Here is a 55,997-nt window from a genome sequence, read left to right on the forward strand (position 1 = left end):
CATGCGCAAGAACGAGTACGGCCAGTACCTGCTGGACCTCATCTCGAACAAGGGGGCCATCTCGTGAAGGTCACCCCCACCGAGATCCCCGGCGTGCTCATCATCGAGCCGAAGGTCTTCGGCGACGATCGCGGCTTCTTCCTGGAGACGTTCAACGCCAAGCGCTACGCGGAGGCCGGCATCCCCGGGCCCTTCGTGCAGGACAACTACTCGCGCTCGGTGAAGGGCACGCTCCGGGGGCTCCACTTCCAGGAGCCCCAGCCGCAGGGCAAGCTGGTGCAGGTGGTGGCGGGTGCCGTGTGGGATGTGGCGGTGGACATCCGCAAGGGCTCGCCCACCTTCGGCAAGTGGGTAGGGGTGGAGCTGTCCGCCGAGAACCGGCGCCAGTTCTGGGTGCCGCCCGGCTTCGCGCACGGCTTCTACGTGCTCTCCGAGTCCGCCGACTTCCAGTACAAGTGCACCGCGCTCTACGCCCCGGAGAATGACCGCGGCATCCGCTGGGATGACCCGGCTCTGGCCATCGCCTGGCCGCTGTCCGAGGGAGCGCCGAAGCTGTCCGCCAAGGACGCCGCCGCGCCGCACCTGAAGGACGCGCCCGTACTGCCCGTGTACCCAGGCTGAGCACCCGGGCCCCCTGAGTGGTGGGGGGCCTTCCAATCCCGCTATGCTGGGCTCCATCTCAAGGAGAACGCATGGCGGCTGCCTGGCTCACCCGGCTTCCTTCCTTTCGAGGCGAGCTCTCCCAGGACGCGAAGGTGCTCGACATCGCGGAGCTGGACTTCGGGAAGATCCGACAGCGCCGGCCCGCGGTCGTCCTCAAGCCCGCGACCGTGGAGGACGTCGTCAGCGCCGTCCAGTTCTGCAGGCGGGAGGGCATCGCCCTGGCCGCGCGGGGCAGCGCCCACTCGGCCGGCGCGCAGATGATGGCCCCCGAGGGCCTGGTCATCGACATGAAGTCCATGGGCCGCGTGCTGTCCATGGGGGACGACTTCGTCGAGGTCGAGGGCGGCATCATGTGGCGCCAGCTCCTCGAGGCCACTCTGGAGCGCGGGCTCACACCCCCCGTGGTTACCGACTGGCTGGGCGTCACCGTGGGCGGCACGTTGTCCATGGGCGGCTTCGGCTTCATGTCCTTCCACCGGGGCACCCAGATGGATCACATCCTCGAGCTGGAGGTGGTCACCGGTGAAGGCGAGCGGGTGACGTGCTCGCCCACGCGCAACGTGGAGCTGTTCGATGCCGTGCGCGGCACGCATGGCCAGTTCGGCATCATCGTCCGGGCGAAGCTCGCCGTGGAGCGCGCGCCCCAGGCCATCCAGGTGACGCAGTGTACCTATGGCGATGTGCGGGTGATGCTCGCGGACTTCATGCGGCTGTCCCGCGAGGTCGGCACGGATCTGATCCACGCGTTCGCCGCGCAGAAGACCGAGGCGTCCATCCGCACCAAGATGAACTCCACGGAGCGGCTCAACTTCCGCCCCGAGGACGTCGCCGCGGCCATCCAGAGCGTGCGTGGCCCCTGGGTCTACAACCTCGAGGTGTGCGATCTCATCCCCGCCGAGGGCAAGCCCCGGCGCGCGCCGCTCGATCCGTCCACCCTCCAGTGTCTGCCCGGCCTTCGCGATACGTGGTCGATGTCCTGGAAGGAGTTCTGCCTGCGGCTGCCGCCCCTCATCCTCGAGGAGCAGTACCGGGGCGCGGCGCCGCACCCGGAGATCTGCATCTTCGTGCCCTTCGCCCACGCGCCCGACTTCCTGGCCTCCGAGCTGGAGCGGCTGCACCCCGAGCGCGACATCGGCAACGGCCCGGTGCTCATCTTCCCCATCGATCGGCGCAAGGTGAGCCCCAGCCTGTTCATGCTCCCGCAGAACGATACGCACTGCCTCTTCTTCGGGCTGCTGCGCCGCGCGGATCCGCCCACCCCCGAGCGCATCGCCCAGCAGCTCGCCGACAACGAGCGCATCTACGGCGCCGCCCAGCAGGTGGGCACGGTGCGCTACTGCTGTGACGTGGTGCCCGAGAGCGCCGCCTTCTGGAAGCAGCACTTCGGGCCGCACTGGCCCCGGATGGTGGAACTCAAGCGCAAGTACGACCCGGACAGCGTGCTCTGCTCCTCCTGGGGCAGGGCCACTCTGGAAGAGCGAGGAGGCAAGTCATGAGCCGCAACATCAGCACGGCCCTGCCCATCTGGACGGCGCCCAGGGGGCTCCCGGTGCGGGCCCGCAGGCTGGACCACTACACCCTCATCGTCCCGGATGCCGTCGCCTCCGCCCGCTACCACGTCGAGGTGCTCGGCTTCCGGATGCAGCGCATCCAGCCGCTCAATGTCGGCTCGGCCCCACAGGGCGAGTACGACATGCTCAACTACGTGCTGGAGCTGCCCGACAACCCCGGCTGCGTCATGGTGGTGACCGAGGGACTGACGAAGGAGTCCATCTTCCACCGGTACATGGAGCGCTACGGCGCCGGGGTCCACCACATCGCCTATGAGGTGGACGACATCCAGGCGTCCTTCGACTCGCTGCGCGAGTCGAACATCCCGCTGACCTCGGACCACGTGCTGAACGATCCGCTGTCGGGCCTGCGCCAGGTGTTCCTGGACCGGAAGGGGCCCGGCTACTTCATCGAGCTCATCGAGCGCACCGAGGTGGCCACGAGCGGGAAGTTCGTCGACGACAACATGATGGCGCTGGCGCGGACGATGAACGGCTATCTCACGCCGGCCGCGGCTCCCGCGCAGGCTCCGGCCCCCTCGCGGCTGCTCAAGCGCGCCATCCGCCAGGACGCGGCACGGGTGGTCGAGTTCCTCGTCGACCCGGCCAACCTGCCGAAGTGGACCGGGCACCAGACCGTGCGCTGCGTGAGTGGCCGCTGGATCGAGATCCGCCGGATCGGCGACGTCGATCTGGACATCGAGTTCCACTCGGACTCGCGCACCGTGCTCTTCCGCTGGAGCTTCCAGGGGCAGAGCCGGCAGGTGGGCTTCAAGGTGCTGCCCGAGGGCGAGGGCCACTGCCGGGTGGAGGTGGAGCTGCCGCCGCTACCGCCCGAGCGCCTGGCGCCGATGGCGGCCATCATCGAGGCCGAGCTGGTGATCCTCGCGGCCCTGATGGAGGGCGAGCCGGACCGCCCGGAGCTGGCGCCGCTGCGCGAGAAGGTGGACCAGTACCACCTCGACGTCTACCAGCGCCGCCAGCTGTAGCTCACTTCCCCATGCTCACGAGCAGCGCCTGTTCGGGCTCCTGCTCGTGGGCGTCCTCCTCGTGCGGCTCCTCGGTGGGCCCCTGCTCCTGCTCCTGGTCCTGCGCGGTGATGAGCGAGGCCAGCTCCTCCAGGAAGCGGTGGGTCTGCTCGAGGGTGCCCGTGGAGACGCGGATCCACCCCGGCATGCCGTACTCCGAGCCGTGGCGCACCCGGACGCCTTGATCCTTGAGGTGCTCGGTGATGGCGATGTCGTCCCCGCCGCACTGGATCATCACGAAGTTGGTGACCGAGGGGATGTAGGCCAGGCCGAGCCGCTCGAGCTGGGCGCACATCTCGTCTCGCACGTACTCGTTGAGCCCGCGCACCGCCTCCAGGTGCGCCCGATCCTCGAGCGCCGCGCTGGCGGCGAGCTGGGCCAGGCAGTTCACGGTGAAGGGATCTCTCACCTGCCGCAGCGCCGAGGTGATCCACTCCGGCCCCACGCCATACCCCACGCGCAGCCCCGCCAGCCCGTACGCCTTGGAGAAGCTGCGCAGCACCAGCACGTTGCGCTCGGCCCGCACCCAGTCGACGCCGTCGGGCATGTCGGGGCCACACGCGTATTCGAAGTAGGCCTCATCGAGCACCACCAGCACGTGCTCCGGGACCGTGTCCATGAACTCGATCAGCTCCTCGTGCGACACCGGTCGCCCCGTGGGGTTGTTCGGGTTGCAGACGAAGACGACCGAGGTCTGCTGCCCCACGGCGTCGGCCATGGCCAGCAGGTCGTGGCGGTAGTCCGGCGTCAGCGGGACGATGACCGGCGTACACCCCTTGCGGTGGGTGAAGTACCGGTACATGGGATAGCTGGGGTCGGCGAAGACCACCTCGCTGCCCGGCTTCATGAAGGAGTCGGCGATCAGCCGCAGCACCCCGAAGGCCCCCGCGCCCAGCACGATGTTGCCGGGGTCTACGTCGAGGTATTGGGAGATGCGCTCCTCGGTGAAGGAGCAGTCCCGATCCGGGTAGCGGCTGGCGCGCCCCATGCTTTCCAGGATGGCCCGCCACGCCTTGGGGGCAGGCCCGAGCGGGTTTTCGTTCGAAGACAGCTCCGCGGGCTCGATGACTTCCAGCGAGGGTGCTGGCTCCACCAACAGGCCACTTCGGGCAAGCATCATGGGATGCTCCTAAGCTGTAATTCTGGATGTCTCTTGGAATCTAAGGATGTGCCAATATTCACCTTATACCGTAAAGCAGGGCTACTTGGGTAGATGCCCCCTGTCCGTCTGATCAGTCCACCCAGGGTCCTACCCCCGCAAGCGCGGCGGGTTTGGGCAGGGAGCGCCGGTACTCCTCGCGCATGTGGCGGGGTTCCCAGTCGATCTCCGGGTCGAAGCTCACATCCACCGACAAAATGCCCTCCAGCGCTTGGAGCCGCTTCTCGGCCTCCATGGCGAAGCGCGGCCCCATCATGCAGCACGGGGAGGTCAGCCTCATGCGCAGCTCCACGTGGTGGCCCCCCGCCTCGGCCTCGCGCAGCCGCAGCTCCTTCACCAGCCCCATCGTCACCAGCCCCGCGGGCTTGCCGATGCCCACGCTGCACGGGTCCTTCACCTCGTCCAGGGCCTGCTCGATGGCCTCTCTCAGGGTGCTCATGACTGGCTCCCTCCGCGCGACCAGGGCGCCGCCAACGTGGTGCGCCGGGAGAACTCATCGCCCTGGGCCTGCTGGCGCAGCTTCGCCGTGTCCAGCCCGAGGATGCGCGCCTGGGTGCCGCCCAGCATCGCCCGTTTGATCGCCGGAGTGAGCGCCGGGAAGCCGTAGCCCTCCTGCATGTCCTCGGGGATCTGGAAGTTCCAGAAGGCCTCCAGGAAGGGCTGCGGGTGGATGACGGGCACGCCCGTGCCCCAGACGATGCGCTCGGCGGCCCCCACCATCATCAGCGCGCCGAGGATCTCCGCCAGCTTGCGCGGCGCGTAGAAGATCAGGGCGCTGGTGCCCTCGAGGTTGATGGTGACGTTCGCGTTGTAGGTGGCCTGCAGCGCCGTGTCCTCGAGGAAGGCGAAGCCGCCATGGAAGATCTCGAAGTTGAGGCCAGGGAAGGAGGTGGCCGCCGGGCCGATGTCGCGCATCTCGAAGAACTCGTGACCCAGCGGGCCGAAGGCGATGGCCTTGTGCATGGCCACCGTCTTGATGCCCTTCTTCAACATGCGCTCGTAGAGCGGGAACATGAACTTCTCGTCGTCCAGCCGGATGCCGCGCACCTGCCCGCCCACCAGATCCAGCGGGTAGAACTTGATGGCGGAGGCCTTCTCCTCCTCGATGAGGCGATCGAGTTCCTCCAGGGCATCCGGGCGGTAGGGGCTCATGCCGGCGTAGAGGATGACGCGGCCCGGCCAGCGCTCCCGCATCTGCTGGCCGATGTGCATCGGGCCGCCGCCGTCCTTGAAGAGCGAGTAGATGGGCAGGCTGTGGTAGACGCACGCGTCGATCGTGCTCTCGCTGAAGAGCGAGTGGGCGATGAGCTCCACGTCCTGCATGCCGCGCAGCTTCGGGTCCAGCAGCCACTTCTTGTCGGCGCGCGGGCTGTAGAACTCGTGGATGCCCCACAGCGCGTTGACGAAGATCTTCGCGTAGGAGCCGGGTACGTGGTTGCTCTCGGCGAAGTGGTAGGTGTGGGCCACGCCGTCGATGACGAAGAGATCGTCCGGCAGGCTCTCCCACGCCTTGCCGCCGGAGATGGCGGCGGCGGCTTTGGGCTCCAGCAGGTGTACGTTGCTGCGCAGGGTGCTGCGCGAGGCGGTCGTCATGTTGTCCCCTCCGTTTCCTGGGCGCTGGCCCAGGGCAGGGGAGAGGTTAGCGGACCCTTCCGTTAGGGCATACTGAGCGGGCCCGGAGGCTGGCCCGATGCCCTACGCGCCGATCGAAGAAGGGACGCTCTATTACGAGGAGTACGGCTCGGGGCCGCCGTTGCTGCTCGTCTCCGGCCTGGGCGGGACCAGCGCCTACTGGCGACCGCAGCTCGAGGCGTACTCGAAGCGCTACCGCGTCATCCTCCATGACCACCGAGGGTGCGGCAGGAGCACGCGCTCGGAGATCTCCTACTCCGTCGATCAGATGAGCCGCGATGTGCTGGCGCTCATGGACCACCTGCGCCTGGAGCGCGTACACCTGCTGGGCCACTCGACGGGCGGGGCCATCGGCCAGACGATCGCCGTGACGGCCCCCGAGCGGCTGCGCAGCCTGGTGCTGTACGCGAGCTGGGGACGGACGGACGAGTTCTTCCGCCGCGCCATGGAGAGCCGCAAGGCGCTGCTGGAGCGCTCCGGCCCCGAGGCCTTCATCCGGGCCACGCCGCTCTTCCTCTTCCCGCCGTGGTGGATCCATCGCTTCCCCGAGCGGGTGGCGGCGCTGGATCAGGTGTCGCGCGAGGGCTTCTCCGGCGTCGCCATCACGGCGAGCCGCTGCCAGGCCATCATCGACTTCGATCGGCTGGCCGAGCTCGGGCGCATCCAGGCGCCGACGCTGGTGCTCTGCGCCCAGGACGACTTCCTGACACCCTTGTACCTCTCGGAGGAGCTGGCGCGGCACATCCCCGGCGCGAGGCTCGTGGCGCTCGCGCGGGGCGCACACGCAGCCTCACAGGTGGAACCCGAGCCCTTCGATCAGGCGGTGCTCGGGTTCCTGGAGGAGGCCGAGGCGCGTTACCAGGAGACTTCGTAGGTGCAGGTGGTGTTGCCCTGCTTGCGGCAGCTTCCAGGCTTGTGGACCACGCGCACCCAGAGCGCTCCGGGCGGCTTGAAGCGCTCGCTCAGCGCCTCCAGCAGCCCCTCGTCCAGCTCGCACATGTACTCGTTGTCCGTGGTCACCTGGGCGCTGCGGGCCCCCGTGGACTCGAAGACGTACTTGCCGATGTAGCCGGGCCCGCGGTGGCAGATCCGGTAGACGGAGTCGAGCGAAGCGAGCGCCTCCTCCAGCGACAGGTTGGCGGAGCTGAAGCGCACGTGCTCCAGGAGCTTGCGGCCGATGGACTTCATCGTGCTGGGGCCGATGCGCTCCGTGATGACCTTGAAGGCATCTAGCGCGTTGCGGAACGGGTACCACTGAGCGCCATCAATGGGGTCCAGCCCATGGCTGGCGAGGATCTTCCGGGCGTGTGATTCGATCAGCGACATCGCCTCGAGCACCGACAGGAGTCCCTGCCCGCTCACCATCACCTGGGTCGCGGGGGTTCGCTGCGGTGGAGAGGAGACCTTTTCTCCGAGCATCATCCTTCCAATATAGCGAAGGTCTCACCCGCTTGTGCAACGCGACCTGACCCCGAGTGCGCGTGGTGGCTCGCGATGATCACCCGAGGTGGAGTGTCGGATAGCCAACACGCCCCTTTTGTCGGGAAAGTCGGTCATTTTCGTTAAGTCCGCCGCCTGCTCACCAGGCGCTCGAGCGAGCGCTCGTGGGCGGGGGAGCACCCGCTCTGTAGGGAATGCGCATCCTCTTCAACGGGACACCGTGGAGGAGGCGAAATGGTTCTGCCGGGCAAGGGGATGAGCTGGAAGGAGTTCTTCAAGGCCCTGAAGAACGAGTACACGCGGGACAAGGTGAGTGACACCGCCGGAGCGCTCACGTTCTTTGGCGTGCTGGCGCTCTTTCCGTTCCTGCTCTTCCTGGTGTCCCTGGCCAGCGTGATCATCGATCCCGCGCAGGCGGAGGTGTTGATCCGACAGCTCGCCAGGGTGGCGCCGCAGGAGGTGGTCTCCATCCTGGGCGATCGCCTCCACGCGCTGGCGGAGAACAACAGCGTGGGGCTGCTGACGGTGGGTGGTGTGGGAGCCGTCTGGGCCGCGTCGGGCGGCGTGGTGGCGCTGATGACGGCGCTCAACACCACGTATGGCGTGGAGGAGTCGCGGCCCTTCTGGAAGGTGCGAGGAATCGCCATCCTGACGACGGTGGGCGGGGCGCTGCTCGCCATCGTCGCGGCGGCGATCGCGGTGGCGGCGCCCGCGCTGGCCGACAAGCTGGGAGCGCCGTTCTCCACGCTCGTCGTCTGGCTGCGCCTGCCGGTGGCCGGCGTGCTGATGATGTTCCTGTGGGCGGTGCTCTACTACGCGCTGCCGGACGTGAAGCAGAAGTTCAAGTTCATCACCCCGGGCTCGGTGGTGGGCGTCGTCATCTGGGTGATCGCCTCGTGGGGCTTCTCGAAGTACGTGGCGAACTTCGGCTCGTATGACGTGAACTACGGCGCCATCGGCGGCGTCATCGTCATGCTGCTGTGGATGTGGATCACCTCGCAGGTCATCCTGCTGGGAGCGGAGATCAACGCCATCCTCGAGCACCGCTCTCCGGAGGGGAAGTCGCCCGGCCAGAAGGTGCCCGGCAAGGGTGGGGCGATGGCCACCAAGACCGAGATGGAGCAGGACGGGGCCAACCTGCCGGGGGCCACGGACTTCCGCCCGGCCCCGCCGGCTCCTCCCGCGCCTCAGCCTTCGCTGCGCAACAGCCCGCTGGCCGCCGCGGCCAAGTGGGCGGCGGGCCTTGGGCTGGGCATCTTCCTGCTACGCCGGGGCACGCGGCCGAACTGAGCCCGGCCCGCGTGTGCTTCCGCTCGGAGGGGACTACCGACGACGCAGGGTCGTCTCCTCCGAGTGCTTCTCGAGGAACTCGGAGAAGGGCCCGTTGTAGTCGACCACTTCCTTGCCCTCCTTGAGTGACCAGATGCGCGTGGCCACCTCGGAGATGAGCTCCTGGTCGTGCGTCACGACGATGACGGTGCCCTCGAACTTCTTGAGGCCCTCGGCCAGCGCGCTGATCGACTCCAGGTCCAGGTGGTTGGTGGGCTCGTCGAACACCAGCACGTTGTCCTGCGTCAGCATCAGCTTGCAGAGCAGCAGCCGCACCGTCTCACCACCCGACAGGGTGTTGGTGGGCTTCATCCGCTCCTCGCCCGAGAAGAGCATCCGGCCCAGCACGCCGGAGATCTCCTCGTTGGTGAGCTTGACGTTGATGTCGCGCAGCCACTCGAACGCCGTGCTGTCCTTGCGGATAGTGCCGTGGTGGTCCTGCGGCAGGTAGCCCATGGAGGCCTGGTGGCCCCACTTGATGGTGCCCGCGTCCGGCTCGAGCTGCCCGGCGATCATCTTCACCAGCGTGGACTTACCCACGCCGTTCTTGCCGATGACGCAGATCTTCTCGCCCTTGCACACCAGCGAGTTGAACGGCTTGATGATCGGCACCCCGTCGAAGGACTTCTGGATGCCTTCGATCATCAGCGTCTGCTTGCCGCTGACCTGCTTCTGATCGAAGCGGATGAAGGGGCGGGCGATGTTCGAGCGCTTCAGGTCATCGGTCCGCAGCTTCTCGATCTGCTTGATGCGGCTCTGCACCTGTGAGGCGCGGGTACCGGCGTGGAAGCGCGCCACGAAGTCCTGCAGCTGGGCGATCTTCTTCTTCTTCTCGGAGACCTCGGACTCGACACGGCTGCGCAACTGGGCCTTCTGGTGCACCATGTCGTCGTAGCCGCCCGTGTACTGGATGATCGTCTCGTAATCGATGTCCGCGATGTGGGTGCAGATCTCGTTCAGGAAGTGCCGGTCGTGGCTGATGGTGATCAGCACGCCCTGGTACTCCTTGAGGAAGTTCTCCAGCCAGCGGATCGAGTCGATATCCAGGTTGTTCGTGGGCTCGTCCAGCAGCAGCCCGTCGGGCTTGCCGAAGAGCGCCTGCGCCAGCAGCACGCGCAGCTTCAGGCCGCCGGTCAGCTGCCGCATGGGGCCCTCGTGGGCCTGCTCCTCGATGCCCAGACCCACCAGCAGGGTGGCCGCGTCACTCTCGGCGACGTAGCCGTCCTCCTCGGCGATGACGCCCTCGAGCTCACCCAGCCGGTTGCCGTCCTCCTCGGTGATGTCCGACTTGGCCAGCAGCTGGTTCTTCTCGTGCATCGCCTCCCACAGGGGCTTGTTGCCCATGAGGACCACGTCCAGCACGCGGGTCTCCTCGTAGCGGAAGTGATCCTGGCGCAGGATGCCCAGGCGCTTGGGCCGCGACAGCGTGCCCATGTCCGCCTCCTCGTCCCCCGCGAGGATCTTCATGAACGTGGACTTGCCCGCCCCGTTGGGGCCGGTCAGGCCGTAGCGGCGGCCGGGCGAGAACGCGACGTTCACTTCCTCGAACAGCTTCTTGGGCCCGTAGGCCTTGGAGACATTGATGACGTTGAACATGGGCGGCGCTCTTCTAGCGGAAATGGGGCAGCGGCCAAAGGCGCGCGGCATTACCACCGCTCACGGGCGGTGTGGAGTCTTTGTAACGTGGGGTGGCGGCGATTCATGCCATTCCCGCGGCATTCCCGGGTGTGCGCCCTGCGGGCGAGGAAGCAGGCCCCCCCTTACATCCTCTGGGTAAAGCGGGCGTGCGGCAGGTATAAGCCCCCGCAATGGCTGTCCGCTTCGAGCTGCTCACCACTGATTCCACTGGCGCCCGCGCCGGGGTGATTCACACCCGCCGGGGTTCGTTCCCCACCCCCATGTTCATGCCGGTGGCCACCCACGCCGCCTTCCGGCACCTGGGCATGGAGGAGGTCAAGGAGACCGGGGCGAAGATCCTCCTGGCCAACACGTACCACCTGATGCTGCGCCCCGGGGCCGAGGTGTTCCGCAAGTTCGGCGGCATCCACCCCTTCATGCAGTGGGATGGGGCGGTGCTCACCGATTCGGGCGGGTTCCAGATCTTCTCGCTGCCGGAGGACCGGCTGATTGAAGAGAAGGGCGCGCACTTCCGCAGCTTCTACGACAACAGTCGCCAGCTGCTCAGCCCCGAGTCCAGCATCGCCATGCAGCAGGCGATCAACTCGGACATCATGATGGTGCTGGATGTGTGCATCGACTCGCGCACGGACGAGCCGGGCACGCGCGAGGCCATGGAGCGCACCCACCGCTGGGCGCTGCGCAGCCTCGAGGCCAAGGAGAAGAAGGCCACCGGGCAGGCGCTGTTCGCCATCGTCCAGGGCGGGGTCCACCCGCGCCTGCGCGACGAGAGCGCGGCCTTCCTCACCCCGCACCCCTTTGACGGCTTCGCCATCGGCGGGCTGGCGGTGGGCGAGACGAAGGAGGAGCGCGAGACGATGACGGCCCGGGTGACGGCCTCGCTGCCCACCGACAAGCCGCGCTACCTCATGGGGGTGGGCACGCCCATGGACCTGGTGGAGGCGGTGATGCGGGGCGTCGACATGTTCGACTGCATCATCCCCACGAAGATGGCGCAGCAGGGCTACGCCTACACGTTCCAGGGGCTGGTGCGCATTACCCGCATGGTCTACCGGCTGGACGACGCGCCGCTGGACGCGGCCTGCGACTGCTACGTGTGCAAGCGCTACACGCGCGGCTACCTGCACCACCTGATGCGGGGCAAGCACCACCTGGGCTCGCGGATGCTGTCCATCCACAACGTGCGGCACTACCAGGTGCTCATGGGCCGGCTGCGCGCGGCGATCCTCCAGGGCTCCTATGCCCAGGTGTACCAGGAGCTGAAGGCGACCATCTCCCCGCCGAAGGATCTGCGGGGCGAGGTGGCTCCGAATGTCGTCACGCTGAAGGAAGTGGGCTGAGCCCTTGGCCCCCGAGACCCCCGACAACCCGAGGGACGGTGACTTCGAGCTGGTGACGCTGCGCAACGGCGCGCGGGCGGTGCGCCACCTCGGGCATGGCGAGGTGATGCACCCCAGCATCGGCCCGTGGCAGGAGGCCCTGCGCCTCTATGTGGATCAGCCGCGCCTGGCCGAGCGCCTGCGCCAGCCGGGACCGCCTCTGGTCATCCTCGATGTGGGATTGGGGGCCGCCACCAACGCGGCGGCTGCGCTCACCTGCGCGCGCGCGCTGGGGGCCGAGCGCCGGCGCTCCCTGGAGGTGGTGAGCCTGGAGGTGGACCTCGCCCCGCTGCGGCTGGCGCTGGCGGACCCCCAGGGCTTTGCCTTCCTCCAGCCCTGGCGGGAGGCCGCTGAGGCGCTGATGCGCGAGGGCTCCTGGGAGGAGCCGGGCCTGCGCTGGCGGCTCCACCTGGGCAACGCCTTGTCCTTCCTGGATCGCCCGCTGCCTCCCGCGGACCTCGTCTACTTCGATCCCTTCTCACCCGCCTCCAACCCGGAGATGTGGACCGAGGGCGTGCTGACCCGGGTGCGCGAGCGCTGCCGCGAGGACGGGGAGGGTGCCCTGCTGATGACCTACAGCGCGGCCACGCCCACCCGGGTGACGCTGCTGCTCGCGGGCTTCTATGTGGGCGCGGGTGTGTCCACCGGAACGAAGGGCGAGACGACGGTGGCTGCTACCCGCAAGGAGGCCCTGGAGGCTCCACTGGGGGCCCGGTGGCTGGAGCGGTGGCACCGCTCGTCCTCCCGAGCCCCGCATGGGGCGCCGCTTACGCCCGAGGCCGAGGCGCGGCTGCTGGCGCATCCTCAGTGGCGTCCGGGCTGAGCCCCTCCACGGCGGGCGCCTCGGACCAACGGATGTGGAAGGTGCAGGAGGTGCCGTCGAAGCCCTCGGGGATAGCCACCACGCGCCAGCCCCCGGCCTTCTCCACCGCCCGGGCCAGCAGCCCGGCGGCGAACGTGGGCTGATCCGCCATCACGTCGTTCATCCACAGCTCGAGCGAGGTCGGCCCCCGCTCCACGATGCGTACCTCGCTGAAGGTGTTGCCCGCGCGAAAGCCATGTCCGGCGCGCAGCAGCATCCGCCGAGGGCCCGCCAGCCGGGCCACGCCCAGCAGCGCCCGGCCGAAGAAGGTGCCGAACCACGCATCCATGAAGCGCTCACCCAGCGAGTAGTACGCCGCCTCCGCGGGCACCCCTCCGTAGATGTGGGCCGCGGCCGTCCGCAGGAAGTCCTTCCACTGCTCCAGCGAGTAGGTCCGCTCCAACTTCCGGTCGAGATCCAACCCGACCCGCTTGAGGGCCTCCCGACCCGCCGGCGTCATCCGGTTCTCGAAGGCCCGGACGAACAGGGCCTCGACGGTCTGGGCATGAACGAGCTTCTCTGAAGTCATGGCGGCGCACCCTACACGACCGGTTGGACAGCAGCGCGGTCGATGATGAAAAATTGTTCAGTATGCTGTGGCTCTCAGTGACAGGCAGCGACCAGGGCACTTGCTCAGAGTGAAACAGGCCCTTTCTTTAACGCGGAAACCCGTGAAAACGAGCGAGGACTTGAGTCTAACCAATGGGGAAAATTCCGCTACAGATACTCAGGCCTACTTGTCCGTGCGGATCCGACCTGACCCGCCATGACGTGTCATCCGTCGACGGTGTGGGCAACCTATTGCGTTGACTCCGGCCTCCGGGTGGTGCTGGCCGCGCTTCCCTTGTCCTGGCCTGGCCCGTGAGCCGCTATAAGGCCGCGCCATGCCTACTCTCCTTCTTAGCGCGAACGATCTGCGGTCCCTCTACTCCGTCGAGCTGGGCCTGGCGGCCGTGGAGCGCGCCTTCCGGGCCCATGGCCTGGGCGAGGCGCTCATGCCTCCCAAGGTGTACCTCTCGCTGCCGAAGTACGACGGGGACTTCCGGGCCATGCCCGCCTTCCTGGACGGGGCGGCGGGGGTGAAGTGGGTGAACGCGCACCCGCGCAACCCGGAGAAGCACAAGCTGCCCACGGTGCGCGCCGTGTATGTCCTGAGTGATCCGGACACGGCCTCGCCCCTGGCGATCATGGATGGGACGCTGCTGACGGCGTGGCGCACGGGCGCGGCGGGCGGTGTGGCCTCGAAGTACCTGGCGCGCTCGAATCCGCGCACCCTGGGGCTGGTGGGCTGTGGGGTGCAGGCGCGGGTGCTCATCGACGCGCACCGGGCGATCTTCGAGGGGCTGGAGCTGCTGCTGGCGGACTCCTCGGAGGCGGCGGCGAAGGCGCTTCAGGCGGAGAAGGGGGGGCGGGTGGTGAGCATGCAGGAGGCCTCGGGCGCCGACATCGTGTGTACCTCGACGCCGGTGCGCTCGCCGGTGGTGAAGCGCGAGTGGGTGAAGGCCGGGGCGCACATCAATGCGATGGGGGCGGATGCGCCGGGCAAGCAGGAGCTGGATCCGCGCATCCTGCAGGAGGCGCGGATCCTCATCGACGACGAGGAGCAGGCGCTGCACTCGGGTGAGGTGAACGTGCCGCTGCACGACGGGCTGCTGCGCAAGGAGCAGATCGCCGGCATGCTGGGCGAGGTGGTGGCGGGCAAGAAGCCGGGTCGTCAGGGGAATGAGATCACGATCTTCGACTCGACGGGGCTGGCGCTGCAGGACGTGGCGCTGGCGCGGGCGCTCTACGACGCGGCGCGAGCCAAGGGCGTGGGCCAGATGTTCGATCTCGTCGGGAGCTGAGCGCGGCGTTGGGCTTCAGCCCTGCTCCAACTGGGCGTACCAGTCGGCGTAGGGCGTGTTCCGCACCATGCGCCGGTTGAAGTCCGGCGCGCCGTCCGTCCACCACACGGGCCCGCGCTCGCCCAGGCCAATCTTGGCGCGATGCACGCGGGCCCGGGCGGCGCGCTCGGCCTTGGCGTCCTCTGCCTGGAGCGCGCGCTTCACGTCGGCTCGGGCGCGCATGAGCAGGTGCGTCAGCGTGGCGCGCTGCAGAGGCCCCAGCGCCGGGTTGCTGCAGCGCCACAGCCGGCCGCGCACCACGAAGTAGCGCCCGTCCGGCGTCACCGGGTAGCGCATGGCGCCCGCGCCTCAGTCCTTCGCGGAGACGTTCAGCTCGGCGAAGAAGTCGTTGCCCTTGTCATCCACGACGATGAAGGCCGGGAAGTCCACCACCTCGATCTTCCACACCGCCTCCATGCCGAGCTCGGGGTACTCGAGCACCTCGACCTTCTTGATGCAGTCCTGCGCCAGGCGCGCGGCTGGACCACCGATGCTGCCGAGGTAGAAGCCCCCGTGCTTCTTGCACGCGTCCGTGACGGCCTTGGAGCGGTTGCCCTTGGCCAGCATGACCAGGCTGCCGCCTTGGGCCTGGAACAGGTCCACGTAGCTATCCATGCGGCCCGCGGTCGTCGGGCCGAAGCTGCCCGAGGCGTAGCCCTGCGGCGTCTTCGCCGGGCCCGCGTAGTACACCGCATAGTCCTTCATGTACTGCGGCAGGCCCTCGCCCCGATCCAGGCGCTCCTTGATCTTCGCGTGGGCGATGTCTCTCGCCACGATTACCGGCCCCGTGAGCGACAGGCGCGTCTTGGTGGGGTAGCGGCCCAGCTCGGCTCGAATGTCGGACATGGGCCGGTTGAGGTCGATCTTCACCACCTCGCCGCCCAGCTGCGCATCCGTCGTCTCCGGCAGGTACTTCGCCGGGTCCGTCTCGAGCTGCTCCAGGTAGATGCCGCTCTTGGTGATCTTGCCCGTCGCCTGCCGGTCCGCCGAGCACGACACGGCGATGGCCACCGGGCAGCTCGCGCCATGGCGGGGCAGGCGGATGACGCGCACGTCATGGCAGAAATACTTGCCGCCGAACTGCGCGCCGATGCCCATGCGCCGGGTGAGCTGATGGACCTTCTCCTCCAGCTCCACGTCCCGGAAGCCCCGGCCCTGGGCGTTGCCCGTGGTGGGCAGGGTGTCCAGGTAGCGCGCCGAGGCGTACTTGGCCGTCTTGAGCGCGAACTCCGCCGAGGTGCCGCCCACGACGATGGCCAGGTGGTAGGGCGGGCAGGCCGCGGTGCCCAGCGAGCGGATCTTCTGATCGAGGAACTTCATCAGGCTGTCCGGGTTCAGGAGCGCCTTGGTCTCCTGGAACAGGTAGCTCTTGTTGGCCGAGCCGCCTCCCTTGGCCATGAACAGGAACTTGTAGGCCTCGCCCTCGGTCGCATACAGCTCGATCTGCGCCGGCAGGTTGGTGCCCGTGTTGGCCTCCTTGTACATGTCCAGCGGCGCCAGCTGCGAGTAGCGCAGGTTGCTGGTCGTGTACGTGTCGAAGATGCCTCGGGAGATGGCCTCCTCGTCGTTGAAGCCCGTGAGGACGTACTGACCCTTCTTGCCCATCACGATGGCCGTGCCGGTGTCCTGGCAGGAAGGCAGCACGCGGCCCGCGGCGATGTTGGCGTTCTTCAGCAGCTCCAGCGCCACGAAGCGATCGTTGGAGGTGGCCTCGGGATCCTTGAGGATGTTCGAGAGCTGCTGCAGGTGGCCAGGGCGCAGCAGGTGGGCGATGTCGCGCATCGCCTCGCGGGTGAGCAGGGTGAGCGCCTCGGGCTCGACCTTGAGGAAGGTCTTCCCTCCGGCCTCGAAGGTGGAGACGTGGTCCTTGCTCAGCAGCCGGTAGGGGGTGGTGTCCTCGCCCAGCGGCAACATGTCCTGGTAGGTGAAAGCGCTCACGGTGCGGTCCTCAGCGGGAGGGGGCTCTTGAGTTAGCACAGGTGGCGTCCGCGCGCGCCGGAGCCGGAGGGTGCCATGGCAGCAGGGGAGAAGGGGGCCAGAAGGCCCGCTTGGGGCTCGGGCACCCGGCGGGAGTTCTCCGCTATCATCGCGCTTTGGCCCCGCTCCTCGTGGCCGGGAGGGACAGATGCGTCACCTGCTCATGCTGGTTGTGCTGTTGCCTTGGTTCTCGGCCGAGGCGGAGGAGTGGGAGGCCCGGCGGCGCCGCTCGGGGCGGTATGAGAGCCAGAGCAACTGGCGCCACGTGGCGCCGACGCTGGGCCTGCACCTGGGTTCGGTCGTTCTCTCGGACTACCACCTGGTGCCCTCCGAGGAGCAAGTGGGCATCGGGGGCGTGTGGCTCGGACTGGCGTTCCATCCCTCGCCGCGGCGGGCCTCTCCATTCGTGGCGTTTGGGACGGAGCTCAACGTGGTGGGAAATTCATTCGAGGGCACCTTCTTCGAGGGGGTGCCTCAGCTTCGGGCGGGCATCGCGCTGATGAACGAGGACGGCGTGTTCCCCATCGACCTGGAACTCTATGGGCTGGGGGGGTATCGGTTCGGCAATGGGCTGCGCCCTGGAACGGTCCGAGTGGGGGCGGGGCTCTCCATTCCCGCTTTCGCGGTGGCGCAATACCAAGCCTACAAGATCCCGTTCATTCCCTGGATGGTCGAGGTCTTCTACGACATGTCCCGCCAGCAGGAGGTGGGCTTCCGAGTGGGCTATCACTTCTGAGGCTTCGGAGGACTCCGCATGCCACCCTGGGTGAGGCTGCTGCTGTTACTGTGCGTCGTAGGGTGCAGTGGCACGACGAAAGTCGTACGTCTCGACACGGGACAGGGAACCCCTATTGTCCATACACCGAGCCGAGCCGAGCCGATCGATTGGGATGAAGACGAACTCAAGGCGGCTGTAACGGAACATGTCCGCAAGGTACGACCGGTTGCGCATCCGTTGGAGCACGCCCGCCAGTTGTTGGGAGTCCCCGAGCGCAGTGGCTGGTTTCGATATGAGGGGCGGAGTCGCCGCCTGATTTCTTCAGAGGCAGGGAGTCTCCAGAACCTTCGTTTGTTGCCAGCAGATGAGGAACTGAACCGCCACTACTTGCTGTGGTGCGAGAGAACCTGGGGACCTGGGGATTGCCTGCGCCTGTTGGTCGACACTCCCGTACTGGACGGCGACGGCAAGTATGCCCTGGCCATGGCAATTGCTCATGGCGCAGTGCTGGGAGGCATGAAGGAAGAGTTCGGGAGGGTGGTGAGTCCTACTGCGGTGGTGGCGACGTTGGTCGGCACACTGACGATGTATGCTGTTTTGTTGGCGCTACCTGAGCCTGTCAGCAAGGGTGTCGCGGCGCTGATGACACTGGGCGCGGTGGCATATTTGGGCTGGGACACGGTGTGGCGACTCGTTGATGGGTGGTTGGTAATGATGGAGGAGGTGGATCGGGCCACTACCTTTCGGGAGATACAGGCGTCTGGAGAGAGGCTCGGGGAGGTGATGGGGACGAGGGCCGCGCGAGCATTCGTGATGCTGGCGACCGTGGCGTTGGGGAGCACGACGGCAGGGATGGCGTCGAAGTTGCCCACGCTGCCAGGTGCTGGGCAGGCGGCGCTGGTGGCCGAAGCGCAACTGGGCATTCGCTATACGACTCCAGCGCTAGCGCAGGTGGAGTCGGTGGCTTTGAATACCAGCGGAGTCTCCATTTCGTTAGCGCCCAACGCGATGGCTATGGCACTGCGTCCCCCGGACGCTGCGGGGCCAATTGCCCACGCGAAGTCTCCAGGCTTCAAGGCCTTCAAGTCCATGAGGGACTTCAAGAAAGAAATGGGCTCGGCGGGTGCGGGTAAGAACTGGCACCACGTCGTTGAGCAGACGCAGGGCAATCTCAATCGGTTTGGACCTGAGGCGCTACACAACACGGAAAACGTGATCGCGATTGAGGGTGAGATTCATGTGAAGATTAGCGCTTTCTACTCATCGAAGCAAAAGATCACGGGTGGTATGGTCGTGCGTGAGTGGCTGCGCACGAAGTCATATGAAGAGCAGAGAGAGTTCGGGTTGACGACTCTGCGGCGGTTCGGAGTCATTCCATGAGGGTGGCTCAGTTGAAGGGGTTTACGACTGAGCATCTCGTGGAGAAATATCGGGAGATCTCCGCAAGACACGGGCGCGCAATCGAGGCCGGCAATCACAAATCAGCCAATCGCGACTTCAGCCTCATCGTGGCAATCAACAAAGAGCTACGCTCCCGCGGGAGCGAGGCGCACCAGCAGTTACTCAGCCTTCTTGATGACTCGGAGCCAGGCACGCGATGCTGGGCGGCCATCGACGTGCTTGCATTTGCACCACAAGAGGGTGAACGGGTACTCGCAGAACTGGCCAAGGTGCCAAAGAGCCTTGTGGGGCTCACTGCGGAGTTGACGCTGCAGCAGTGGAAGAGGGGCGAGTACAAGCCTTGGTGATGTGTCTAGGTGCTCTTCTCGCGGACCGCCCGTTGCGCGATGCGGTCCACCAGGCCCGGGGCCACGAGCTTGAGGAACATGCCCACCTTGGCCTTCGCCGTCATCACCACCTCGCGCTCGCGGCGTTCGATTGCACGGACGATCTGCGACACGCACTCCTCCAAGGGCATGGTGTCCTTGCCCTCGTCGCGCTTGCTCTCCTGGTGCGGCTTGCCATCCGGCCCCAACGCCCGCGCACGGATGTCCGTGGCCACGAACCCCGGTGACACCACCAGCACGTCCACCCCCGTGCCCAGCAGCTCGATGCGCAGCGAGTCGAAGAACCCCTGCATGGCGTGCTTGCTCGCGGCGTAGGCGCTCCGCGTCGGCACCCCCGTCTTTCCCGTCAGCGAGGAGATCGCCACCAGCAGCCCCTTACGCTCCTTCAGGTGGGGCAGGGCGGCGTGCGTGCAGTACACCGACCCCAGGTAGTTCACCCGCATGATCCGCTCGAAGAGCGTCAGGTCCTCGATCTCCTCGAAGCGCGCCCACATCGAGATGCCCGCGTTGTTCACCAGCACGTCGACGCCGCCAAAGGCCTCCACCGCGCGCTCGATCATGCGCCGGCAGGCCTCCGGCTCCGCCACGTCCGTCCCTACCGTGACTGCGCGGCCGCCTGCCTGCTCGCAGCGCTTGCGCACCTGAGCGAGTGCCTCTTCTCCACGCGCCGCGAGCACCAGGTTCGCGCCCCGTGAAGCCAGCGCCACGGCGAGCTCCTCGCCGATCCCCGCCGACGCTCCCGTGATGATGACCGTCTTCCCTTGCATGGTGGACATGCGGCCATTCTCGCAAAGATTCTCCGGAATTCCCCCCTTCCAGCGCCTAGATTCCACCCCCTGATGATGGCGACCCCCGAGAAACGCGCTCCCCTGGCCGCTCTGCTCCCCAAGCCCGGCGAGCCGCCCCTGGACTCCGACGAGATCCTCAACCGCTTCGTCGGCTACGTGTCCGACACGGGGCTGTCGCTCTACCCGGCGCAGGAGGAGGCCATCCTCGAGCTGCTCGCGGGCAAGCACCTGTTCCTCAAGACGCCCACCGGCTCCGGCAAGTCCCTGGTCGCCGTGGCGCTCCACTTCAAGGCCATGGCCGAGGGCAAGGTCTCCTATTACACCTGCCCCATCAAGGCGCTGGTGAACGAGAAGTTCTTCGCCCTCTGTGACGCGTTCGGCCCCGAGAACGTGGGCATGCTCACCGGCGACGCCAGCATCAACCGCGAGGCGAAGATCATCTGCTGCACCGCGGAGATCCTCTCCAACATGGCCCTGCGCGACTCGCAGGCCCCGGTGGACTACGTGGTGATGGACGAGTTCCACTATTACTCGGACCGCGAGCGCGGCACCGCCTGGCAGATTCCGCTGCTGGGCCTGCCCAAGGCCACGTTCTTGATGATGTCGGCCACGCTCGGCGACACGCACATCATCGAGGAGGGGCTGCAGAAGCTCACCGGCAAGGAAGTCGTCTCCGTGCTCAGCGCGCAGCGCCCGGTGCCGCTGGACTTCGAGTACCGGGAGACTCCGCTCCACGAGACGATCCAGGAGCTGGTGGAGAAGGGGAAGTACCCCATCTACCTGGTGAACTTCACGCAGCGGGCGGCGGCCGAGCAGGCGCAGAACCTCATGAGCGTGGACTTCTGCTCCAAGGAGGAGAAGGAGGCCATCCGGCAGGTGCTGATGGATGCGCCTTTCGACACGCCCTACGGCAAGGAGTTCCAGCGCTTCCTGCGCCACGGCGTGGGCATGCACCACGCGGGCCTGCTGCCCAAGTACCGGCTGCTGGTGGAGAAGCTGGCGCAGAGCGGGCACCTCAAGGTCATCTCTGGCACGGACACCCTCGGCGTGGGCGTGAACATCCCCATTCGCACGGTGCTCTTCACCCAGCTCTTCAAGTTCAACGGCGAGAAGCTGGCCACCTTGAGCGTGCGAGACTTCAAGCAGATCGCCGGGCGCGCGGGCCGCAAGGGCTTCGATGACGAGGGCAGCGTGGTGGCCCAGGCCCCCGACCACGTCATCGAGAACATCAAGCAGGCCCAGAAGGAGGCGGCCGGGAAGAAGAAGGCGCCCAAGGCCAAGCCTCCGCAGAAGGGCTACGTCAACTACGACAAGAGCACCTTCGAGCGGCTGCAGAACGGCATGCCCGAGCCGCTGGAGTCGCGCTTCGAGGTGTCCCATGGCCTGTTGCTCAACCTGCTCCAGAGCGACCTGACCGAGGGCAGCGGCGGCTACCGGCGGCTGGTGCAGATCATCCAGCGCACGCACGACTCGGACTACAAGAAGCGCAGGCACCTGAAGACGGCGGCCGACTGCTTCCGCACCCTGCGCGGCGCCGGCATCGTCGACGTGGAGAAGCACCCGGGCCACGCAGTGGTGAAGGTGGCCGGGGACCTGCAGCGCGACTTCTCGCTCAACCACACGCTGTCCCTGTACCTGCTGGACACGCTGGAGAAGCTCGACCCCACCACGGAGACGTACGCGCTGGACGTGGTGACGCTCGTGGAGTCCATCCTCGAGAACCCTGATGTGGTGCTCTATGCCCAGCTCCACCAGCTCAAGGGCGAGAAGATCGCCGAGATGAAGGCGCAGGGCATGGAGTACGACGACCGGATGGAGGAGCTGGAGAAGCTCGAGTGGCCCAAGCCCAACCGCGACTTCATCTACGGCACCTTCAACCTGTTCGCCCAGAAGCACCCGTGGGTGGGTCAGGAGAACATCCGCCCCAAGGCGATCGTTCGCGACATGTTCGAGCGCTTCATGTCGTTCCACGACTACGTGCGCGAGTACGGCCTGCAGCGCAGCGAGGGCGTGCTGCTGCGCTACGTGGGTGATGTCTACAAGGCGCTGGTGCAGACCGTGCCGGAGAAGTTCCGAAACGAGGAGGTGGAGGACATCATCGACCACCTGCGCGCCACGCTGCGGCAGGTGGACTCCAGCCTGCTCGATGAGTGGGAGCGGATGAAGAACCCGGAGGCCGCGCTCGCGCCCAAGCCCGTGGTGGAGCTCAAGCCCAAGGAGCTGACCGAGGACCCGAAGGCCTTCGCGGCCCGGGTGCGCGAGGAGCTGCACCGGCTGCTCCGGGCGCTGGGCCAGAAGCGCTACATGGACGCGCTGGGCATGCTGGATGGCGCCGTGGGCGAGTGGACCGCGCCCAAGCTGGAGCAGGCCATGGCCCCGTACTTCGAGGAGCACAAGGTGGTGGTGCTCACCCCGGCGGCGCGCCGGCCCGGCCTGACCTTCCTCAAGGAGGCCGGCACCCGGCTGTGGGAGGTCCAGCAGCGCATCATGGACCCCGAAGGGCACGGGGACTGGATGCTGGACTGCGAGATCGACCTACGCGGGCGAAAGATGGATGACGGCCCGATTCTCATCCTTCGACGCATCGGGCCATAGCTCCGCTGGCGTTTTTTTGCCTACAGCACGCAACCTTTTCTCACCTCGGACGACAACTAGGGAAAGTTCTCAAACTTCAAGGGTTCTGGAGGCTTTCCCATGCAGACCAACAACTCCGTTCGCCGTCCGACCGACCACTCCGTGCAGCGTGGCGACACCCTGACCAAGCTGGCCAAGAAGTACGGCACGACGGTGGACGCGCTGGTCCAGAAGAACAACATCTCCAACCCGAACCTGATCCGCGTCGGCCAGAAGCTCATCATCCCCGACGGCTTCGACCGCCCGACGAACCGCCCCGCCACCAGCCCCCCGGGCATGCCCGGCTCTTCGACCGGTTCTCCCTCGTCCGCCGCTCCCACGGGCGGCACGGCCCCGGTGGCCGGCGCGACCGGCGGCAATGGCCAGGGCGTGACGGCGGCGCAGCTGCGGCAGATCATGCCGAACCTCTCGCAGGCCAAGGCGGACGAGTATCTGCCGCACATCAACCGCGCCATGCAGGAGGCCGGTATCAACACCAAGCAGCGTCAGGCGATGTTCCTGGCGCAGCTGGCGCACGAGAGCGGCGGGCTGCGTTACATGGAGGAGATCGCCTCCGGCGCCGCGTACGAGGGCCGCCGCGACCTGGGCAACACCCAGCCGGGCGACGGCACGCGCTTCAAGGGCCGCGGCCCCATCCAGCTCACCGGCCGCTCCAACTACGCGGCGGCGGGGCGGGACCTGGGCATCGACCTGGTGAACAACCCCCAGCGCGCCGCTCAGCCGGACGTGGGCTTCCGTGTGGCGGCCTGGTACTGGAACACCCGCGGCCTGAACACCCACGCGGACCAGGGCAACTTCCGCGAAGTCACCCGCCGCATCAACGGCGGCTACAACGGCCTGGCCGACCGCGAGGCGTACTACCGCCGCGCCCTCGCCGCCCTGTAGTCCAGGGCGGTACCCCCACCGGCTACGACGCGTCGTCCTGCTGGTGGGTGATGAACTCGACGCGCCGGTTGGCGACGCGCCCCGCCTCGGTGGCGTTCGACTGAACCGGCCGGTCCTCGCCGAAGCCCTTGGGCTCCATGCGCTCGAGGGCCACGCCCTGGCCGAGCAGGTATTCGCGCACCGCCTCCGAGCGGCGCTGTGAAAGCTTGCGGTTGTAGTCGGCGGGGCCCTCTCCCGAGGTGTGGCCCTCGATGGTCACCCGGAGGATCTCCGGGTGCGTCACGAGGATGCGCGCCACCTTGTCGAGCAGCGGGTAGCTGCGGGGCTGGATGGTGGCCTTGTTGTAGTCGAAGTGGATCGTGTCGGTGAGCTTGATGCGGTCCTTCTGCAGCGACACCACCGGCTCGGTGAACACCGGGCAGCCCAGGTTGTCCACGGGGCCGGCCTCGTCCGGGCAAGAGTCCTGCGAGTCCACCAGGCTGTCCCCATCCATGTCCACGGCGGGCTCCTCGCTCACCATGGCCACGGCCACTTCCTGCCCATCCAGCGAGTCCGTCGTGTCCTCGGCGACCGGGCCCTCCCAGTCCTTGGGCACGCAGCCGCCCGCGTCCACCAGGCCCTTCTCCGTCGGGCAGGTGTCCTCGGCGTTGGCCACGCCATCCCCGTCGCCGTCCATGTCCGGGCACACGCGGGAATCATTCCGGCCCCCGGCGCCACAGGCCGGCGCGCTCTTGCCGTAGGAGACGCCCAGCAGCACGCGGTAGTCCGGCGTGCCCGGCGCGTTGCCGAAGCCCAGGCCCGCCATCGCATACCCCTCGACCGACGGGTTGAGCGGCATCCGCGCGCCGCCCAGCGTCTCCACGGAGTAGCCCGTGCGCCGGAAGGGAACGGAGCCGTTGATCGCGAACTCGCCGCGCAGGCCTCGGCCCATGCTGGCGATGACGCCGCCCAGGCGCAGCTCGTGGCCCAGCTCGTCCTGGATGTTCTCGTCCGGCGTGAGAATGACGCGCGGTCGCCACATGAGGCCCGCGCTGAAGGCCCCGCGCAGGGAGTTGGAGAGGCGGCGGCCCACCATCAGCGTGGGCGCCAGCCGCAGCTCCTGGGCCAGAGCCTGGCTGTTGCCCAGCCGAGGGCTGCCCTGCACCCCGAAGGCGAGGTCCACCGTGTCGTTGTCCGCCTCCGACAGCAGCTTCACGCGCGCCGCCAGCGTGGGCGTGCCGAGCGCCAGCCCCTGCCGGGGAATGCCGGCCCCGTACTGCGTCAGGTCATCGCCGCGCTGCGCGAGCACCACGGGCAACTGCGCCGACAGCTCGAACCGGCCCCAGAGGCCATAGGCCATGCCCAGGTGCGCCGTGGCCCGGTAGCCCACCATGGCTCCCAGTCGGGAGTCGTTGCGGAAGAGCACCAGCGGGTTGTTCTCGTAGTGGCTGGTGACGGAGAGCCGGTAGTCGCCGTCCTGCAGCAGCTCGCCCGTGCCCATCAGCATCGAGCCCACGCCGCTGGCGTTCAGCTCCAGGCGCTCCAGCTCGAAGGAGGGCAGCGCGCCGCCCTGCGACTGGGCCGAGGCGGTGGTGCCCCACAGCAGCGCCGCGAGGGCCCACAGCGGAGCGCGGCGTCGTGAGGGCGAGGAGGAAATCATCGGGGAGACGAGGGGCGTGGCTCCAGACATGAGCTCTCTCAAAGGGGAAAGACGAAGGGAGGAGGGGAGCGGCCCCGGTTTCTGGCTCCGGGGCCACTCTCGAGGGTGTCGACGGAGGCGCTAGCCGTGGCGCTTCCGGAGGGCCTTCAGGAGCGAGAGGGCCACCAGCCCCAGCACCGCCAGGGACGAGGCGCCGTTGCCGCTCGCCGAGCAGCCCGCGTGACCGCCGCCCAGCAGCGCGCCATCCCACAGCTCGGGCTTCGGGGCCTCGGGCAGCGCCCGCGACATCACGGTGACGGTCGAGGTGCAGCTGGCCCGGTTGCCCGAGGCGTCCGTCGCCGTGTACGTGAGCGTCGTCTCACCCAGCGGGAAGACGCTGTCCTGGGGCGCGGCCACGCGCACCCCCCGGTCACACGTGTCCATGGCCGTCGCCTCGCCCGGCGTGACGGAGGTCAGGCCGCCCTCGAGGATCTCCGTGACGATGGGCGCGGGGCACACGATGGCGGGAGGCGTGGTGTCACGCACCCGCACCTTGCGGGTGACCGTGGTGCTGTGGTTGTCGGGATCCGTCACGCGGAAGGTCACCTCGTAGTCGCCCGGGACGCTCGCGTCGACGGAACCGCTGGTCACGATGGCGTTCGTCAGCGGACCGGCGCACTGGTCATGCGCCGTGGCGCCCAGCTCGGTGTACGTCACGCCACACTCCGCGTTCAGGGTCGCCGCGCCCTTGAGCGTCAGGTTCGGCGCCAGTGTGTCGGCCACCTGGACCTGCCGCGTCTTCGGCGTCGCGCTGTTGCCGGCCGAGTCCGTCACCTCGTAGCGGACCGTGTAGGTCCCCTTGCGGCTTGCGTCCACCGTGCCGGTCTTGACGATCGCACCCGTCATGTCCCCGGCGCACAAGTCATTCGCGTTGGCGCCCGCATCGTTGTACTGGCCGCCGCACTCCGCCTGCGCCGAGCTCGGGCCCGCCAGCGTCAGGGTCGGCACCACGCGGTCCTGAATGCTCACCGTGGCGGTACACGAGGCGCTGTGGCCCGCCGCGTCCGTGCAGGTCAGCGTCACCGACGTCGAGCCGATGCCGTAGGGGCCCGCCACGCTCGGCGTGCAGCCCACCAGGTCGTTGTCCTGATCCGACGAGCCGTCATTCACGTCGGCTGCGAAGCCGCAGGCATCCCGCGCGACGATCGCCACGTCCTTGCACCGGGCCACGGGCGGGTGGCTGGAGGGCGGAGGAACGATCTTGCAGGAGGCGGAGCACTCGCCGATGTCGCCCGAGGAGTCGCGCGTGCGGCCGTTGCCGTGGCCGGCATCGCACTCCTCGCCGTGGAGCGTGTCCACCACGCCATCGCCGCACCAGTTGTTGCGGCAGGACCAGGAGCACGTCTCGTTCGCGCCCTGTCCCGGCAGCGCGCGCTGGCCGTTGAGGTTGTCGCCCAGGTCGCACTCCTCGCCGGCGGGCGTCTCGGAGAGGCCGCAGCCGGCGCCCGCCGCCATCGCGCCCTGCACCAGCACGTAGGGCGTGCCCGTGTGGAGCGTGGGCTCCGGGGTGCTGTAGTCCGTATAGGTCTGCTGGCCCGGCACGGGCGTCCCGTTGGAGTTCTTGCCCAGCGCCGCGTAGGCAAAGTTGCGATCCGGGTACTGGGTGAACACCGAGCGCGCCGTGCAGCCGTTGCCCGCGAGCGCATCATCCGCGAGCTGCTGCGAGAGGGTGCCCGGGGCCATGGAGAAGAGGTGCCCGCTGTTGGCGCAGCCCACGCCCGCCACCTGGAAGGTGCCGAACTTCTCCAGCAGTGGCACCGGCGTGCCCGCGGGCGCGTCCTTATATGCGCAGCCCAGGGCCACATACAGGCCCGTGAGCCGGGGGCGCTCGACCGCCACCGCGATGGCGTTCTCCACGAGGTTCGGGGTGTTGTTGGTGCTCGGGTCGGCGCCGATGATGACGACGTTGCCGTCGACGATGTGGCCCCAGGCCGAGCGGCTGTCGACCGCCGCCTGGAACGCGTCCGTGCCGCCCTGGCAGGCCGCGTCGCCGATGATGAGCGCGCGGTACCTCATGAACTGCTGGGCCTTCATCGCGCGCCACTGCTCCGGGGAGACCACCTCGACCGAGTGCCCCAGGCTGGCGGCGGCCTGCGCCTCGCGGCTCTGGTCGCCTCCGCTCACGCTGCTGCCGAGGATGAGGACCTTCTGGGTGCTGTAGGCCTCTTGCTGGAGGGTGCGCAGGGTGTCCGGCGCATTCACCTCCGCGAGCGGCTCTCCACTGCAGGCGCTGGCCACCCACGCGATCAGCACCCCCGACACTCCCCACATGCCTCTGTGCTGGCTCTTCTGATTCGAACGCATGGCCCACCTCGGTGCCGTGTTGGCTGACACCACCCCTGGTATTCCCTAGCCCGACTGCAACCCCCGGCCTCCTGTGCGGAGGCCCGCCCGGCGGCTTGCTGCATGCCGAAGCGATCGCGAACATGAACATCCCCGGTAGATGCGCAAGCCTGTGCGTCGAGGGCGAAGTTCTGGTTTGTCCTGAATCGTGTCGCGCGGTGGATGGAGCGGGGGCCATGTGCCACGCTCGCGCGCATGCGAGGTCTTCCAGTTGCCACTCTGGCGTTAGGCGCGGCCGCGATGGTGGCTGGCTGCAGGTCCTCTTGCTCGCCTGCTCCTCAGGCGGTCATTCGCTCGGAAGTCGACTCCGGAGCGGGGCTGAAGCCCGTGGCGGAGTTCTCCCGCATCGCCGATCCGGCTGCTCGCTCGGTTGCTCTCTTCGTCGAGGCGGGGAAGGTCATCAGCCATCCGCGGTGCAGCAATTGTCATCCCGCGGACGGAGTCCCTCGGCAGGGGATGGATCAGCACCCGCATGTCCCGACGGTGTCCGGGGGCGCAGAGGGCCACGGGACTCCGGGCCTGCCCTGTACCTCCTGTCATCGGGCGGCCAACACGCCCACGGTGGGCGCGACGGTGCGGAGCATCCCGGGCAACCCGAAGTGGGCCCTGGCGCCGGCGGAGATGGCGTGGGTGGGCAAGTCGCTGGGCTCCATCTGCGAGCAGCTCAAGGATCGCCAGCGCAACGGGGGCAAGAGCCTGGCCGAGCTTCAGCACCACATGGCCGAGGACGCCCTGGTCGGCTGGGGCTGGAACCCCGGGCCGGGCTTGGAGCCCGTGCCCGGCACGCAGAAGGCGTTCGGTGAGCTGATCCAGGCCTGGATCGACACCGGCGCCCACTGTCCGGCGCCCTATTAGGGCCAGGACTCACTGGCCGCGCTATGCGGGGTGGATGCCGTGTCGGGCGGCCACTTGCCGCGCGTATTCGATGCCGTCGAGCATCTGCTGGCGGGAATGCCGATGCTTGGGCAGCCTGCGCACCCGGCGCTCGGTGTCTGCCAACATGGCGAAGGCGTCTTCCGCTTGCTCGGGGAAGCGGGGCAAGGACTGCACGTAGATCGTCGAGATGTGAAAGCGGTTCCAGAGAGCCGGGAAGCCCAGCCGCTTCACCCGGCGCAGCCACGGCCCAAAGTCTTTCCAAGGTCGGCTCTGACCGAATGCCTCGTCTACGACGTCCAGCGCCGTCAGACGCTTGAGGTGCAGACGTTCGGCGGGGCTTCGTGCCTCTCGTGCGAACTGCCGCTCCAGGTCTGTGAGTGCGGCCACGAACACTTCAAAGGGCTGTTCAGCGTAAGTCAGCCCAAACGTCAGCCACTCGCGCTGCTCGGCAACTGTGCTCCACCACTCCTCACGAGAGCGCGCCACGGTTAGAACCCTCCAAGACATTCGATGTCGTTGACCTTCTCAGGCCAGTGACCGGTTGCGCGGCATTGCTGGTAGCAGGCACGGCAGATCGTCTGTCCGTGCTGGCCTCGCTTCTCGTATTCGCCCCCCTGCGCGATGCACTGATTCCAATAGTCGAGGCACTTCTTGGTCCTCTCCCGGAGTTCTTCCGGCGACAGGTCCGTGAGAGGCGGCAACGCATCGGGCCCGTTCTTGGGTTCCTGCTTTGGCGCCCGCTTCGGCGCCTGCCTGGGAGCTACTGCCCCGCAGCGCTCGTACTGGCCCGGATTCTTCTTGAGGCAGCAAGTGATCGTTGAATCGGTCTGATTGCACTCGACGGGTTGCGCGATGGCCTCGCCCCGCTTCGCGGGGGCGTCCCCAATTTCGGACACGGCGCCTGCCATGCCTGATCCGCCTGTGCCTCGGTGCGCTGCCTGGGTGGAGCTACAGCCCGCCGCGCCATAGAGCGCGACACCCAGCAAGAGCGCGCGAGCAACCGAGCCCCGCCCGTGTCCGTTTTGGTTCACTAGGCTCTTGCGGCAAGGCCTTAAAGGTTGCGTGGTGTAGCTCACCATAAGGAGTTTAGTCCTGTCGCATCGCCGCGAGGCGCCGCGGCGTCAGCGGCAGCTCGCGCACCCGCAGGCCCGTGGCGTCGAAGACGGCGTTGGCGAGTGCCGCGACAGTGGGCCCTTGCGAGGCCTCGCCCGCTCCGAGGAACGGCTCTCCGGGGCGATCGATGAGCTCCACCTCGACGGGAGGGACCTCCGAGAAGGTGAGGATCGGATAGGTGCTCCAGTCGCGCGAGAGGATGCGGCGCTCGTCGTACTGGACCGCCTCCTTCAGGCTCCAGCTCAGGGACTGGACCAGCCCGCCCTCGAGCTGGTTGATGAGCCCGTCCGGGTTGACCACCTCGCCCGCATCGGCCGCCAGGACGGCCCGGACCACCCGGATGGCGTGGCTCTTCGGATCGACGAGGACCTCCAGGCAGATGGCGCAGTAGCTGGCGAGGTTCTTGTAGCGGGCGAAGCCGATGCCCCGTCCGCGGTGGGGCTCGCGGCGGTAGGTGGACCAGCCGAAGCGCTCCGCCGCCTTGACGATGACAGCCTGGGCCCGCGCGTCCCGGAGCTGGCGGAGGCGGAACTCGACGGGATCGACGCGCGCCGCGTGTGCCAGCTCGTCCATGAAGGACTCGATGGCGAAGACATTGGTGTAGGCGCCCAGGGCGCGATGGGAGGAGACCCGCAGGGGCATCTCCGTCACCAGGTGGGTGGTCACCCGCTGGCTGGGAAACGCATAGAGCGGGATGGCGTTGCGGTCGGCCGAGTAGTTCGGAGGACCGCCGCCCCAGGGGACCGGCATGGGGAAGGGCTTGGCCAGGGAGCGTCCGGCCAGCAGGTTTCCAGGATTGCCGCCTGGCCGTGTGCCGTGCGGGGTGGACCAGAGTTCGTAGGTCCAATCGAGCACGTCCCCGTTCTCGTCGATGCCCGCGCGAACCCGCGTCACCATCGCAGGGCCATACGGCTCCCAGGTGTGCTCGTCCTCACGAGACCACTGCACACGCACGGGCCGGTGGGGCAGGGCACGCGCCAGGAGCGCGGCGTCGGCGGCGGCGTCATCCGCGCCGTTGTGGCCGTAGCAGCCCGAGCCGTGCATGTGCTGGCCGTGTACCTTGTCCTTCGACAGGCCGAGCATCTTCGCGATGGCCTCGGCGGTGTCGAAGACGCTCTGGCTGTGGGTCTGGACGGTCAAGCTCTCGCCGTTCCAGGTGGCCACGGCGCACGAGGGGCCAATCGCGCCATGCATCTGGTAGGGGCGCCGGTAGCTGGCCTCCAGGGTGCGCACCGGGGCAGGGCCGGCCGGGCGCTGCGTGTCCTGGATGGTGGTGTCCTGGGACGGCTGGCCCATCAGCCAGGCGTAGGGATCGAGGGGCAGGGACGCGCGCTCCTGCCAGCGGGCGGCGCGGGCCAGGCTCGCGGCGGCGCGGATCGCCAGCCACTCCTTGGTGGCGATCACCCCCAGGAAGTCTCCGTCGCGCACGACCTTCAAGACGCCTGGCATGCGCTCCACGGCGGAGACCTCTACATCGAGGAGCTTCGCGCCATAGGAAGGAGGGCGGACCACCCGGCCATGCACCAGGGCGTCGGGCCGGAAGTCCTGCACGAAGATGCTCTCACCCACGACCTTGGGAGGCAGATCGCGGCGCGGGACTGATTGGCCCACATAGCGCCGCTCGGAGGCGGGCTTGGGCGCGACGGAGCCGGTCGCCTCCCGGTTCAGCGCGCGATCGCCGACGAGGCTCCAGTAGGTGGTGGTGCCACCCTTGCCCGGGGCCGTGATCGTTCCATCGGTGACGCGCAGCCGCGCCGCAGGCACGCCCAGGCGCTCGCTGGCCATGGCCACCAGGATGGCGCGCACCTCGGCGGCGGCGTGGCGCACCGCTGTGCCGCCCTCGGGCATGGACATGCTGCCGGCAGTCGTCCCTTGGTTGGGGCACAGGGTGGTGTCGCCGGAGATAATCTCCAGCCGGGCGAGTTCGATATCCAGCTCGTCCGCGCAGATCTGCCCGAGCGCCGTCAGGACACCCTGGCCCAGCTCCACCTTGCCGGTTTTCAGCGTGACGATGCCGTTCGCGCCGACGCGCAGCCAGGCGTCGAGCTGGCGCGTCCTCTCCAGGTCTCGGGGGAGCCTCTTCGGGCCCTGCTTCTGGCCGAAGGCGCGCGGGCCGGTCAGGGCGAAGGCCAGCACCAACGCGCCTTGCAGGAACGTGCGGCGGTCGAGGTGCGCGCTCATTCCGGCTTCTCCGCCGCAGCGCGCATCACGGCGCGCACGATGCGGTTGTGCGAGCCACACCGGCACAGGTTGGCGTCCAGCGCGGTGCGGACCTCCGCCTCCGAGGGAGTGGCCTTCTCTCGCAGCAGCGCCTCCGCCGTCATGATCATGCCCGGGATGCAGTAGGCGCACTGGCCCGCCTGCTCGGTCAGGAAGGCGCGCTGGAGCCGGGACAGCGTGCCCTCCGGTCTCCGCACCAGCCCCTCCAAGGTGGTGAGCTGCTGCCCGACCAGTGAGGCGGCCGGGACGATGCAGGAGCGCAGCGGGGCGCCGTTGCTCAGCACCGTGCAGGTACCGCACTGTCCGACGCCGCAGCCGTACTTCGCTCCGTTCAGGCCGAGCTCATCGCGCAGCACATAGAGGAGCGGCGTGTCCTCCTCCGCATCGATGAGGTGGTTGTCGCCATTGACGCTCAGGGTGAATGCCATCCGGTGCTCTCCCGGCCGGGGAGACTAACAAGCCGCTGGGTTTACCCAGGCCTGACTCTCGCGCCCATCCTCTGGTGTTCGACACTCGGGGGTGGCAAGAGCGACTCCATGATCTTGCGCGTTGTCCAACGGCTCTCCCGGGACTGGTTCCTGGTGGGGATGATCCTTGCGGTGGTGCTCGCCGCGCTCTTCCCGGACTTCGGCCGTTCCGGCGGGCCCATGCACGCGGATGTGGTCGCCAACGTGGGCATCTTCGCGGTCTTCTTCCTCCATGGCTTCGGGCTGTCCGCGGAGCGCATGAAGGCTGGCGTGACGAGGTGGCGGCTGCACCTGCTCGTGCAGTCGTTCACCTTCGGCGTGTTCCCGCTGCTGTGGCTGCTGCTCGACACGCTCGGAGGCCGGTGGATCCCGAGCGATCTGTCCTTGGGGTTCCTCTATCTGTGTGCCGTCCCATCGACCATCTCCTCCTCGGTGGCGATGACGGGCATCGCCCGGGGCAACGTCGCGGGCGCCATCTTCAACGCGAGCCTGTCGAGCCTGCTGGGAATCGTCCTCACGCCGCTGATCGTCAGCGTGCTGTCCACGACCACCGGACAGTCGCTCTCGCTGGTCGATGCCGTCCTCAAGCTGGCGGTGCTGCTCCTGCTGCCCCTGGTCCTGGGGCAGGTGATGCGGCCCCTCGTCGGCCGGTGGTTCGCCCGCTACCAGCGCTACACCCACGCCTTCGATCGGCTCGTCATCCTGCTGCTGGTGTACGCCTCGTTCTGCGACTCGGTCGCCGCCGGCTCCTTCACCCGGTATGGCGGCGGAGTCCTGGCCATCTCGCTGGTGGGCGCGGCGCTCATCCTCGCGGTGGTGCTGGTGCTGACCACGACCGCGTCACGCTGGGCGAGGTTCGAGAAGGAGGACGAGATCGCCGCGGTCTTCTGTGGCTCGAAGAAGACGCTGGCCTCGGGAGTCCCCATGGCCCGGCTGCTGTTCGGCGCGCACCCTGGTCTGGGGCTCATCGTCCTGCCGCTGATGTTCTACCACCAGCTTCAGTTGATCGTCTGCTCGGTGCTGGCCGAGCGCTATGCCTCCCGCCCGCAGTGAAGGCAAGGGGGGCGTGACCTCGTAATATTTCGTCATCTTCCTGAAGTTCCGCGGTCATCCACGTGCGTCAGGGTCGCTCTGCATGGATCAGATGACACGCACCCTGGTCGAGGAGGGGACCGTCCAGATCCTGCTGGTGGAGGACGACGAGCGGCTGGCCCGGCTCACCGCCCGCTACCTGCAGGAGCACGGCCTCGTCGTCACCGTCGCCCGCACCGGTTCGGAGGGCCTCGCGGAGGCCAGCCGCCACGCCTTTGACGTCATCCTGTTGGACTTGATGCTCCCGGGCCGCGATGGCCTGGAGGTGTGCCGGGAGCTGCGCACCCGGAGCGATGTCCCCATCATCATGGTCACCGCCCGAGGAGAGGAGGCGGACCGGGTGCTGGGGCTGGAGACGGGGGCGGATGACTACCTGCCCAAGCCGTACTCCTCGCGCGAGCTGCTGGCGCGCATCCGCGCCCAGGTGCGCAGGGCGCGGGGCCAGGCGGGCCCTGCCACCCAACCGATTCAGGTGGGCCGGCTGCTGCTCGACCCCCGCAGCCTCACCGCCACCCTGGACGGCCGGGTGCTGTCGCTGACGAGCTATGAGTTCGGACTGCTGCGGGTGTTGGCCGAGCGCTCCGGCAGGGTGCTCAGCCGCGAGCAGCTCCTGGATCTCGTCAAGGGCAGCGCGGATGAGGTATTCGATCGCTCCATCGACGTGCATATCTTCCGAATCCGGCAGAAGATCGAAGAGGATCCGCGTAGCCCTCGGCTGCTCAAGACGGTGCGCGGCGCGGGCTACCTGTTGGCTCGCGGGGAAGAGTCTTGAGCCGGAAGCGCTTTCGGCTCCCGGGCGGGCTGCTGCTCCGCATCTACCTGGTGGGTATCGCCCAGTTCGTTCTCATCGTCATGGTGGTGATCAGCACCCGAGACCTCATCGCGGAGCCTCCTCCGACGCGGCGGGATCCCGAGCAGCAGATGGCCTTCCTGGTTTCGGAGTGGTCGTTGTTCCTGCGGCAGCCCGAGGCGTTGCAGGCGGCGATGGAGCGGTCGGCGCACCACCTCGGGACTCAAGCGACGATTCGCACCCTGGAGGGCCAGGTGCTGGCCTCCAGCGCCTCGCCTCCGCTGGATGCGCTCTCCACCGAGGCGCTCGAGCAGCTCTCGCGGGAGCACGCCTTGGTTGAAGGGGAGCCTCCCCGGATGGCTGCGGCGATCCTCCCGAGGGAGGGGCCAGCGGAGGCGTACGTCGTGTTCGGGCAGCGGCTTCATCGAGGGCCGCCCCGGGGGCCTCCTCGCGGCCCGCCGCCCATCAACTTCGCGGTGCTCATCACACTGGTGCTGGGCTGCACGGCCATCACCTCCATTGCGTTCGCCCGGACGCTGGCGGTGCCCTTGCAACGGCTGGCGGAGGTAGCTCGCGCCTTCGGTACGGGGAAGTTGGATGCCCGCGTGCGCCTGCGTCGCCGTGACGAGCTGGGGCAGGTGGCCGACGCCTTCAATGAGATGGCAGAGCACATCACCCGCTTGCTCCGCTCTCAGAAGGAGCTGCTCGCCAACGTGTCGCATGAGCTACGCACGCCGCTGGCGCGCATCCGCGTGGCGCTGGACCTGGCGGCCGAGGGGGACGCGGAGCTGGCCCGGGAGTCCCTGGCGGACATCACCACGGACCTGACGGAGCTGGAGCGGCTGATCTCGGACGTGCTCACGGCGGCCCGGTTGGATCTCGCCACGGACCAGACGCCCGGCGCCGTGCCGCCGCTGCGCCGGGAGCGGGTAGAGGTGCAGCCCCTCATCGACAAGGCTACGGCACGCTTCCGGGCGGACCGTCCAGGGCATCAGTTGGAAGTGAGCGTGGAAGGGCCGCTGCCCGCGTTGGATGCGGACCCGGTGCTGCTGCGCCGCGCGCTGGACAACCTGCTGGACAACGCGGGCAAGTACTCGGAGCCCGGCACCACGGTGCGGCTGACGGCCCGGCGCACGGAGACGGGCCTCACGTTCGAGGTGGCCGATCAGGGGATCGGCATCGACGCGAGCGACATGCCCCACCTCTTCACGCCGTTCTTCCGCAGCGACCGGAGCCGGGCTCGGACCACGGGTGGAGTGGGGTTGGGGCTCGCGCTCGCCCGCCGCATCGTCGTGGCGCACGGGGGCACGCTGGTGCTGGAGAGCCAGTCGGGCGCGGGCACCAAGGCTCGCATCGACCTGCCCGAGTACAAGAGCACGACAGAATCGCAGTGAGAGACTGCATCCTTCGGCGTCAGGAGTGCTCCAGGACCACACCTTCAATGACGTCGGCGACGTCGAGGCAGCGGTCCGTGGCGGTTTCGAGGAGATCGTAAATCTCCTTCCATTTGATGACGGTGAGGTGGTCGGCGCCGCTCTTGAAGAGCCGCCCCATCCCCGCGCGCAGGGCCTCGTCCGCCTGCGTCTCCAAACGCTTGATGTCCTTGCACCCGGTCAGGATCTGCTCTGGCTGCTTGATGAGCCGCAGCTTCGAGACCACCTCCTGGACCTTCTCCGTCGACAGCACCAGCAGGCGCGCCAGCTCCGTGGCCTCCGGCAGGCTGGAGGGGATCTCGTAGAAGTGGAGCCGAGACGCCGCGGCGTTGGTGAAGTCCAGCACGTCGTCGATGCGTGACAGCAGCGAGTGGATCTGCGTCCGATCGAATGGGGTGATGAACTCCTTGTGCAGCCGGGTGAAGGCGACGTGCGTCACGGAGTCGCCCTTGTGCTCCAGCTCCTTGAGCGCCTGCACCCGGGACGCCACGTCCCGGTAGTCGCTCAGCAGGGAGTGCAGCAGCCGCGCGCCCTCGACGGTCACCGCGCACTGGGCGTCGAAGTCATCGAAGAAGTGATCGGATCGGGGCATCAACTTTTGGAGCATGGAACCTCCCGCACACGTTGTGACCGCACTGCCTGGAGCCGCATCAGAAGTTCACCTGCAGCTGGACCAGCAGGGCTCGCCGCGAGGCGAGGTCCTCGTCCAGGGCGAGGAGTGAGGCGGGGACCTCCGCGCCCGCCTTGCGGACCTCGAACTGCGCCTGCACCCGCCACAGGTCCCACTGCCCGGCGTTGAGGCCCAGAGCGCCCTCCCAGAGCAGGTCCGAGGAGCGGTCGAGGTCCGGATCGAGCGCCGAGAGCATCGCAAAGGGCTCGACATATGCCCCGCCCGCGCTGGTTCCGCCCCAGCGCCACGCCGTCACCGCGCGCCCGGTGAGCAGGGGCCCCTCCGTTCCCGTGAGGAAGGTGGCGCGCCCGGCGTGTACCTCCGCCCAGGTGCGCAGGCCGCCTTGGCTGAGCGGGAGCGTGTGCTGGACATCCAGCCCGCTCATCCAGCTGTGGTGGTCACTGTTGGAGTTGGCGCCCGCGGGCTGCAGCAGCGCAGAGGCCCCCACCTCCCAGTTGCCCGAGGCCCACGTGCCCCGGAGCGCGGGGACGAGGCCGAGCCCCTTGTCGAGCGCGATCTTCTTGTCCGTGTCACGCGTCTGCCACACCCCCGCGCGCAGCTTCAGGTCCTGCGTGCAGCCTGCACACTTCCACTCGAGCTGGGCGCCCGTGCTCCGGCCGGTGAAGCCCAGGGCGCTGTTCAGCACATCGCGCAGCAGGCCGCGCCGGACGAGCGGAAGGCTCCGGGTCGATTCGAGCTCCACCAGAGAGAGGGGTACTTTGAAGCGGCCGGCCCGGACGGAGAGTCCCTTGGTGACCTTCAGCCAGGCGAAGGCATCCTTCAGCTCACCCTGCGCCGCATCGAACTCCACCACGGCGCGCAGGCGCTTCTTCCACTTGTAGGTGAACTCGAGGCGCGCGGCGGGGACGGTGAGCTCTCCGGCCCACGCGCCGCCCTGCGGAACCTCCAGCGTCTCGCGCACGGACATGCGTCCTCCCACTTCCACCGAGCCGAGCGCGGTGGAGAGGGTGAGCGGCGCATCGTCCGTGGCGGGTGTCGCGGGTTCCGAAGCCGGGGGTTCCGTGTCTGGAGGGGCGGGGGCATCCGAGGGCGTCAGCGCCGGCTCTTGTGCGCGGGCGGGACGGCCTGTGAGCAGGAGCGTGGCGAGGAGCACGCCCCAGAGGGACGGGCAGCGGAGCAGGGAAGTCATCACGAGGTGAAAGTCCTTGAGAGGGGCGGCGCGGCCAGCTACCGGGAGCCAGGCAGGAGCCGCGTGCCGCCGAAGAGGGCGCGCATTCCCTGCTCGAACTTCGAGCCCTGGGTCTCGGAGTGCTCCAGGGGCTGGAGGGCCTTCTCCAGCCACGAGGGCCCGCGACCCAGCCACTTCACTTCGAGCAAGGGGACCGACGCGCGCTGGAGCACTTGCGTGGGCGCGGCGGCCCCTCCAGGAGTGGGCGGAAGCGCGAAGGTGAGCTCCTCGTCCAGGGTGATGCGGACCAGGCCCAGGGGGGCCATGTGGGTGGTGCGCCGGTACCAGGCCATCACCCACGGCTTCACCGGGCCGAGGGTGGACTGCCGCAGCAGCGCGCTCGCCGGGCTCGACTCGGGCAGCGGGTCGCCCGACAGCAGCGCGTTCGCCTCTTCCGCCGAGAGCAGGCAGCGCGCCTTCATGCGGCGCTCGCCGGTGCTGATCTTCAGCTCGAGGTAGCGCACGCCGGTCAGGATGGGAGCATCGGTGAGTTGCGCTGCTCCCGCGTACTCCCGCAGCCGCAGGCGCTGGGCCAGGCCGCTTCCACGGGAGCCCAGCAGGTCCAGCTCCTCCGTGTCGAAGTACGTCGTGCGCGTGAAGGCGTACGGGTGGTCCAGCGCGTACACGAGGGGCTCGGTGAAGGGCCCCACGGCGCAGAGGAAGTCCTCGACCGCCTCACGAGGGGGCTGAAACCGACGCTCGTGATCCAATTCAGGTGAGGAGTGCTCCATCGAAGAAGAACCCGTGTAGGCGAGGGCGCTCATGGGGGTGGTCTCGTTCCGGTTGCATGCCGGCGCTGGGGCTGCGAGGAGACACCCTGCCTGGGGGCTGTGACTTGTTCGTTGCGTGTCTGTGACGAAGTATTTCCTTGGCGGAAGCTCGTTCCGTGAGCCTGAGCGGTCGCCATTATCAAGCAAGGCTTAACAGCCCATTAGCTCCCTGGTGCCTAGTCCGCTGAGGGACCAGGGCTTATTTCTCTGGTGTCGCTTCAACATCAGGGGATGGAAATGAAACTGCTCGCCGCGACGGTCATGTCGCTTGCGCTGTTCGCTTCGGCGTTCGCCCAGACAAACCCCACGAGAGCCGCCACGGGGCCGGGCGCCCCCCCGGTCGCCTCAAGCGGGAATTCACAGACGCTGCAGACACCGCGATGACGCATATCGCCATTCAGGAACAGCTCGACGGCAAGGTCGTCGAGTGGATGGAGAAGGTCAGCGACGCGCAGTACGGCGAGCTGCCGTAAGCGTGCTCGAGCCCACGCAAAGGAGAAGAGACAATGCAGAAGCGCAAACTCGGAAACAGCAATCTGGAGGTCTCGGCGCTCGGGCTCGGCTGCATGGGACTGAGCTTTGGCTACGGCCCGGCCGTGGACACGCAGCAGGGGATCTCGTTGATCCGGTCGGCCGTCGAACGCGGCGTCACGTTCTTCGACACCGCCGAGGTCTACGGCCCGTTCACGAACGAAGCGCTTGTCGGTGAAGCCCTCGCGCCCTTTCGCGGGCAAGTGGTGATCGCCACCAAGTTCGGGTTCAAACTCGATTCCAACGGGAAGCAGGCGGGCCTGGACAGTCGGCCCGAGCACATCAAGGAGGTCGCCGAGGCCTCCCTCAAGCGACTCAAGGTCGAGGCCATCGATCTGCTCTACCAGCACCGTGTGGATCCGAATGTGCCGATCGAAGACGTGGCGGGAGCGGTGAAGGAGCTGATCCATGCAGGCAAGGTCAAGCACTTCGGCCTTTCCGAGGCTGGAGCCAAGACGATTCGCCGCGCACACGCGGTCCAGCCGGTCACCGCGGTCCAGAGCGAATACTCGCTGTGGACGAGAGGCCCCGAAGCCGAAGTGCTGCCGACCCTCGAGGAGCTCGGCATCGGGTTCGTTCCCTTCAGCCCATTGGGCAAGGGCTTCCTGACGGGCAAGATGAACGAACACACCCAGTTCGACAAGAGCGACTTCCGCAGCATTCTTCCGCGCTTCACGCCGGAGGCACTCCTGGCGAATCAGGCCCTCGTCGATCTGCTCGGCAAGGTCGCGGAACGGAAGAAAGCAACCCCGGCCCAGATAGCGCTTGCGTGGCTCCTGGCGCAGAAGCCGTGGATCGTACCCATCCCGGGCACCACGAAGCTGAACCGTCTGGAGGAGAACATCGGGGCCGCCAAGGTCGAGCTGACGCCTGGCGATCTGAATGAGATCGATAGCGCTGCCTCGAGGATCACGGTGCAAGGGGCTCGCTATCCCGAGAACCTGGAGCGAATGACCGGTCGCTGAGCACGGTGAAATGCGAGTCGCAGAGACTCAGGGCCGGAGTGGGTGTACCGGTTCGAGCGGTTGAGGCAATCAGGAGTTCGCGACCCGCATGCACGTCTTTGAGATCATCATCGCGTTGTTGCTCGTCGGCGCGGGCCTCACCGCGCTGTCCCGACGCCTCGGGACTCCTTATCCAGCGTTGGTGGCGCTCGCCGGCGCCGGCCTGGCGCTCGTTCCTGGCACGCCAACGCTTGTCCTGGATCCCGAGCTCGCGCTCACGCTGTTCGTCGCGCCGGTGCTGCTGGACGCCGCGTTCGATAGCTCTCCGCGTGACCTCCGGGCGAACTGGCGGACCGTCACGGGCCTCGCCATCGGCGCCGTGGTGCTCACCATCGTCGTCGTCGCGGTGGTGGCCCGCCTGCTCGTACCCGACATGCCCTGGGCCGTCGCGGTCGCGCTCGGCGCGATCGTCGCGCCCCCGGACGCGGCGGCCGCGACCGCTGTACTCAAGCAGCTCCGTCCGCCGCATCGCCTCCTCGTCATCCTCGAGGGCGAGAGTCTCTTCAATGATGCGAGCGCGCTGCTGATCTACCGTCTCGCCGTCGGGGCCGCGCTCGCGGGGACGCTGTCGCTGGCGGGTGTGATCCCGATGCTCTTCGTCGTCACCGTGGGCAGCGTGGTGCTCGGGTTCGTGCTGTCGCGGCTGATCGTTCTGCTGACCGCGCGGATGCACGACGTCGCCATCGCGGTCGTCGTTCAGTTCTGCGGGACGTTCGCGGTTTGGATTCTCGCGGAGCGGCTCCACCTCTCCGGCATCCTGACCGTGGTCGTCTTCGCGATGGCGACCGCTCGCCGCGTCGCGGACGTGACCCCGGCGCGTCTCCGGATCCCGTCGTACGCGGTCTGGGAGTTCGCGGTGTTCGTGTTGAACGTGCTCGCCTTCATCCTCGTCGGGTTCCAGCTGAAGGCGATCCTCAGCCGGCTCGATTCACTGACGCTCATCGAGTACTCCGGTGTCGCGGCCGCGGTGTGCGTCGCGACGATCCTCGCGCGGATCGCATGGGTGTCGGGCGCAGCGGCCTTCAGTCGCTGGCGGTGTCGTCCGGCGCAGGACGGCACGACGGGGAAGCGGGACACGGTGGCCCTGTCGAATCGCGCCGCGGCGGTCGTCGGATGGTGCGGCATGCGAGGGATCGTGACGCTCGCCACGGCTCTCGCGCTTCCGACCGGCGGGTCCGACGGGCCCGCGTTTCCCTATCGCGATCTGGTCCTGTTCACCGCGTTCGCCGTCGTGCTCGGGACACTCGTCGTCCAGGGCATGACGCTGCGTCCACTCATCAACGTGCTCGAACTCGAGGATGACGGCTCGGTGGAGCGCGAGGTGCGACTCGCCCGGGTCGAGACGTTGCGCGCCGCGCTCTTGGCCACGGCCGAGCTGCCTGGCGAGGAGATGTCGGAACTGCTGCGTCGCCGCTACGAGGTCATGCTGCGGCGCGCCGAAGCGGAGCTGGCCAGCAACGGCAGCGCGCCTCATGGGGCGCCAGCGAGTGACGGTCACACGTTCAACGTCGACGCGGACTTCGTGCGCAAGGCCACCTCGGCCGAGCGGCAGCGGCTCCTCTCGCTGCGGGCGGACGGCACCATCGGCGATGCGGCCTTCCAGCGCGTCGAGCAGGAGCTCGACTTGGAGGAGTTGGATTTGCAGCAGCTCGCTCCCGGCGCCGATGCCGGGAGGGCTTAGGACTCGAGTTCAGGAGGAGGCAGCAGATGAATGGGGCGAGGCGGCCGTACGTGATTTGCCACATGGTTCCCTCCGTCGATGGGAGGATCGACGTCACGCGCTGGAAGCTCCCGCCCAGTGCCCTGGCCGAGTACGAGCGCACGGCCCAGACCTTCGACGCCGATGCGTGGATGATCGGCCGGATCTCCATGGAGCCCTACGCCGGGAAGGCCAGGGTTCCAACGCGCAAGACGCCGGGGCCGATTTCGAGGACGGACTTCATCGCGAGGAGCGATGCGGAGTCCTACGCCATCGCGCTGGACCCCTCCGGCAAGCTCACCTGGAAGTCGAACTCCATCGATGAGGAGCACGTGATTACGGTCCTCACCGAGCAGGTCTCGGACGACTACCTGGCCTTCCTTCAATCCAAGGGTGTCTCCTACCTGTTTGGCGGCAAGACGGAGTTGAACCTGAAGAGGGTGCTCGAGAAGCTCCGGAAGGAGTTCGGCATCAAGAAGCTGCTCCTCGAGGGAGGCGGGAAGATCAACGGCTCGTTCCTGGCCGCGGGCCTCATCGATGAGCTGAGCGTGCTGGTGGCACCCATCGCGGATGGTTCCATCGGCACCCCGTCGCTCTTCGATGCGAGAGAGGGAAAAGGGCCCACTCGCCACCTCAAGCTGATCTCCTTCGAGAAGCGCACAGGTGACCTGCTTTGGCTGCGCTACAAGCTGAAGCGCTGACGTCCAGGCCCTGCTTCGCCAGGGACACCCTCAGCTGGCTTGGGCTGAGACAACCGGGGAATCAGCTCTGGGACAGCCGCTGCCACAGCACGGAGCTCATGGCCTTGGTTCCGATGAGGATCGACTCTTCGTCGGCATCGAAGTCAGGGAAGTGCGGAGCGCCGAGGATGCCGCGCGCGGGATTCGCCACGCCGAGAAGGAACATCGTCCCGGGGAGCTGTTGGAGGAAGAGCGCGAAGTCCTCACCGGAGTAGATGTGCGTCGCGTGGAGGGTGAGCACGTTGCCTTCGCCGACGGCTTCCGCGAGCGTGGGCGCGGCCCCGGCCGTGACCTGAGGATCGCTCGACATGCTGGGAAACGGCGCATCACGGAACGAGAGCTGATAGCCCGTGGCACCGAGCTCGCGTTCCACGGCCTCCTTCACGGACTGGCGCAGCTGCGGGTACATGGAATCCGAGGACGCCTTCACCGTTCCGCGAACGAGGAAGCGTGTGGGAACGTCCGAAGGTGAGATCTTCACATTCATGTAGATGGCCGTGGAATACGGCCCGCCCGGCTTCTGGATGTCGGCGAGATAGGGCGCTACCTGCTCGGCCTGCTTGAGGGGCGCGACCGTGCCGAACTCCGAGAGGCGCGCCTGGAGACGTTGGGCGACCGCCGAGGTGGCATGCTCGCCGGTGAGCTCGAGCGTGAACTGGTCGAGCCCCGCGAAGACCGCGCCCTGGGCAACAGTGCCTACCCGGAACGGGAAGGAGTGGAGGGCGTAGATGACATCCGGGCGCGGATCGACGAGCGCGCCGTCGCGGATCATCGCTTGAGCGCCCTGGATGTTCTCCTCGGCCGGCTGGAACAGGAACACAGCGGTCCCTGGCATCTGCTCCCGGAGAGAGGACAGGATGCTCGCCACGCCAATACCGATGGCGGTGTGCAGATCATGCCCGCACACATGCTGAACGCCGGGAACCGTGGAGCCGTACTCACGCCCGGGCGGTTCCTGGCCGACGACGGCGTCCATGTCCGCACGGTAGGCGACAACCGGGCCCGGGCGGCCGCCGCGGAGGATGCCGACCACCCCATGCCCTCCGATGCCCGTGCGCACCTCGAGCCCCAGCGCCGTCAGGCGCTCCGCAACCACGCCGGCGGTCCGGCGCTCGGTGCCAGAGAGCTCGGGGTGGCGGTGGAGATCGCGGCGGATGGAGATCAACTCTGGCTGCAGGGCCGTGGCCTTCTCCGTGATGGTCGCCAGGGGCGATTCCTGGGGAGCGGGCGTCTTTCCACACGAGGTCAGCAGGAGCGCTGCCAGGACGAGTCGTTTCATGAGGTTCCTCTTCGGGTGACAGGTGGGGGATTCGAGGCGCGGAACGTCCGGCGGACTCTTCGGAGGGTTGCGAGGCTGCCGCCAGAGCCTCGAAACAGCGTCTCGAGCATGGGACCGATGAGTCGGCTCAGCCGGCGGTCCGGGTCGGGTTGGGTGGAGAACTCGAAGGCGATGACGCCGTGGATGGCCGCGAAGAAGACGTGGGGGAGCGTCTTCGGATCGCCTCGGAGCAGGCCCGCGCGGATGGCCGCGGCGAAGCAGGTGGAGGCCGTCCTCCAGGCGCGCTCGCGGCGGGTCGCGAGGTACACGTCGTGCTCCTCCTCCTGCGTCACGTCGAACATCAGCCGGTAGAGCGCTGACTGGCTCGTGGCGAAGTGGATCAGCGCGAGCGTGAGCCGCAGGAGCCGCTCAAGAAGATCGTCGACTCCGACGATGGCGCTCTCCAACTCCGCCGCCAGCGCCTCGAAGCCACTTCCGCGGAGCGTGGCCAGGAGCTCTCCCTTGCCGCCCGGGAAGTATCGGTAGAGCGCCATGGGAGACATTTCGAGTTCCTGGGCGACAGCACGAAGGCTGACGGACTCGACACCGTGGCGAGTGAAGAGAACGAACGCAGCCCGCAGGGCACGCTCGCGCTGTTGCTGCACGGCTTCTGGGGACAGGGGAGGACGCGCCATGGGGCGAAGGGGCGATACGGGCCGGCGAGGGAACGTAAAATGTACGCCGTACAGTAAACACCAGTTCCATGCGCTTGTGTCACTCGCTCCGCGAGAAATGGCGGAGGCCCGTCGTGGAAGGGTGCTCCGGCTGCCTCACCCGTGTGGCTGCCTGCCCTCGCGGACGTCTCCCGGAGGAGGCAGCAGGGGGCTTCCCGCGGGCGCGGCCGATGGCGCGGGCACCGCTACCGGACGTCGAGGGAATGCCACGCGTGGCGCAGTACGCGTTGGCGAAGTTCTGGCACTCCCCGTAGGCCACCGCGCCGGCCGTCGTCGTGTACCAGTTCGGCTGGCTGCTGGTGCATTTGAACGTACACTTCCGTGCGCCCGCGTTCCACCCTTCACAGAGCGCGGACTCCATCATGCGCCCTTCTGGAGGAGCCCTGAGTGTCGTCCCCCCTCATGACCGAAGATGAAGTCGAGAACCTCTCCCAGGCCACCGCGGACGCGCTAGCGAAGGTCGACTTCGACATCACGCGTTGGAAGGAGGCGGGAGCCATCAGCCCCGGGGTGGTGGCGCTGCTCTACGCCTGGTTCTCCAACGAGGTGTATCGCAATGGCATCTCGGGCTGGGTGGGCAATGGCTACACCCGGCATGGCGAGCATCGCGTGCTCGCGGCCCTCACCCGCATGCACGCCGCTCTCGATCCGGACATGGCGTCGGTGCTGCTGGAGACCTTCCAGCAGGTCGAGCGCTGCAACGGGGAGCCCGGCGCCTTGCCGCGCCACCTCGATGCGCTGCTATGGGAGCGTCCCCTTCGGCGGGTCGGGTTTGGCCTGGCGGTGGCGGCGCGCTGGGATGCCGACGCCGATCCGTTCCAGCTCACGCCCCAGTGGGACCCGCCGCGTCCGACGCTGGCTCCGGTGGAGGGGCCGGTGCGCTACCCGGGCGTAGCCGTGGGCCTCACCGAGCGCGGCGCGCACCTCGACGTCCGGATGGAGAACTTCGACACCTTCGATTTCCTGAATGTCCAGGGGGCCGTCGTCCGGGGGCTGTGGCGAGCCGGAGCCACGGACGCGGAGCTGGAGCGCTTCCTCCGCGAGACGGACGACGATCGCAAGCACGTGGGGGAGGTCTGCGCGCGCTGGGTCAGCTTCGACGGCGATGGCGGCGACGCCGCCCGCTTCCAGCGCATCCGCGATGTGCTGTATCCGCCCGATCCGTTCCTCTCCTGGTTCCCCGAGGTGAAGGGCTGGCACGGGCTCTTCAGCCTGCCGAAGGACTTCATCGAGCGGGTCGAAAAGGGGCTGAAGGGCACGAACTATCACCGGCTGGAGCAGCCCGCGGCCGAGCTGAGGGATGCGGTCCGGGCCGCGCTCCGCTGGGACCCGGACGCCATCGGCGTGCTTCAGGGAGAGACCCTCTCTCCCGCCGATGCGGACGTCCTCGAGCTGCTGGTCAATGCCGCCCTGACGGGCCATCGGGTGATCGTCTTCGGCCTGAGCGACGCGGCGAGGCAGGCCCTTCAAGCCCAGGCCTCGCGGTTTCAGGAGGTGGTGCAGGTGGCTTCCCTGGCCTGAGCCGCGCCCAACACTCAGTACAGGAGCAGCTTCCCGGCGCGGAAGAAGCACACCCGCGTCTCGTCCTGCGCGTCCACGGTGGCATCGATCTCCGCTGAGTCCACCTGGCTCAGATCATCCGTGCGCGACCAGTAGTCGTTCGTGCCACGCCGAACCACCTCCAGCTCGCCTCCGTGCGTGAAGGCGAGGCGAGGGTTACCTCCCGCATCCGCGGCGACGGCGAGCTCCGAGAGGGAGAAGGCCTCCACGAGGGATGTGCTCACCGTGCTGGCGCTGAAGGGGGTGCGGAGCGTCACCCGGTGCAGTCCGCTGGCGAAGAGCAGCATCGGGCCCGTGGACGTCCAGGCGGTGGAGACTCGCGCACTGCCCAGGAATTCAGGCAGCGTCAGCGCCTCCGCCGAGCCCGTGCTCTTCCAGGCACCCAGGAAGTTGCCACCGTATGGGATGTAGAGCGTGCCGCTCGGGCTGAAGACGGCATCCCCGAGGGGCTGTTGGTGACTGGTGGCGGTGGTGGGGAAGGAGACCCGCGCGGAGGACCAGGCAGCGGCACCCGTGCGGTAGGCAACGGCCGTTCGCCAGACCGTCCCGACGTCGGTCACGGAGCCGTACCAGCCATAGACGACGGTAGGCCGGTTGCCGTTGGAGGGATCCAGGGCAATGGAGACCCAGGTGCTCGGCTCAACGGGCGTCGCGGCGGAGTCCACGCGCTCGCGGATCCACGTGTTCCCGGAGCGCGTGGCGTACCAGAGCCCCTTGCCGCTCATCAGGTACACCAGGTGGGGCGTCCCATCCGCGGCAACGGTCATCGCCAGGGACTCCAGGACCATGCCGCCCGTGTTGAACCCCATGCCATCCACCTGTTCCATCGCCCAGGTGGTGCCCGTGCGCGTGCCGTACCACAGCGAGGGATGCGTCACTCCACGGAAGGCCAGGTGCGCCACCGCGCCACGCATCTCCAACTGGCACGCCGAGCCGAAGAACTCGGGGCCCTCGGCCACCACCTCGGGAACTCGGACGTAGGGTGTCACCGTGACGGTGCGCGTGGCCGTTGCCGTCAGCCCGTCATTGTCCGTCACCTCCAGGGTCACGGTGTACGTGCCAGGGGCGGCATAGGTGTGCGAGGCCTGGGGGGCCGTGCCGTCCATGGGCGTCGTCGCATCGCCGAAGTCGAAGCGGTAGCGGTTGACGGTGCCATCCGGATCGCTGGAGGTGGCCCCATCGAAGGTGGCGACGCGGCGCGCCTCCGCCTGGGCGGGCCCCGTGAGCCGCGCTACGGGAGGCAGCTTCACCTGCGCCGGGTCGATGATGAGTTGGATGCTGGCGCTGGCCATCCGGCCTCCGGAGTCCGCGGCCGTCAGGGTGAGCTGGTGCGTGCCCGCTTCCAGCGAGCTCACGTCCAGCGAGGGGCCGTGGCCGAGCTGCCCTCCGAGGCTCGATTGCCAGGTCAGGCTGTTGCCGGTGAGCACGCCGTCCTCGGGATCCTGGCCGGTGCCTCGCAGGGCCACCACGGCGCCCACGGTGAAGTGTGAGCCGTTGGCCGGAGAGGTGATCTGCACGGTGGGCGGGTCGTTCGTGGGGAGGACCTCCACGCGGATGCGCGCGGCGCCCTCGGTGCCGCTCGAGTCCCTGGCGGTGAAGAAGATCTCATGGGAGCCGGCCGACAACCCCGGCACGGTGAGCGGGCTGCCCGTCCCCAATGCGCCCGCGAGGCTGGAGGACCAGCGCAGCGCCGCGCCCGACAGGGTGCCGTCCTCCGCGTCCGTGGCCGTGCCCTCCAGGGTGAGGGGCGTGCCCGCGAAGAGCGTGAAGCCATTGACGGGGCGGGTGATGGTGACCGAGGGCGCCGTCTGTCCCTGCACGGTGACCGTGACGAGCACGGAGGCGCTCGCGGTGGCGCCCAGCGAGTCGGTGGCCGTGAGCGTCAGGGCATGCACGCCGGCCGAGAGCACCACCCCCGTCACCTGTCGGCCCGTGCCCAGGGTGCCATCCTTGCTGGAGGTCCACGCCAGCGCGCTGTCGGCCAGCGTGCCATCCTCCGCATCCGTGGCGCTCCCTTCCAAGGTGATGGCCTGGGTGGTGAAGAAGCGCGAGCCCTCCGTGGGCTGGGTGAGGGTGACGACCGGCTTCTGGTTCGTCCCTGGGGGGACGACGGTCACCGTCACGCTCGCGTAGCCGGCCTGTCCTCCCGGATCCACGGCGCTCAACAGCAAGCGGTGGACTCCTCGGGCCGCACCGGTGAAGGACAGCTGCGTCCCGGTGCCGATGATGCCTCCGCTGTCGGAGCTCCAGGTGAGCGCCGCACCTGACAGCGCTCCGGTCTCCGGATCCACGGCCTTGCCTTTCAACGGAATGGGCGTGCCCTCCTCGAAGGTGGCCCCCGCGGTGGGCGACTCGATGGTGGCCACCGGCGGTTGGTCCTCGACGATGACGGTGACGGAGAGCTGCGCACGCGCCTGCTTGCCTCCGGAGTCGGTGACATCCAGGCTGAGCCGGTGCTCTCCCCCGGAGAGGCGGACGCTCAGGGGACTGCCAGTGCCCAGCGGGCCGTCGAGGCTCGAGGACCAGCGCAGGGCGGTGCCGCTCAGGGGGCCGTCTTCCGGATCAGTGGCCGAGCCTGTCAGCTCGTGCGGCCCGGCTCCCAGCAGCGTGGCTCCGTCCGTGGGCGACAGGATGCTGGCGGAGGGCGCGGCGTTCTCGGGGGGAGGCGGCGGGGGTGGCTGGGACTTGTCACCCCCACAGGCCGCCAGCGCCACGAGCGCGAGCATCAGAAGGATGCGTAAGGACATAGGTTGGCTCCACGTCTGGCTCTACTGGAACATCACCTTCGAGCCGGACTTGAAGCAGTAGTGGACGACGCTCGTCGTAGGGCGCTGCGCCAGGGAGATGCGCGTGCTGGGGCTCGCGGTCCCGAGGCTCGTATAGGTCCAGTAGTTGTTGGCGTTGGGGATGACCATCTCCAGGGAGTTCCCATGGAGGTGGAGTTCCTGGGGCTTGCCCCCCACGAGGATCAGATCGCCCACCTGGGTCTCGGTTGCCTCGATATTGCTGGTGGAGAAGGAAGCCACAGGCTGCGTGGTGCCGGGAGTGATGTCCAACAGGTTGCGTCCCGTGCGCAGCAGTAGGTGTCCCGACCCCGTCCTCACCATGGACGTGTAGGTTGTCTCGAAGGACGGGAGGAGCTCATAGCCAACAGGGGTCGTAGCCGGCTTCCAGGTTCCGAACGCATTGATCCCGTAGGGGATGTAGAGCTTCCCCGTGGGATCAAAGGCGATCTCCCCTGAGGGGAATTGATGGCCGCTGGTGGGGACCGGGAACAGGACCGGGGAGACGTTCCAGGTATTTGCGCCCGTCCGGTAGGCCACGACGGTCCGCCAATTGCTGTTGCCATCCCCGGAATAGACGATCGTGGGGCGGTTCCCCTGGGACGGATCCAAGGCGATGGCGACAGGAGAGCCGTAGGGGTAGAGCGGGTACGCACCGGCATCGACACGCTCACGGGTCCACGTGGTTCCCGAGAGCGTGGCGTACCACACGCTCTTGCCGCCTATCATGTAGACGATGTGCGGCCTGCCCGTGGCGTCCACCGCCAACGCCATGGGTTCCATCACGATACCGCCCGTGTTGAAGCCCATGCCGTCCACCAGTTGGGTCGTCCACGTGGAACCGTTCCAGAAGCCGTACCAGATCGAAGGGTGGGTCTCGTTGAAGTAGATGAGGTGCCCGTTCCCGGCGGAGTCGAAGGCCAGGTCACAGGTACTTCCCGTCTCGTCGTTGGACGTATCCACGGCCACGGGGGCGAGCAGGCCGCTGGCCCAGGCGCCTTCGGACTGGCTCGAGGCCTCGGCGGAGACGCGGTACTGGAAGGTCTCGGTGAGCTGCTGGCCCGCGTCCGTCTCCGCCGTGAGGGTGAGCGTGGCGGTGCCGGCCCGAGGCAGCGTCCAGGTGGCCTCCATGCCCTGCGTCTCCAGCGTCCCTCCGCTGGCGCTCCAGAGCACGGACCTCACGTCCGAGCGCGAGGAGACGGCGCGGAAGCGCTCCACCGTGCGCTCCAGATAGGGCCCCTGGTTCTCACGCTTGAGGCTGAACGCGGTCGCGCGCGGCAGGGTGGGAAACGGCACGTCCGTGGAGGGATTGATGGACGGGTGGGAGGGCACGGACGACCCAGGCTCGCCGCAGGCCACCAGGGCGAGAGGGAAGAACAGGCCCAGGAGTCGTGCCTTCGAGAAAAGCGATGCCATGAGGGAGCCCCTTTGGGAAAACAGAACCCGCTTAGCGAAGAGGAGAGACTCTCGTCAATGGAGGGTGATTATCTTTCCCCGCCGTTCAAGCCTGTCACCTCACCCAAGACACCCATCTCATGCCCACTCCCTGGAAGAAGCTGCTGCGTCTGGTCTGCGTGTTCTCCCTTCTGGCCTCGGGTCTCACCGGTTGTGCCAGATCTCATACCTATGTGCTGGTCCACGGCGCCTTCTCCGACAGCACCGCGTGGGGCAGGGTCACCCCGCTCCTGGAGAAGGAGGGCCACAAGGTGGTGACGTTGGACCTGCCCGCGCATGGCAAGGACACCACGCCAGCGGAGCAGGCCAGCCTGCAGGGTTACACCGACCGCGTGCTCCAGACCATCGACGCGCAGCAGGAGCCGGTCATCCTCGTAGGCCACAGCATGGGCGGTACGGTGATCAGCCAGGTGGCGGAGCAGCGCCCCGACAAGGTGTCCAAGCTGGTGTACCTGGCGGCCTTCTTGCTGCCCAACGGCAAGTCCCTCATGGATCTGTCCCAGCAGGACACGGAGGCTCGTCTCGGGCCCTACCTGGTCCCTTCCGAGGATGGCAAGACGCTCACCCTCAAGCCCGGGGCGCTGGAGGCTGCCTTCTGCCAGGACTGCTCCGTCGAGGACGCGCAGATGCTGAACGCGGCGCTCCCTCCCCCCGAGCCCGTGGCTCCGGTGAGCACGCCTGTCACTGTCACCGAGGCCAACTGGGGCCGTGTGCCGCGCTTCTACATCGAGACGACGAAGGATCTGGCCATCGGCCCTGCCCAGCAGAAGCGCCTCTACACGGAGTTGCCCGTGAAGCGCGTCTTCACCCTGGAGAGCGGCCACATGCCCTTGATCACCCACCCCGAGGAGCTGGCCAGGCACCTGCTGTCGCTGTAGCCAGTGCCAGCTACATCGGGGGCAGGCCCGTAATCAGTGATTAGAAACGCGAACGTTTGCCCGCGCCACCAACGCCTCCGAGTCCGCAAGGAATGCACGGACGTGGTCGTCCGTGAGCTTGGCTGAAGGCAGGATCGCATCACCTTTCTTGTCGAACATGGCGCCGCTGTGTCCTTCGAGGTCCGGCGACACGAGCAGCGGTGTCACGGTCTCAGCGTAGGTCTCGGCGCTCGGTGCCAGGAGTCCGATCATCCACTCGATGAAACGGAAGCGAAGCGAGCCTTCGCCGAGGAAGTTGCTGCGGATGTTGGTCTTGATGAGGCCAGGGTTCAGGCCGAAGAAGCTTGCGTTCGCGTAGCGCTTCGCTGAGTCGATGACGAGCATCTCGTTGCCTGCGACGGTGTTCATATGTACCGCCATGCCGCTGTAGGACTTCTCAGCGTTGAGGTCGCCGAGCGAGCCCGCCTGACCAGTGCCCGGATACCCCATGATGAACACGCGCGGCTTCATGGGAGCTGCCGACCGGTGCTTCCCGAGACGTGGAGCCATGCCGCGCACCAGCACCAACCTGCTCAGGTAGCTGACCGCCATGTCACGCTCGAGGCCCTCGGCGGTCTCCTGGCGCGTGGGCGCGGCGAAGATGCCGGTGGTGAGGACGACGAGGTCCAGTGTCTCCGCGGGCAATGCTGCGGCGACACGCTGCGCTTCGCTCATCAGACTGAGGTCTTCCTGGAGGAACTCGATGCCCGGCACACCGGAATCGCGGAAGGTTTGCCCGACGACCGTCACGCTCGCACCGCGCGAGGCCAGGAGGTGACTGATCGCACGCCCAAGGCCGCCGGTTCCGCCAACAACCGCGACCTTCAACCCCTTGAGGTCGAGGCCCGCGGCGTCGACACGGCGCCATACGAGGTTCTTGTCTCGCTTCATGACGGCTAGAGCCTTTCTCCCACGACGTACTCGCGCACCGTGGTCGGCTTGATGGACGGGTACCGGTCGTTCATGAGCTCATCGAGCTTGCCTTCGCCGTTGAGAATGGACCGGTAGTACATGAGCGGCAGGTAGGAGAGGAAATCAGCGGGGTTTGCCTTCTTCAGGTGCTCGATGCGTGCATCCAGGTCTTCGAGCGAGCCCAGCCGTTCGACACGCAGCTTCTTCCCCGAGCCCAGCTCGTAGGCGCGGACGAGACCTTCGAAGTCGAGAACGTCACCCGCGACGGAGAAAACGCGCGGAACGGGCCGTTCGTCGACGGCGACCTCCGCGGTGTACCGCGCCGTGTCCGCGTAGGTGGTCCAGTCCATCGGCTGTTTTCCGTCGCCCCAGACGTAGGCCGTCTGCTTCTCGACGTCGATGACTCGAATGAAGCCGAACAACACGCCCCGATCGAGGAATCCGCCGTTCAGCACGTGGACGACCTCGACCTTGCCGCGCTCGGCGTCCGCGGCCAACGCGAACTGGCGCCGCATCTCGGAGGTGGGGATGTGGCCCGGCTTCACCTTGAAGAGGTCGAGAGAGTAGTCGGAGGGGATGAACCTGTTGACTCCGGCGTCCCGCGCCGCGCGCAAGAGGTGCATCTGGCCGTCGATGATGACCTCGGGTCCACCCTGAACCGCGGAGATGACGGTCGAAGCGCCCTGGCAGAGCGAGTCCAGCGCGGCACGGAACTCCGGGCCAAGCGCGCCTTCGACTACCTGGACACCTCGCTTTTCGAGGTCAGCGACCTTCTGACGGCTTCCCGGACGGACGAGCACCCTGAGCCGCACGTCCGGTCTGTCGAGCACCGCATGACCGATCAACGTTCCCAGGTGGCCCGTGCCGCCCACCAACACGATTGTCTGCTGAGTCATCATTCCCTCGCTCAGATGGTGTTCGCGGGTGCGAGCGCGGCAAGACGGTGTCGCCACCCATGAAGTACGCTGCGTCCGGTACCCGGATTAGTTTCTTTCCAGAAAGAAATAAAACTCCCCCTGTCGGCTGTCAAGGCCGCGAGCATTGCCATGGGAAGACCGAAGGAAGTCACGGACGAGCAGATCGTCGTCGCTGCGCGGCGCTGTTTCCTCAAGCGCGGCGCGGGCGTATCAGCTGCCGACATTGCACGTGAGCTCGGTGTGAGCCACACGACGTTGTTCAACCGCTTCGGCTCGAAGGAGGGGCTGATGATCGCCGCCCTTGGGCCGCCCGCGGAGGTTCCCTGGGTGGCTGCGCTCGACGCTGGGCCTGACGAGCGCCCGATCCGCGAGCAGCTCGTTGAACACGCGAAGGTGATGTCCGCCTACTTTCAGGACCTGCAGGCAGGGCTCGGGGTGTTGCAGGCCGCTGGCATCGAGCCAGGAAAGGCCTACGGCGGGCGCAAGGGCGAGTCGGCACCGGTACAGGCGTTCCGTGCGCTCGTTGAGTGGCTGCGGCGTGCTCAGAGCCAGGGACGCCTCTCCAAGTGCGATGTCGAAACCCTGGCCTCGACGCTCCTTGGCGCGCTGCATGGCTGGGCGTTCACCGCGCGCGTCTGCGGCGAATCGACTGCCTCCGCGGCCGGCGAGCGCTATGTCGAGCGCTTCATCGAGCTGCTCTGGGACGGAATTGGAGTAAGCGTTCGCCGCGCCTCGTCGTGACGGGCTCCAGCCAGTCCATGGCCGTGGGCCCGCTTGACACTCACAGGCGCTTGTCGGGAAGTTGCCGCATGGCCTCGATTCCCGGCGTCTGGCGTGCCTTGGCAGGGCTCGTGCTCTGCCTCGCTTGCTCGCGCGCGAGTCCGCCACCGCCCCCAATGCTCCGCCACGAAGCCTATGTCTGGCAGCGGGCCTGGAGCCCGGAACTCGCGCAGGCATTGAGCCAGGCTCCCGTGGAACTGGGAGCCCTGCGCGTGCTGGCGCGGGAGCTGACAGGGCCGGCGCGCACGCCGGTGGAGGTACGGGTGGACACGGAGGCCCTCGCCCGCAGCGGCCGAGAGGTGGTGGCCGTCATGCGAGTGGACGGCACGGCGCCGCTCGAAGAGCTCTCGCTCCTTGAGACCGCCGCGATGGCGCGAGCCTGGCGTGCGCAAGGGGTCCGCGTGCGCGGTGTCGAGGTGGACCATGACTGCGCCACCGCATCCCTGGAGGCGTATGCCCACTGGCTGGAGCGCGAGAAGAGAGCCCTGGGAGATGACCTCACGCTGTCCATGACGGCACTGCCCACTTGGGCCTCCTCGCCCGCGGTGACCCGCCTGGCCTCGGTGCCGACAGAGCTCGTCCTCCAGGTACACGCGGTGCGCGCTCCCTCGCTCTTCTCGCCCGACGAGGCGCGGGGCTTCATCGAGACCTGGGCCCGCGCCACCGGCCGCCCTTTTCGCGTCGCCCTGCCCACCTACCGCGTTCGCCTGAGAACGGGGCAACAGCTGGCTGCCCAGCCGCGGCATGTGGCGGAGCTGCTCGCGGGACTGCGCGAGCGTCCCGTGCCAGAGGTAGTGGGAATCGTCTGGTTCCGGCTCGGTCACCGAGGCGATCCCGAGTCCTGGAGTCTGCCCACGCTCGCGGCGGTGGTGCGTGGTGAGCCGCTGGTACCCGGGCTGGTCCCGCGCCTGGTCGAGGCGGGCAATGGCACGCTGGACATCGTCCTGGAGAACCCAGGCCCTGTGGATGCGGACGCACCCGCGCACCTCACCCTCTCTGGCCGGCTCGAGGTGCTGGACGGGGTGGGCGGATACGCCGCACAAGGGGATTCACTCGTGGCGCGCACGCCCCCGCACTTGCGCGTGGGAGAGCGCCGGGTGATTGGCTTCGTGCGGGGAACCGAGGTGACACTTGCTGGGCCGTAGCGTGGTGCTCTGTTTTGGGTTGCTGGCCGTGCTCGTGCCCGTGCGGCGAGCGCGGGCCTGTGGTCCGGATTTTCCTCCCATCCTGCTGGACGACCGCGGTGGCACACTGCGGGGATTACCCGAGGGGACCTTCGCCGACGAGATGACCCGGCTGGTGCCCAAGCCTGGGGATGCCTTCCAGCTGATGGAGCTCGGCGAGGAACCGCCAGAGGCACGAACGGGGGGAGGGACGCGGGAGACGGAGCTGTATCAGGCCGGAGCGCGGGCTTTCAACGCGGGGAACCTGGCTCAGGCGCGGGCTCGCTTCCGCGAGGTGCTCGCATTGCCCGCGGGGGAGCGGCGGCGCTTTGGCCCCTTCGCCGCATTCATGCTGGGTCGGATGGCGCCGTCGCTCGAGGAGGCGCAGCGGTACTTCAACGAGGTGCGTGAGCTGGTGCGCCAGGGCAGCGACGATCCGCTGGGCCTGGCGGTGGCGAGCCTGGGAGAGGAAGGGCGGGCGCTGCTGCGCGAGGGCAAGGACGTGGAGGCCGCGCGGCGCTACGCGGAGCAGGCCAGCTACGGGAGCCAGATCGGGGCGCTCTCGTTGCTGAGGGTGGCGCGGGCGCTGGCGCGAGACGAGGTGCGGCTGAAGCGGGCGCTGCAGGATCCGCTGGGGCAGCGCCTGCTCACCACCTATGTGTGGACGCGCAAGCAGGACACCTGGTGGGACGAGAGCGATGAGCGGCAGCGACCGATGCCGGGCCTGCTGGACGCGCTGGCCGAGTTGCCCGAGGTGGCCGGAGCCGACAGGCTGGCGGCGGCGGCGTGGCGAGCGGGTCGCTTCGATCTGGCCGAGCGCTTCGCCGGCAAGCAGCAGTCGCCCCTGGACACCTGGGTGCGGGCGAAGCTGAAGCTGCGCCAGGGCAACCAGGCGGAGGCAGACCGACTTATGGCGGAGGCCGCCGCGCAGTTCACTCCCACGGAAGGGTGGCTCAACTCCTTCAATGGCATGCCGTACACGTTGTATCCGAGCCAGCGCCTGGAAGCCGAGCAAGGCGTGCTCGCATTGTCACAGGGCCACTTCATGGAGGCTGCCGAGCACCTGCTGGCGAGCTGCTCCTGGCCGGACCTTGCCTACGTGACCGAGCGTGTCCTGACGCTCGAGGAGTTGCAGCGCTTCGTGGCCTCCCACAGCACCGTGAAGCCGTGCCCGACGGAGAACCCGTGGAGCGAGGCGGACATCAGAACCCAGCTGCGGGAGCTGCTCGGGCGCCGCCTGTTGCGCGGCGGGAAGGGCAGGGAGGCCTTGCCGTTCTTCCAAGGCACGCCGATGGAGGCGCAGGCCCGCGCGTACGTGGAGGCACTGGAGCGAGGGAGGACCCCGGGGGGGGATGCCACCGAGCGGGCTCGGGCGCTCTACGCGGCGGCTCTGTTCGCGCGCCACTCGGGCCTGGAGCTGCTGGCCACCGAGGTCGCTCCGGACTGGGCATGGGTGGGCGCGGATTATGATCTCGATGATGAGGACGTGAAGCCCATTCCCGGGGACGCAGCGAGCCCTGAGGCCGCGCAGCAGGCGTTGAACGAGACGAA

49 protein-coding genes and 1 pseudogene (2 of these 50 only partly in view) are annotated in these 55,997 nt (G+C 67.9%); 26 read left to right on the top strand and 24 right to left on the bottom strand.

The genetic code is table 11. From position 1 onward, the window contains the following. The 4 genes from rfbA to SYV04_RS24380 form a co-directional block, all read left to right on the top strand. Positions 1-67, top strand: the final stretch of a protein-coding gene (gene rfbA / locus SYV04_RS24365) for a glucose-1-phosphate thymidylyltransferase RfbA (protein WP_321548269.1). 815 nt of this gene lie to the left of the window's left edge; only the last 67 of its 882 coding nucleotides appear in the window; the start codon falls outside the window, past its left edge; it ends in the stop codon at positions 65-67. Beyond that, positions 64-621: a dTDP-4-dehydrorhamnose 3,5-epimerase gene (gene rfbC, locus SYV04_RS24370; protein WP_321548270.1), complete on the top strand. Its 558-nt coding sequence runs from the start codon at positions 64-66 to the stop codon at positions 619-621. Before rfbA ends, rfbC begins: the two co-directional genes overlap by 4 nt. A 71-nt stretch (positions 622-692) precedes the next feature. Then, the gene (locus SYV04_RS24375; protein ID WP_321548271.1) at positions 693-2,159 is read left to right on the top strand and encodes an FAD-binding protein; all 1,467 of its coding nucleotides are present in this window, start codon (positions 693-695) and stop codon (positions 2,157-2,159) included. After that, positions 2,156-3,202 (top strand): VOC family protein, encoded by a 1,047-nt coding sequence (locus SYV04_RS24380; RefSeq protein WP_321548272.1) that lies wholly within the window; start codon positions 2,156-2,158, stop codon positions 3,200-3,202. Before SYV04_RS24375 ends, SYV04_RS24380 begins: the two co-directional genes overlap by 4 nt. Before the next feature lies 1 nt (position 3,203). Here the strand turns inward: SYV04_RS24380 and hisC are convergent, their stop codons facing one another. From hisC to SYV04_RS24395, 3 genes are all read right to left on the bottom strand, one after another. Next, entirely contained in the window at positions 3,204-4,361 is a 1,158-nt protein-coding gene (gene hisC, locus SYV04_RS24385; RefSeq protein ID WP_321548273.1) for a histidinol-phosphate transaminase, read from the bottom strand. A gap of 112 nt (positions 4,362-4,473) precedes the next feature. Next, entirely contained in the window at positions 4,474-4,839 is a 366-nt protein-coding gene (locus tag SYV04_RS24390) for a metal-sulfur cluster assembly factor (protein WP_321548274.1), read from the bottom strand. Further along, entirely contained in the window at positions 4,836-5,993 is a 1,158-nt protein-coding gene (locus tag SYV04_RS24395) for an amidohydrolase family protein (protein ID WP_321548275.1), read from the bottom strand. Before SYV04_RS24395 ends, SYV04_RS24390 begins: the two co-directional genes overlap by 4 nt. A 97-nt stretch (positions 5,994-6,090) precedes the next feature. On the opposite strand from SYV04_RS24395, the gene SYV04_RS24400 reads away from it, so the two are divergent. Continuing rightward, positions 6,091-6,906 carry an alpha/beta fold hydrolase gene (locus SYV04_RS24400; RefSeq protein ID WP_321548276.1) on the top strand — a complete coding sequence of 272 codons (816 nt, stop codon included), beginning with the start codon at positions 6,091-6,093 and terminating at the stop codon, positions 6,904-6,906. Here the strand turns inward: SYV04_RS24400 and SYV04_RS24405 are convergent. Next, positions 6,888-7,454, bottom strand: a complete 567-nt coding sequence (locus SYV04_RS24405) for a hypothetical protein (RefSeq protein WP_321548277.1) — start codon at positions 7,452-7,454, stop codon at positions 6,888-6,890. The genes SYV04_RS24400 and SYV04_RS24405 overlap by 19 nt on opposite strands. 252 nt (positions 7,455-7,706) lie before the next feature. Between SYV04_RS24405 and SYV04_RS24410 the strand changes: the two genes are divergently transcribed. After that, on the top strand, positions 7,707-8,762 hold the full coding sequence (locus SYV04_RS24410) for a YihY/virulence factor BrkB family protein (protein ID WP_321548278.1): 1,056 nt from the start codon (positions 7,707-7,709) through the stop codon (positions 8,760-8,762). A 33-nt stretch (positions 8,763-8,795) separates the two neighbouring features. Here SYV04_RS24410 and SYV04_RS24415 read toward each other — a convergent pair whose 3' ends face one another. After that, the gene (locus SYV04_RS24415) at positions 8,796-10,397 is read right to left on the bottom strand and encodes an ABC-F family ATP-binding cassette domain-containing protein (RefSeq protein ID WP_321548279.1); all 1,602 of its coding nucleotides are present in this window, start codon (positions 10,395-10,397) and stop codon (positions 8,796-8,798) included. Positions 10,398-10,609: 212 nt separating this feature from the next. Between SYV04_RS24415 and tgt the strand changes: the two genes are divergently transcribed. Then, a complete protein-coding gene (gene tgt, locus SYV04_RS24420; RefSeq protein ID WP_321548280.1) occupies positions 10,610-11,779 on the top strand; it encodes a tRNA guanosine(34) transglycosylase Tgt in 1,170 nt (389 codons plus the stop codon). 4 nt (positions 11,780-11,783) lie between these two features. After that, entirely contained in the window at positions 11,784-12,641 is an 858-nt protein-coding gene (locus SYV04_RS24425; RefSeq protein WP_321548281.1) for an MnmC family methyltransferase, read from the top strand. Here the strand turns inward: SYV04_RS24425 and SYV04_RS24430 are convergent. After that, positions 12,586-13,209: a DUF2378 family protein gene (locus SYV04_RS24430; protein WP_321548282.1), complete on the bottom strand. Its 624-nt coding sequence runs from the start codon at positions 13,207-13,209 to the stop codon at positions 12,586-12,588. The genes SYV04_RS24425 and SYV04_RS24430 overlap by 56 nt on opposite strands. A 355-nt stretch (positions 13,210-13,564) precedes the next feature. Between SYV04_RS24430 and SYV04_RS24435 the strand changes: the two genes are divergently transcribed. After that, positions 13,565-14,524, top strand: a complete 960-nt coding sequence (locus tag SYV04_RS24435; protein WP_321548283.1) for an ornithine cyclodeaminase family protein — start codon at positions 13,565-13,567, stop codon at positions 14,522-14,524. A 15-nt stretch (positions 14,525-14,539) separates the two neighbouring features. On the opposite strand, the gene SYV04_RS24440 is transcribed toward SYV04_RS24435, so the two are convergent. Both SYV04_RS24440 and SYV04_RS24445 read right to left on the bottom strand, forming a co-directional pair. Beyond that, positions 14,540-14,860, bottom strand: coding sequence for a hypothetical protein (locus SYV04_RS24440; protein ID WP_321548284.1), 321 nt, complete (start codon positions 14,858-14,860; stop codon positions 14,540-14,542). A 12-nt stretch (positions 14,861-14,872) separates the two neighbouring features. Next, entirely contained in the window at positions 14,873-16,477 is a 1,605-nt protein-coding gene (locus SYV04_RS24445; RefSeq protein WP_422723968.1) for a fumarate hydratase, read from the bottom strand. A 211-nt stretch (positions 16,478-16,688) separates the two neighbouring features. On the opposite strand from SYV04_RS24445, the gene SYV04_RS24450 reads away from it, so the two are divergent. From SYV04_RS24450 to SYV04_RS24460, 3 genes and pseudogenes are all read left to right on the top strand, one after another. Continuing rightward, positions 16,689-17,276, top strand: a complete 588-nt coding sequence (locus SYV04_RS24450) for a hypothetical protein (protein WP_321548286.1) — start codon at positions 16,689-16,691, stop codon at positions 17,274-17,276. Positions 17,277-17,294: 18 nt separating this feature from the next. Then, positions 17,295-18,305, top strand: a pseudogene (gene sitA5 / locus SYV04_RS24455) (SitA5 family polymorphic toxin); the annotation flags it as partial. 335 nt (positions 18,306-18,640) lie between these two features. After that, positions 18,641-19,006, top strand: a complete 366-nt coding sequence (locus SYV04_RS24460; protein WP_321548288.1) for a DUF2019 domain-containing protein — start codon at positions 18,641-18,643, stop codon at positions 19,004-19,006. 5 nt (positions 19,007-19,011) lie between these two features. Here SYV04_RS24460 and SYV04_RS24465 read toward each other — a convergent pair whose 3' ends face one another. Next, positions 19,012-19,821: an SDR family oxidoreductase gene (locus SYV04_RS24465; RefSeq protein ID WP_321548289.1), complete on the bottom strand. Its 810-nt coding sequence runs from the start codon at positions 19,819-19,821 to the stop codon at positions 19,012-19,014. Positions 19,822-19,887: 66 nt separating this feature from the next. On the opposite strand from SYV04_RS24465, the gene SYV04_RS24470 reads away from it, so the two are divergent. Together SYV04_RS24470 and SYV04_RS24475 are read left to right on the top strand one after the other, a co-directional pair. Then, positions 19,888-22,428, top strand: a complete 2,541-nt coding sequence (locus SYV04_RS24470; protein WP_321548369.1) for a DEAD/DEAH box helicase — start codon at positions 19,888-19,890, stop codon at positions 22,426-22,428. Between the two features lie 99 nt (positions 22,429-22,527). Continuing rightward, positions 22,528-23,352, top strand: coding sequence for a LysM peptidoglycan-binding domain-containing protein (locus SYV04_RS24475; protein WP_321548290.1), 825 nt, complete (start codon positions 22,528-22,530; stop codon positions 23,350-23,352). Between the two features lie 22 nt (positions 23,353-23,374). On the opposite strand, the gene SYV04_RS24480 is transcribed toward SYV04_RS24475, so the two are convergent. Together SYV04_RS24480 and SYV04_RS24485 are read right to left on the bottom strand one after the other, a co-directional pair. Next, positions 23,375-25,021 (bottom strand): OmpA family protein, encoded by a 1,647-nt coding sequence (locus SYV04_RS24480; protein ID WP_321548291.1) that lies wholly within the window; start codon positions 25,019-25,021, stop codon positions 23,375-23,377. A gap of 90 nt (positions 25,022-25,111) precedes the next feature. After that, the gene (locus tag SYV04_RS24485) at positions 25,112-27,334 is read right to left on the bottom strand and encodes a DUF5011 domain-containing protein (protein WP_321548292.1); all 2,223 of its coding nucleotides are present in this window, start codon (positions 27,332-27,334) and stop codon (positions 25,112-25,114) included. A 366-nt stretch (positions 27,335-27,700) separates the two neighbouring features. Between SYV04_RS24485 and SYV04_RS24490 the strand changes: the two genes are divergently transcribed. Continuing rightward, a complete protein-coding gene (locus tag SYV04_RS24490) occupies positions 27,701-28,228 on the top strand; it encodes an Isoquinoline 1-oxidoreductase subunit (protein ID WP_321548293.1) in 528 nt (175 codons plus the stop codon). A gap of 21 nt (positions 28,229-28,249) precedes the next feature. Here the strand turns inward: SYV04_RS24490 and SYV04_RS24495 are convergent, their stop codons facing one another. From SYV04_RS24495 to SYV04_RS24510, 4 genes are all read right to left on the bottom strand, one after another. Next, entirely contained in the window at positions 28,250-28,735 is a 486-nt protein-coding gene (locus SYV04_RS24495; RefSeq protein WP_321548294.1) for a hypothetical protein, read from the bottom strand. 2 nt (positions 28,736-28,737) lie between these two features. Then, a complete protein-coding gene (locus SYV04_RS24500; RefSeq protein WP_321548295.1) occupies positions 28,738-29,157 on the bottom strand; it encodes a hypothetical protein in 420 nt (139 codons plus the stop codon). A gap of 178 nt (positions 29,158-29,335) precedes the next feature. Then, the gene (locus tag SYV04_RS24505) at positions 29,336-31,543 is read right to left on the bottom strand and encodes a xanthine dehydrogenase family protein molybdopterin-binding subunit (protein ID WP_321548296.1); all 2,208 of its coding nucleotides are present in this window, start codon (positions 31,541-31,543) and stop codon (positions 29,336-29,338) included. Beyond that, the gene (locus tag SYV04_RS24510) at positions 31,540-32,010 is read right to left on the bottom strand and encodes a (2Fe-2S)-binding protein (protein WP_321548297.1); all 471 of its coding nucleotides are present in this window, start codon (positions 32,008-32,010) and stop codon (positions 31,540-31,542) included. Before SYV04_RS24510 ends, SYV04_RS24505 begins: the two co-directional genes overlap by 4 nt. 108 nt (positions 32,011-32,118) lie before the next feature. Between SYV04_RS24510 and SYV04_RS24515 the strand changes: the two genes are divergently transcribed. The 3 genes from SYV04_RS24515 to SYV04_RS24525 all read left to right on the top strand — a co-directional run bounded on the left by SYV04_RS24515 (position 32,119) and on the right by SYV04_RS24525 (position 35,325). Further along, the gene (locus tag SYV04_RS24515; RefSeq protein WP_321548298.1) at positions 32,119-33,102 is read left to right on the top strand and encodes a bile acid:sodium symporter family protein; all 984 of its coding nucleotides are present in this window, start codon (positions 32,119-32,121) and stop codon (positions 33,100-33,102) included. Between the two features lie 82 nt (positions 33,103-33,184). Then, the gene (locus tag SYV04_RS24520; protein ID WP_321548299.1) at positions 33,185-33,913 is read left to right on the top strand and encodes a response regulator transcription factor; all 729 of its coding nucleotides are present in this window, start codon (positions 33,185-33,187) and stop codon (positions 33,911-33,913) included. Further along, a complete protein-coding gene (locus SYV04_RS24525; protein ID WP_321548300.1) occupies positions 33,910-35,325 on the top strand; it encodes a sensor histidine kinase in 1,416 nt (471 codons plus the stop codon). The genes SYV04_RS24520 and SYV04_RS24525 overlap by 4 nt, the downstream gene beginning before the upstream one ends. Positions 35,326-35,344: 19 nt before the next feature. On the opposite strand, the gene SYV04_RS24530 is transcribed toward SYV04_RS24525, so the two are convergent. From SYV04_RS24530 to SYV04_RS24540, 3 genes are read right to left on the bottom strand one after another with little or no spacing between them, the layout of a single operon-like run. Then, positions 35,345-35,971, bottom strand: a complete 627-nt coding sequence (locus SYV04_RS24530; RefSeq protein ID WP_321548301.1) for a DUF47 domain-containing protein — start codon at positions 35,969-35,971, stop codon at positions 35,345-35,347. A 43-nt stretch (positions 35,972-36,014) separates the two neighbouring features. Continuing rightward, positions 36,015-37,184 (bottom strand): porin, encoded by a 1,170-nt coding sequence (locus SYV04_RS24535; RefSeq protein ID WP_321548302.1) that lies wholly within the window; start codon positions 37,182-37,184, stop codon positions 36,015-36,017. A 38-nt stretch (positions 37,185-37,222) separates the two neighbouring features. Beyond that, entirely contained in the window at positions 37,223-37,987 is a 765-nt protein-coding gene (locus SYV04_RS24540) for a VTC domain-containing protein (RefSeq protein WP_321548303.1), read from the bottom strand. Between the two features lie 512 nt (positions 37,988-38,499). Between SYV04_RS24540 and SYV04_RS24545 the strand changes: the two genes are divergently transcribed. The 3 genes from SYV04_RS24545 (at position 38,500) to SYV04_RS24555 (ending at position 41,928) form a co-directional block, all read left to right on the top strand. Further along, positions 38,500-39,489, top strand: coding sequence for an aldo/keto reductase (locus SYV04_RS24545; RefSeq protein WP_321548304.1), 990 nt, complete (start codon positions 38,500-38,502; stop codon positions 39,487-39,489). 88 nt (positions 39,490-39,577) lie between these two features. Then, positions 39,578-41,209: a Na+/H+ antiporter gene (locus SYV04_RS24550; RefSeq protein ID WP_321548305.1), complete on the top strand. Its 1,632-nt coding sequence runs from the start codon at positions 39,578-39,580 to the stop codon at positions 41,207-41,209. A 26-nt stretch (positions 41,210-41,235) separates the two neighbouring features. Beyond that, positions 41,236-41,928 (top strand): RibD family protein, encoded by a 693-nt coding sequence (locus tag SYV04_RS24555; RefSeq protein ID WP_321548306.1) that lies wholly within the window; start codon positions 41,236-41,238, stop codon positions 41,926-41,928. 61 nt (positions 41,929-41,989) lie between these two features. Here SYV04_RS24555 and SYV04_RS24560 read toward each other — a convergent pair whose 3' ends face one another. Both SYV04_RS24560 and SYV04_RS24565 read right to left on the bottom strand, forming a co-directional pair. Further along, positions 41,990-43,246, bottom strand: coding sequence for a M20 metallopeptidase family protein (locus tag SYV04_RS24560; protein ID WP_321548307.1), 1,257 nt, complete (start codon positions 43,244-43,246; stop codon positions 41,990-41,992). Beyond that, positions 43,243-43,920: a TetR/AcrR family transcriptional regulator gene (locus SYV04_RS24565; RefSeq protein WP_321548308.1), complete on the bottom strand. Its 678-nt coding sequence runs from the start codon at positions 43,918-43,920 to the stop codon at positions 43,243-43,245. Before SYV04_RS24565 ends, SYV04_RS24560 begins: the two co-directional genes overlap by 4 nt. Before the next feature lie 426 nt (positions 43,921-44,346). Between SYV04_RS24565 and SYV04_RS24570 the strand changes: the two genes are divergently transcribed. Next, positions 44,347-45,480: a P-loop NTPase family protein gene (locus tag SYV04_RS24570; protein WP_321548309.1), complete on the top strand. Its 1,134-nt coding sequence runs from the start codon at positions 44,347-44,349 to the stop codon at positions 45,478-45,480. Between the two features lie 14 nt (positions 45,481-45,494). Here SYV04_RS24570 and SYV04_RS24575 read toward each other — a convergent pair whose 3' ends face one another. Beyond that, the gene (locus tag SYV04_RS24575) at positions 45,495-48,266 is read right to left on the bottom strand and encodes a PKD domain-containing protein (protein ID WP_321548310.1); all 2,772 of its coding nucleotides are present in this window, start codon (positions 48,264-48,266) and stop codon (positions 45,495-45,497) included. 21 nt (positions 48,267-48,287) lie between these two features. Then, positions 48,288-49,718, bottom strand: a complete 1,431-nt coding sequence (locus SYV04_RS24580; RefSeq protein ID WP_321548311.1) for a hypothetical protein — start codon at positions 49,716-49,718, stop codon at positions 48,288-48,290. Positions 49,719-49,837: 119 nt separating this feature from the next. On the opposite strand from SYV04_RS24580, the gene SYV04_RS24585 reads away from it, so the two are divergent. Beyond that, positions 49,838-50,635 carry an alpha/beta fold hydrolase gene (locus tag SYV04_RS24585; protein WP_321548312.1) on the top strand — a complete coding sequence of 266 codons (798 nt, stop codon included), beginning with the start codon at positions 49,838-49,840 and terminating at the stop codon, positions 50,633-50,635. Positions 50,636-50,668: 33 nt separating this feature from the next. Here the strand turns inward: SYV04_RS24585 and SYV04_RS24590 are convergent, their stop codons facing one another. Continuing rightward, the gene (locus SYV04_RS24590) at positions 50,669-51,565 is read right to left on the bottom strand and encodes a Rossmann-fold NAD(P)-binding domain-containing protein (RefSeq protein ID WP_321548313.1); all 897 of its coding nucleotides are present in this window, start codon (positions 51,563-51,565) and stop codon (positions 50,669-50,671) included. A 5-nt stretch (positions 51,566-51,570) separates the two neighbouring features. Beyond that, the gene (locus tag SYV04_RS24595) at positions 51,571-52,482 is read right to left on the bottom strand and encodes an NmrA family NAD(P)-binding protein (RefSeq protein WP_321548314.1); all 912 of its coding nucleotides are present in this window, start codon (positions 52,480-52,482) and stop codon (positions 51,571-51,573) included. Between the two features lie 150 nt (positions 52,483-52,632). On the opposite strand from SYV04_RS24595, the gene SYV04_RS24600 reads away from it, so the two are divergent. The 3 genes from SYV04_RS24600 to SYV04_RS24610 form a co-directional block, all read left to right on the top strand. Beyond that, positions 52,633-53,244, top strand: coding sequence for a TetR/AcrR family transcriptional regulator (locus SYV04_RS24600; RefSeq protein ID WP_321548315.1), 612 nt, complete (start codon positions 52,633-52,635; stop codon positions 53,242-53,244). Positions 53,245-53,474: 230 nt separating this feature from the next. Next, positions 53,475-54,428 carry a DUF3142 domain-containing protein gene (locus tag SYV04_RS24605; RefSeq protein WP_321548316.1) on the top strand — a complete coding sequence of 318 codons (954 nt, stop codon included), beginning with the start codon at positions 53,475-53,477 and terminating at the stop codon, positions 54,426-54,428. Continuing rightward, a protein-coding gene (locus SYV04_RS24610) for a hypothetical protein (protein WP_321548317.1) crosses the window boundary here: on the top strand, positions 54,415-55,997 show its 5' portion. 430 nt of this gene lie beyond the right edge of the window; 1,583 of the gene's 2,013 nt are visible here — the first part of the coding sequence; its start codon is at positions 54,415-54,417; its stop codon lies beyond the right edge, outside the window. The genes SYV04_RS24605 and SYV04_RS24610 overlap by 14 nt, the downstream gene beginning before the upstream one ends.

It is taken from the genome of Hyalangium ruber (genome assembly GCF_034259325.1).
Classification (GTDB): Bacteria; Myxococcota; Myxococcia; order Myxococcales; family Myxococcaceae; genus Hyalangium_A; species Hyalangium_A rubrum.

Bases quoted from the DNA above. Each gene is read 5' to 3' on its own strand.
- SYV04_RS24375 (WP_321548271.1), top strand. From the start codon at position 693: ATGGCGGCTGCCTGGCTCACCCGGCTTCCTTCCTTTCGAGGCGAGCTC.
- SYV04_RS24380 (WP_321548272.1), top strand. From the start codon at position 2,156: ATGAGCCGCAACATCAGCACGGCCCTGCCCATCTGGACGGCGCCCAGG.
- hisC (WP_321548273.1), bottom strand. From the start codon at position 4,361: ATGATGCTTGCCCGAAGTGGCCTGTTGGTGGAGCCAGCACCCTCGCTG.
- SYV04_RS24390 (WP_321548274.1), bottom strand. From the start codon at position 4,839: ATGAGCACCCTGAGAGAGGCCATCGAGCAGGCCCTGGACGAGGTGAAG.
- SYV04_RS24395 (WP_321548275.1), bottom strand. From the start codon at position 5,993: ATGACGACCGCCTCGCGCAGCACCCTGCGCAGCAACGTACACCTGCTG.
- SYV04_RS24400 (WP_321548276.1), top strand. From the start codon at position 6,091: ATGCCCTACGCGCCGATCGAAGAAGGGACGCTCTATTACGAGGAGTAC.
- SYV04_RS24405 (WP_321548277.1), bottom strand. From the start codon at position 7,454: ATGATGCTCGGAGAAAAGGTCTCCTCTCCACCGCAGCGAACCCCCGCG.
- SYV04_RS24410 (WP_321548278.1), top strand. From the start codon at position 7,707: ATGGTTCTGCCGGGCAAGGGGATGAGCTGGAAGGAGTTCTTCAAGGCC.
- SYV04_RS24415 (WP_321548279.1), bottom strand. From the start codon at position 10,397: ATGTTCAACGTCATCAATGTCTCCAAGGCCTACGGGCCCAAGAAGCTG.
- tgt (WP_321548280.1), top strand. From the start codon at position 10,610: ATGGCTGTCCGCTTCGAGCTGCTCACCACTGATTCCACTGGCGCCCGC.
- SYV04_RS24430 (WP_321548282.1), bottom strand. From the start codon at position 13,209: ATGACTTCAGAGAAGCTCGTTCATGCCCAGACCGTCGAGGCCCTGTTC.
- SYV04_RS24435 (WP_321548283.1), top strand. From the start codon at position 13,565: ATGCCTACTCTCCTTCTTAGCGCGAACGATCTGCGGTCCCTCTACTCC.
- SYV04_RS24440 (WP_321548284.1), bottom strand. From the start codon at position 14,860: ATGCGCTACCCGGTGACGCCGGACGGGCGCTACTTCGTGGTGCGCGGC.
- SYV04_RS24445 (WP_422723968.1), bottom strand. From the start codon at position 16,477: ATGTTGCCGCTGGGCGAGGACACCACCCCCTACCGGCTGCTGAGCAAG.
- SYV04_RS24450 (WP_321548286.1), top strand. From the start codon at position 16,689: ATGCGTCACCTGCTCATGCTGGTTGTGCTGTTGCCTTGGTTCTCGGCC.
- SYV04_RS24465 (WP_321548289.1), bottom strand. From the start codon at position 19,821: ATGTCCACCATGCAAGGGAAGACGGTCATCATCACGGGAGCGTCGGCG.
- SYV04_RS24470 (WP_321548369.1), top strand. From the start codon at position 19,888: ATGGCGACCCCCGAGAAACGCGCTCCCCTGGCCGCTCTGCTCCCCAAG.
- SYV04_RS24475 (WP_321548290.1), top strand. From the start codon at position 22,528: ATGCAGACCAACAACTCCGTTCGCCGTCCGACCGACCACTCCGTGCAG.
- SYV04_RS24480 (WP_321548291.1), bottom strand. From the start codon at position 25,021: ATGTCTGGAGCCACGCCCCTCGTCTCCCCGATGATTTCCTCCTCGCCC.
- SYV04_RS24485 (WP_321548292.1), bottom strand. From the start codon at position 27,334: ATGCGTTCGAATCAGAAGAGCCAGCACAGAGGCATGTGGGGAGTGTCG.
- SYV04_RS24500 (WP_321548295.1), bottom strand. From the start codon at position 29,157: ATGGCAGGCGCCGTGTCCGAAATTGGGGACGCCCCCGCGAAGCGGGGC.
- SYV04_RS24505 (WP_321548296.1), bottom strand. From the start codon at position 31,543: ATGAGCGCGCACCTCGACCGCCGCACGTTCCTGCAAGGCGCGTTGGTG.
- SYV04_RS24510 (WP_321548297.1), bottom strand. From the start codon at position 32,010: ATGGCATTCACCCTGAGCGTCAATGGCGACAACCACCTCATCGATGCG.
- SYV04_RS24515 (WP_321548298.1), top strand. From the start codon at position 32,119: ATGATCTTGCGCGTTGTCCAACGGCTCTCCCGGGACTGGTTCCTGGTG.
- SYV04_RS24520 (WP_321548299.1), top strand. From the start codon at position 33,185: ATGGATCAGATGACACGCACCCTGGTCGAGGAGGGGACCGTCCAGATC.
- SYV04_RS24530 (WP_321548301.1), bottom strand. From the start codon at position 35,971: ATGCTCCAAAAGTTGATGCCCCGATCCGATCACTTCTTCGATGACTTC.
- SYV04_RS24535 (WP_321548302.1), bottom strand. From the start codon at position 37,184: ATGACTTCCCTGCTCCGCTGCCCGTCCCTCTGGGGCGTGCTCCTCGCC.
- SYV04_RS24540 (WP_321548303.1), bottom strand. From the start codon at position 37,987: ATGAGCGCCCTCGCCTACACGGGTTCTTCTTCGATGGAGCACTCCTCA.
- SYV04_RS24545 (WP_321548304.1), top strand. From the start codon at position 38,500: ATGCAGAAGCGCAAACTCGGAAACAGCAATCTGGAGGTCTCGGCGCTC.
- SYV04_RS24550 (WP_321548305.1), top strand. From the start codon at position 39,578: ATGCACGTCTTTGAGATCATCATCGCGTTGTTGCTCGTCGGCGCGGGC.
- SYV04_RS24555 (WP_321548306.1), top strand. From the start codon at position 41,236: ATGAATGGGGCGAGGCGGCCGTACGTGATTTGCCACATGGTTCCCTCC.
- SYV04_RS24560 (WP_321548307.1), bottom strand. From the start codon at position 43,246: ATGAAACGACTCGTCCTGGCAGCGCTCCTGCTGACCTCGTGTGGAAAG.
- SYV04_RS24565 (WP_321548308.1), bottom strand. From the start codon at position 43,920: ATGGCGCGTCCTCCCCTGTCCCCAGAAGCCGTGCAGCAACAGCGCGAG.
- SYV04_RS24575 (WP_321548310.1), bottom strand. From the start codon at position 48,266: ATGTCCTTACGCATCCTTCTGATGCTCGCGCTCGTGGCGCTGGCGGCC.
- SYV04_RS24580 (WP_321548311.1), bottom strand. From the start codon at position 49,718: ATGGCATCGCTTTTCTCGAAGGCACGACTCCTGGGCCTGTTCTTCCCT.
- SYV04_RS24585 (WP_321548312.1), top strand. From the start codon at position 49,838: ATGCCCACTCCCTGGAAGAAGCTGCTGCGTCTGGTCTGCGTGTTCTCC.
- SYV04_RS24590 (WP_321548313.1), bottom strand. From the start codon at position 51,565: ATGAAGCGAGACAAGAACCTCGTATGGCGCCGTGTCGACGCCGCGGGC.
- SYV04_RS24595 (WP_321548314.1), bottom strand. From the start codon at position 52,482: ATGACTCAGCAGACAATCGTGTTGGTGGGCGGCACGGGCCACCTGGGA.
- SYV04_RS24600 (WP_321548315.1), top strand. From the start codon at position 52,633: ATGGGAAGACCGAAGGAAGTCACGGACGAGCAGATCGTCGTCGCTGCG.